The following is a 52,484-nucleotide window of genomic DNA, read 5'->3' as shown; positions in this document are numbered from 1 at the left end:
CCTGCAAATCCAATCCCCAAAATTCTTAAAAGCGAAATCCCTGGAGTTGAGGCATGGATATTTTGCGTCTATCAGTTATTTGGATGCACAGGTCGGAAAAGTCTTAAACGCGTTAGAAGAACTTGGGCTAGCGCGTAATACAATTGTCGTATTTACTTCAGATCACGGATACCACGCTGGGGAACACGGGCAATTCGGGAAGTGGACCAATTTTGAACAGGGTGCACATGTGCCATTAATTATTTCAACGCCGAACATGGAAGAGCGAGGGAAACACACAAATGCCCTGGTAGAACTGGTGGATCTTTATCCTACGCTACTAGAGCTATGCAATCTCCCATTTTCTCCAACAACAGAAATGTTGGCAGGGATCTCGCTTGCACCTGTTGTTGATAACCCTTCAATATCCGTAAAGTCGACTGCGGTAACACAAATCGCGAGGCCTTTGGGAGGGCAGGACAACTTGGCGATTGTAGGTTCATCAATAAGAGATTCAACGCATCGATATAATAGATGGGTTGACTTGAATAGTGGCGAGGTTGTATGCGAAGAGTTATATGATTTATCTGACGATATTTATGAGATTAATAATATCGTGGATGACTCATCGCATAATCTTCATTTGAAACGTCTTCGTAAGAAATTGGCAGCGATCATTCCGTTTAGCCAGATAGGAAATAACACTGAATATTGACAAAGAAGTTGTTTAAACTTTTCGATGGGGAAAAATGATTCCCAATAAATTTCCAGTTTTGTGGTTCTGAATCATAAAACACGGGGGTCAAATTGGGAATCATCGATAAAGATACGGTAATGGAATGTATTTTACCTTATCTCAGCGTAGGCAAACGGGGCTTCAAACCGCGGGTATGCCTTGTTGAGGTCATACAGGCGATATTCTACCGGTTGAAGACGGGTTGCCAGTGGCGGGAACTCCCGGTGGGCCATTTCATCAGCCGGCGTTCGTGCTGGCAGCATGTTTTCTACTATTTCAACAAATGGAGCAAGGACGGCTCCTGGCAATCGGTCTGGGCGAACCTGCTGGGGCGTTACCGGCAGTGCCTTGACCTTTCCTCGGCGCAGCTGGACGGGAGCCATACCCCTGCCAAGCGCGGCGGGGAAGCCGTCGGTTACCAGGGCCGCAAATCGGCCGGGACGAGCAACTCGCTGTTCCTGTGCGACAACACGGGTCAGATGCTGGCCATGGGATTGCCGCAGGAAGGCCAGCACCACGACCTCTATCGGATAAAGGAGCTTTTCGCGGCCATGTGCGAGCTGCTGGAAGAGGCCGGGGTTAGCATGAAGGGCGTGTTCATGAACGCCGACCCTGGTTTTGACGGGGAGGAACTGCGCCGGTATTGCTCGGAGTCGGAAATCGAGGCGAACATCAAGGCAAACCCAAGGAAAGGCGGGGCGGAAACCACCGGATATCGCTACTTCGATGAGGAACTCTACAAACGGCGGACGGTAATCGAACACGCAAACGCCTGGCTGGACAGCTTCAAGGCCCTGCTGGTTCGATATGAAACCACCGCACGGAACTGGATGTCATTGCATTGGATGGCGTTCAGTGCGCTGTTCCTGAGGAAGGTTAAAAGAATGGAAAAAGTTTAAACAAGTTCATTGTCAGAAAAAAAACTATGAGGGTATGTATCGATTAATCGTTATGATAGGTTTGGCGGGTTCGGTGGCTTGTTCGGAAAGCCCCGGGAATGGTGGGCGCAAGCCAAATGATATCACGGGAAGGTATTACTTGCCTGAATTGGCCGACTCGACGCATGATGCCTATCTGCGCGGCGAGCTACTCTATCCACTTGACAACAAACCTACGCCCCAATGCCATGCATCTACCATTGTAGAAACACCTGAAGGGATGGTGGTTGCTTTTTTTGGCGGTACCCACGAAGGCCACCCGGATGTCGGTATCTGGGTTTCGCATTTGGAACACGGCAAATGGACGTGGCCCGAAGTGGTGGCCAACGGCATACAGAACGATACGCTTCGCTATCCCTGCTGGAATCCGGTACTTTTCATGCCGGATGGCGGCGACTTGATGCTGTTTTACAAAGTTGGCCCCAGCCCGCAGACCTGTTGGGGGATGGTGATGACGTCAACGGATTATGGAAAAACTTGGTCGGAGCCACGCAAACTGGGTGAGGATTCAAAAATCGGCCACTTGCTCGGCCCCATCAAAAACAAACCTATCCAATTGGAAGATGGGGCAATTATCAGTCCGACCAGCATTGAATACCCGAAAGGTGATGGCCAAGATCAAGATTGGCGTGTCTATTTTGAGGTTAGCAAAGATTTAGGTCAAACTTGGGAAGTGGTCGGGCCAATTAACGATGGCCTGGCGTTTGACGCCATTCAGCCAAGTATACTTACTTATCCAGGTGGCAGGTTACAGGTGATTTGCCGTACCCGCCAAGATGTATTGGCGGAAAGCTGGTCAAAGGATGGCGGGAAAACCTGGAGCGAAATGACGGCCATGGATTTGCCTAATCCCAATTCGGGTACCGATGCGGTGACGCTGGCAGATGGCCGGCAATTGTTGGTCTATAACCATTCAACCAAAGCGGGGGAGGAACCGAAAAACCGTAATATCCTGAACCTCGCCGTGTCTGACGATGGAAAATCATGGGAACCGATAATGACATTGGAGAATGAACCTATTAAAGACGGTTATTCGTACCCTGCTATCATCCAATCGGCTGATGGATTGGTGCATATCACATATACATATAATAGGAGGTCCATCAAACACGTAGTGATTGATCCGGATAAGATTTAAACGGATTGGTGTAATACCTATTTTCGGTACATTTGTTGAAATGTACACGTTATGGGAAAGAGTACATCGATATTGTTGGAAAATCATTTCGAGAACTAATTTCCGATGTTTGAAGTATCTAAGCAAGACAAGAAAATATGTCGGATGTTGATTGAGCGGGGACTCCAGTTAGAGTACGTCAGGAGTCTGGTCAACGTGGAGGATATTGTGCGGCAGTGGCGTTCGGGCAAACTCAGCAATCGCGACGCATACATGAACATGTTTAATGCCGTGAAGCGGAACGACAAACACATCGCGCGGAGGTACGATGGCCTTGGCGGCTCGCGTTATCCCTATGTAGTGGCGGCACTGCTGGCCGACGGGCTGATTACCGAAGCTGATTTGGCCGAAATGCAACCACGAACGCGTGAAGCGATTATGATTATGGCCACGGGATATCAATAAGGGCGTACGACAAAAATCCGTTTTGCTCGCGAAGCGGGCCTTTGCGGCTCAAAGAACATCACGCTAAGGCGCTAAGGCGCAAAGAAAGCCGCTTCGCGACTTCGCGACTTTGCGAGAAAAAATCGAAAAACGGAAATTTGTCGTGCACCCTATCAATAATATGTATCGCAGGATGATTACCTTTGCCGCTAAACACAAATAGAGCATGGACCGATACGCTAAAATGAGCGACGAAGAAATTTACACTGCCCACGGATATAATATAACTGATGATCCGCATTTTTTGGATAAAGAGTTAGGGATAACACCCCAATTGCACCAGCGTATCGAACGCCTGTATTTCGAATCACAGGAAGGGGCGCGGGGAGCCATCAACGAGCTACAGCAGTTGATAAGGGTGTATCCGGATGTACCCCAACTGAAGAATTTGCTAATGGGTGCCTATATGGTAAACGGCAATGCACGTAAGTCATACGAAATAAACCAACAGCTACTGATCCGCCATCCCGATTACCTTTTCGGCAAAATCAATGAGGCTTTCCGGCGGATACAGCACGGCGAAATCGACACGGTACATGAAGTGGTGGGAGACCATTGGAATCTCCAGCAACTGTATCCTGAACGAGACGTGTTTCAGGTAGCTGAGGTGCTGGGATTTCATAAACTGGCTACGTTTTATTTTGTGCAACGGGAGGATTTGGAACGTGCAGAACATCACCTTAGTATCCTTAAAGATATAGCGATTGACCATCCCGACACCGGACAGGCGGAAACGTTTTTATTTCCGCTTCGGATGAAAATGGCAAGAGATCGGTGGCAGCGACAAAAGGAGAAAGCGATTGCCGTGGAAATCGTGAATTGGCCGTCCGATCCGCCGCTGGCATCGCCGCCGGTGTTTCAGCACCCGGAAATTGACGACCTGTATCGGTACGGAATGGACTTCCCCCCGGAGAAGCTGGATGCCCTCTTACGGTTACCGCGGGAAACATTGATCGTAGATTTATTAGCGGTACTGCGTGATGGCGTAGACCGTTATTATACGTTCGCTGACAATGGATGGGACGACACGACCTGCCATTTTCCGGTACATGCCCTTTGGTTGCTGAGTGAGCTGAAAGCCGAAGAGGCATTGGACCGGGTATTGGCCTTTTTCGAGTACGACGACGAATTTCTGGATTTCTGGTTTGGGGATGCGATTACTTCTACGGTATGGCAAAGCTTTTTTGCGCTGGGCCAAAAGCAGCCTGAGGTGCTGGGTAGCTTCTTGCGTCGAGAGGGCATCAGCGCAAATGCCAAATGTGCAGTTTCGGAGGCATTGGCTCAGATCGGACTGCATTTTCCAAAACGCCGCGAGGAGATTATCGGAATATACCAACAGGTGCTCACGTCGTTTCGTGATGCACAGCCGCTAGATAACCTTGTGGATACCCAAGCGATCACCTATCTGGTGGGAGATGCGGTCGATGCGGGATTTGCTGAACTGTTACCCATCATCGAAGACCTGCACAAATTGGAATATGTCGATGAGCAGATGAATGGCACATTTCAGGATTTGGCACGCTACATGGAACGTTATGCGGCCGATCCAAGGAAACGTGGGGTGGAATCTATGGCAGACCATTATGCCGGGTGGACGGAAGAAACCGACACGAACGCGGGGGATTTTGCGTATCCGGCAACGGATCGGTATCAAAGTCCGCAGCCCGTCGTTTCCCAGAAGGTCGGGCGTAATGACCCTTGTCCCTGCGGAAGCGGAAAGAAATATAAAAAATGCTGCGGAGCTGCAGGGTAGCTGTGAACAAATAGCCGCGGAATAGTTACCTTTGCGATACGATGAAGAATTTGCCAATCGGACAAGATAGTTTTGAGAATCTGATCCACGACAATTGTGTTTATGTGGATAAGACGGAGTACATCTATCGTATCCTGTCCAGCGGGGCGAGGACTCAGTTCCTGAGCCGCCCGCGGCGATTCGGAAAGAGTTTGCTGCTCAGTACCATCAAGGCGGTTTTCGAAGGGAAACGGGAGCTGTTTCAAGGACTTTTCATTGAAGAAAAGATTGATTGGCAGCCCCACCCGGTTATTAAGTTGGATATGACCAAGGATGCGGGAAGTGCCAGGTCACTGCGGATAGCGTTGGCAAGTTCAATCAAGTCATTTGCGGAAGAGTTCGATGTCGAGATTGATTACCACGAAGAATCTCCGGCGACCATGCTTGAAAGGCTTATCAAATTGGTTGCGGACCGAACGGGCAGGCAATTGGTTATACTCGTAGACGAGTACGATAAGCCGATACTGGATGTGATTGAAAACCCCTCATTGGCGGCGGAAATACGCCGGGTATTGCAGGATTTTTATGTCGTGTTCAAATCTTCTTCGAGTAAAATCCGCTTCCTGATGCTCACTGGCGTATCCAAGATCAACCAGCTGTCTATTTTCTCGGGGTTGAACCAGTTGAGCGACCTCACGCTGAATACGGAATATGCGGGTATATGCGGGTATACCCAAGCGGAACTGGAGCAGTATTTCGATGGTTATATCGCGCCGCTGGCCGAGGTATATGGATACACTCCGGAAAAGACCTATGAGCAGATTAAGCACTGGTACAACGGGTACAGCTGGGACGGGAGTACCTTCGTCTACAATCCCTTTTCGGTATTGAACCTGTTTAACCAGAAGCGCTTCAAGGGGTATTGGTTCGCCACGGGCACCCCGACGTTTTTGCTGAAGCTGCTGAGCAAGGTGGACGATTACTCTTCGGTACTTGCAGACACGATCCGGGTGGACTATGGCTTTGAGAACCAACAGACACTGGAAAACCTGAAACTGGTGCCTTTGATGTTCCAGACGGGTTACCTGACGGTGAAAAAGGATTTCGTACTGGACAGTGCTTTTGAGTTGCAACTGCCCAATGAGGAAGTGCGCAAGGCGCTGATGGAGTCGTTGGTAAACGATTTTGTGCGCCACACGGAAAACCACGACCTGTACCGGCTGGCGGGCAATCTGAAGGCGGCTTTCGAGAAAGGGGATACCGCCCTCGCGGTGGAATACCTCAGGATATTGTACAGCAACGCAAGTTACCACCAAGGCATTGACAACGAAGGCTACTACCATAACCTGTTCGAGGTGTTTTGCAAATTCGCCGGTATGGATATCCGGATTGAAAGCCGTACGGATACCGGCCGCATCGATGCGGTGATCGGCTTTGCCGACCGTACGTATATCGTTGAAATTAAATATTCGGCGTCGGTGGAAGAACTTCCGGATAAGGCCACTGCGGCACTTGGGCAAATCGAGGGGAACAATTATATACAGCCTTACCTCAGTCAGGACAAGCGTGTTCACCTGCTGGGACTTGCCTTTACGAAAGGCAACGTAGGTTTCAACGAAAAGATTGTTTGATGATTAAACGTCGGGTCATTGGGATTCATCTCAAAGATCTGAACGAATCGGTGGATAAAAAGACACACGACGTGTCTTGGAAACCGGGGTAAGCGGAAGCAGCTTACTTGTACCGGGCATAAAGAATAGTATACTGGGTATCCTCAGCCACCAAACAGTGGTTTGCATGGTTGATTGATAACATGGCTAAAAGTTGTTATTTAGCCATATGAATTGTAAACATTATCCATTTCATTACGAATTCCATGAACAGACTTACTTTCCTCCGCACCTTCATCTCGGCCTTTGCGCTATTGTTCTTTTTACAAGCTGTCTACTCCCAATCCCGCTCCAGCCAGCTCATCCAAGTAGTAGTGTCTCCGGACAAGCCGGACTGGACGTATGCCGTGGGCGAGGAAGTGCATTTTTTCGTGACGGTGCTCCGGCACCAAGCGCTCATGGAGAGCGCTGAGGTGAGCTACACCATCGGATTGGAAAAGATGCAGCCCATGCAATCGGGTAAAGCTACGCTGAAAATCGGCACGGGTACCGTTGGCGAGTCATTACAGCCGAAGGAACCGGGCTTCCTGCGCTGTGAGGCGCGTATCACGGTGGATGGTGTGGAATACCGGGGCATCGGCACCGCTGCCATAGCGCCCGAAAGCATCCAGCCGACGCAAACGCTGCCCGATGACTTCTGGAATTTCTGGAATGCGGCGAAAGCGGAAGCGGCCAAGGTGCCGATGGATGCCAAATTGACATTGCTGCCCGAGCGCTGCACGGAGAAAGCGGATGTGTACCAGGTTAATATCCAGAATTTCGAAACGGGAAGCCGCATTTACGGCATTTTGGCCAAGCCGAAAAAAGCGGGCAAATACCCTGCCGTACTGCAAGTCCCCGGAGCGGGAATACGTCCCTATGCCGGGATTGTTGACCTGGCCGAACAGGGTATCATCACCCTGCAAATCGGCATACACGGTATACCGGTGACTTACGAAACCGGATTGTACAATGACCTGCGCGCCTCGGCACTGAAAAACTACCAATTTTTCAACCTCGACGACCGCGATAAGTACTACTATAAACGTGTTTATTTGGGCTGCGTACGGGCCGTCGATTACCTGTTTAGCCTCCCGGAATTCGACGGTAGCAACCTGGCGGTATGGGGTGGGAGCCAAGGTGGAGCCTTGGCTATTGTTACCGCTGCTTTGGATAATCGGGTGAAAAGCTTGGTGTCGTTGTACCCCGCACTATGCGACGTGACGGGTTACCTCCACGGCCGCGCAGGGGGCTGGCCACATATGTTCAATGAATATAACGCACCGTTCATGGCCAAGGATGAAAAGATCAAGGTCTCCGCTTATTACGATGTGGTCAACTTTGCGAAGTCGGTAAAGGTGCCGGGATTTTACACCTGGGGCTATAACGACGAGACCTGTCCGCCGACCTCATACTACGCGGCCTATAATCAAATCAATGCGCCTAAGGAACTCTATCTGGTGCAGGAAACCGGGCATTGGACGTTTCCGGAGCAGCAGACCAAGATTACCGCGTGGTTGCTGGCGCAGTTGGTGAAGTGACGTAAAATCGCCATCTTTGGGTATGCGAACAGCGTTCATATACGGTGCCAGCCTGGTGGCAGGGGCAATTGTGGTAGCTGGCATTTGGTGGCCGCCTATCCTTTGGAGTTTCGTCGCGATTGGTCCGTTGATTTTGTTGGGTGTGCTGGACATCGTGCAGACCAGGCAGGCCATCCGGCGTAATTTTCCCCTGTTCGGGCGGTTGCGGTACCTGTTTGAAAGCATCCGCCCGGAAATCCAACAGTATTTCGTGGAGAGCGACACGACCGGACGACCGTTCAGCCGCATGTTCCGGAATGTCATTTATCAACGCTCCAAAAAAGTATTGGACACGACACCCTTCGGTACGCAATTGGACGTGTACGAAAACAACTACGAGTGGCTGAGCCATAGCATCACCGCCATCGACTATTTCAAGATCAACGAGCATCCACGTGTGACGGTCGGCGGGCCCCAATGCACGCAGCCGTACTCCAGCAGCGTCTTCAACATTTCGGCGATGAGCTACGGCTCATTGAGCAAGAACGCCGTGATGGCCCTAAATGAGGGGGCGAAAATCGGCGGATTTTACCACAACACCGGTGAGGGTGGGCTCACCGACTATCACTTGGGAGGTGGCGGCGATGTGGTATGGCAGATTGGCACCGGATATTTCGGATGTAGGCATCCGGATGGCAATTTCAACGCCGAAGCCTTTGCCGAAAAGGCCCGGCACCCGCAAGTCAAGATGATTGAAATCAAATTATCACAGGGTGCCAAGCCCGGCCATGGGGGCATTTTGCCAGCAGTGAAAGTAACGCCGGAAGTGGCCCGTATCCGATTGGTGGAAGCGGGCAAGGAAGTCGATTCACCGCCTTTCCATCGGGCATTTTCCACACCGGCGGGCTTGTTAGATTTCGTCGAGCAGCTTCGTGGGTTGTCTGGCGGCAAGCCTGTTGGCTTTAAGCTGTGCATCGGCCACCGGAGCGAATTTGTGGCCATCTGCAAGGCCATGGTGCAGCAGGGCATATATCCCGACTTCATCACGGTGGACGGCGGTGAGGGCGGCACCGGCGCGGCGCCATTGGAGTTTTCCAACTCGGTGGGCATGCCCTTGCGCGACGCACTGGCCTTCGTGTATGATTGCCTGACCGGATTCGACCTCAAGCGGCATATCAAGGTCATCGCCTCCGGCAAGATTGCGACCGGTTTTGACCTCGTGAAAAACTTTGCGCTCGGTGCGGATATCTGCAACAGCGCACGCGGTATGATGATGGCTCTCGGATGCATACAGGCGCTGGAGTGCAATGCCAATACGTGCCCCACCGGGGTGGCCACCCAAAATCCGGAGCTGGTGAAGGGATTGGTGGTTGCCGATAAGCGGGTGCGTGTGGCCAACTTCCACCAAGAGACCGTAAAGAGCGCCGGCGAGCTCATGGGCGCTGCTGGTATCGAACATCCTGACCAGATACACCGGGTATATATCCATCGCCGGGTAGCTCCGAATCGCGTGGAAACTTACCTGGACACATATCCGTATATTCCGAGCGGGAGCTTATTGCAGCAGCCTTATCCCCAATCGTTCGAACTGCTGATGAAAATCAGCCGTCCCGATTCGTTCAAGCCGGATTTTTTGGATATCGATTTCGTGGAATATGCCTGGGCGAAAAAGCCGATGACGGGATAGGTTCGTTTTCCAATAGGAGTTAATCGAACAATTGACGAAGCATTGCCGAAACTCTTTTTTTAACATCCTCATTTACTGTTCCAGCTTTTCTTGCAATGATTCTTTTATCAGCAGTGAATATGCGTGTAGGCCTTATTCTTGATGCTACCGGAAGAGAACCTTCTCGGAAATCAGAAGCGCCCAAATTGATGGAAAACTCGTCGTCTCGGATTTGGCTTGTTATTTGGCATAAGATGATATCGTCGCCCCCCAAATCTGTTAAAACATAAGCTGGTCGGCGTTTTGAGCCGCTCAAATCCGAAAAAGGAAACGGTATTACAACGATGTCGCCCTTTATAAATTTTGCCATGCTATATCTTCCTCCCGCGACAGCCAATCTTTAGCTAATACATTTTCTGTGGCTAGATGGGTTTGCACCGGTTCGGAAAACACGTTCCCGGTTTGATTGTCATTGATTTCGTCAATCGCAAAGGCGATTACCTCTATACGTTTGCCCACGAAGCCCTTGGGCAATTTTATTGATATATTCCGTTGTTCCGGTGTAATGATTGTTCGTATCATGATTTACGCTTTTCAGTCAACTGTTCCAAATACTTCACTTTTTCCTTTTCTGCTTCCAATAGCCGTTCGTAGAGTTTTTTATTTTCATCGTAAGCCTCGATTAATTTGTCGAGCGGGTTGAAGGTACAGTGATGATTTAAGGTTCCACCGTTTCCGAATGTACCCGCACTACTGTCATGAAAGTTATTAAAGAAATTAATCACCTTATCCTCGTCAAAATACTCAATAGCCTCCGGTGTCACACCCAAAATCTTCGCCACCTGTGCCAGTAAATCAGCTTCAATGGTCTCACTTTTCTCCATGTTGGAGACGGTCTGCTGGCTTACGCCAAGCTCCACGGCAAGGGCTTCCTGCTTCATGCCGCGCAGTTCGCGTATGCGGCTGATTTTGCGGCCGATGTGGTTGGGTGTTGTGGATGTACTCATACCTCAAAGGTAGCAAATATTCGGCTTTTCCGAAAGAAATCGTCGTTCGTGGTAGAATACAAGCGATGACCGGTAAAATACATGCGGCATTTGGTGGAATACAAACGGGATTGGTTCGGTACATGCCATAGTCTTTATTAATTCGCTTGAAATAAATAGTAAATGCCATGAGAGTTACCGTAAATTTAAATCTTCACGATGATTTTCTGTTGACGTGCGAAACCATGCATGTGGATGTTCGAGAAGCGATTAAATGCTATACCAGAAACGTAAAACTATTCGAAGCTACACACGACGAAAACACTACTACCGAGTTCAGGGCAACGAAAATTTTCTTTTGTGTATATCTCTTCTGGTGCCTTCCCCAAGACCGAAACTTAAACGAGAGAAACAATAGACTCATTCTTGCCGCCCTTGATGAGATCAAGCAACTGAAGGAAGAAAGCGGGATGACCCTGCATTCGACTGAATACCAAAACTATATCAACAAATTGTTTAATAAACTGCATCTCAATTATGGTCCGAAAAAGAATAATGTTAGATCTTCCCAATGATTTTTTAATCCTTTGTGAATTAGCCGGTTTTCATCCGGAGCACGCAATCCAGTATTTTATCGATCATGTGTCCTTTCCCCGTCTTCTAAGTTCATACCCGATAGATCCGAACAGGGCAGCAACCGGATTAATTTACTTGCATGCAAAAAGGAATGTTACCAATCGACTTTGGGCATCAATTTACTTTCGATTTGCGAAAGGATTCATCGAAGAATTTGATAAGATAATGATGAATGAGCAGAATATGGAGCAACCGGAATTAGAAGATTACGCTCGTCGAAAATTGATTGAATATCGAGATTTATACAGAAAACATATCCCCGGGTATAAGACATCGGGACATAAAATAAACCAAGAGCAATATGAACGTTGAACTATACTTGTCGCATGGCTTTCTTTTAGCCTGCGATTTATACTACGAGCAACCTGAAAGGGTTATCCAACAATTTGTAGAATCCGTATCGCTTCCTGAATACTATTCTGGCAAGGCGAGCAAAGAGAAACAACACGGAACTTCCTTTTTTCTGGAATTTCAGATGAGGCCAAACAGCAGGCCGTTTCCCGCAAAGAAAGTCAGGGAAAAGTACTTGGACTACCAAACAATCGTGTGGGATACTACTGATCAACTGGAGAATATCGATAGCAAATTTGAGCTGTTAGACCAGTTTTACACGGAATGGCATTTCGAGCTGATCAGGAATATTTCAAAAAACGATGCAATCATCAATCAAGCGGAACGGAAAAAATTCTTCAGATATAAGTTCAAATAAAACGAAAAGCAACCAAATATCGGAACGGATGGCAATTTGCCTGATGCCGTAAATAGGTTGACTTAATCACCAAAATTTCTAGGCAAATTTAAAGTAAAAGCAAAATGAAGGAAAAACAACACTCCGCATCCACTTCTTACGAGGCAAAGCTGTCATTGCTCATGATGAATACCATTTACCGGATTATATTGCACCGGATAACCAATCACTATTCTCCGGACGAACTGGCTTTCCTCATGGGGCGGAAACCAACCTTTATATCGGAAATCGAGCAGTTGAAACATAGGGATTTAGATATTCAAGATTTTTATAAAATTGCCCGTGTCCTCGGGGTCGAAAACGCTGGTAGTTTATACCACGATCATGATCCATCCGACGAACGCGAATTTACTTATCGAATCACCAAAATCATCAATCCGGAAGGCATTCTGTACCAAATGGATCGCCTGCTTGAAAACGGTGAACCAGAAATGCTGTTTCTCTTAAAAGATGAAAATCCCAATCTGGACTATTACGAGCATTCCACGGAAAGAGAGAAAGAATCCTTACGAATAGCCGTACAAGCATTGATTGATCTAAATTACTTCCACAAGGAACGAACACCGCGCGAAATCTTCGCAAAATGCAAGGGACTGCTTTGGGGCTATATCAAACCTAGAAATCTTCACGACGTATTAACTGCATTTACCAAACAGAAGGCTTATCCTAGACTCAGGCACAAAGTTTCGAAAGAGCTTGGCCATTATTATATCCTGATAAAAAAGCCGCGAGGCGCGGCGAACTAGGTATTGACTAGCCTGTTTATTTATGAATTCGTCGTATAACACAACTACCTTCCAACAACTCTCCACGCTCACCGAGCGGCTGGTGAACACTTTGCTGGTCGACCAGATTTACCTTTATACGTTTGAGCAGGCCGGGGTTAGACAGCAGGAAGTGGTCGTGTTACTGCCGCACACTACCAGGCAGTTCATCATGGAAGCCGCGCCGTTGGTCAATATGGCGATGAGTGGCTATGCGCCTTTCAGACCGCGGATTTACTATGTCCATGAGGTGCGGCTGGGCATCAAGCAGGGCGGCATCGCGCTGCTATGCCGGTGCCAGCCTGACAATCTGCTTTACCTTAATCCGCAAAGCGCGTGCGTAGGAGCCAGCAGGAAGTTTTCTTTCGAAAAGGTATTCCAGAAGGCAACCGAAAACCTCCGACTGGAGCAGCGGAAAGTAGCAGCATTCAGTGAAGGGGTGCAGTTTTACCTAAGCAGGAAAAACCTCCAGCTTTGTGCCTTCATGCTGCACCAATTGTTCGAATTGTGCTTCCGAATGGGCGAAATCGTCATTTTCGGCAGGGAAAAAACCTCACATTCGCTACGGAACCACTTACAGCTATTGCTTCCATATGTTCCGGAAATAAAAGTTATATTGGACAAAAACAACGAAAGGGACATGTGGCTCATCGAGGTGTTGGACCGGGCGTATCTATCCGTGAGGTATGACAACAACTACCACATTACCGAACGGGATTCGGATTGTCTATTGGAAAAGTCAGCGGATTTAATGAAGCTGATGATTGAAGTGTGTAGAAGAACGCTTGATAATCTGGTGAAGAATCAAAATTGGGGGGAATGAATGAACAACAAAAAATCCCGCGTTAGAAAATTCACGGGACTTTTGTTTTTAAGTGACGCGACCGGTGTCTCAATACCCTACGCCGGTACGCCTTGGCTGGCGGATGACAGGCCATTGCTGCGGCTGTCCGTCCCTGCCCAAGGGCATTACCCGCTTTTCGCGGTTGACCAATTCGGGCTCTTCACTGGCCTTGTAGGCCAACGTGGCAATAAGGATGACATTGTCCCGGATATCGTCAAAGATCAGCTTATCATACGTATCCAGGTTGGTATGCCAGGTTATGGTCCCGTAGCCCCAAGAGAGCGAACTCATCATGAACGCCGGTATGCCCGCAGCGACGAAAGAGGCATGGTCGGACCCACCGCCACCGGGCGAACCGGGATAATCGGTCTGGATGTCGCGGGTAATATCCCTTGGGGCGGCAGCCATCCACCTGCCCATGAAATCATACGCATGCAGGAAACCGGAGCCGTTGAGGTTGGCTACCCGTCCAGTGCCGTTATCTTGGTTAAATACGGCCTGTGTCTTCTCCACGATTTCCGGATGGTCCAACACAAACGCCCGGGAGCCGTTCAGTCCCTGCTCTTCGCTGCCCCAATGGCCAATGAGAATGGTCCGTTTGGGGTTGGGATACAGTTTCTTGAGGATACGTGCGACCTCCATCATCGTAATGGTACCGGTACCGTTGTCGGTCGCGCCGGAGCCCCCTTCCCACGAGTCGAAGTGCGCAGAAAGGATAACGTATTCATCGGGTTTCTCGGTACCCTTGATTTCGGCGATGGTGTTGAAGGTGGGTACGGTGCCCAGGTCCTTGGAATCGGTTTCCACCTTGATGCGTGGTTTGTGGCCGTTTTCGGCGAGGCGGTAGAGTATGCCGTAATCTTCCAGCGAAATATCTAACGATGGCACCTTGGTGGTGCGTGCACCGAAAATCTTGTTCGAGCCGAATTCGCGCGACCAGTAGCACTCCAGGATACCTGCTGCACCAGCTTCTTCCAAAATCCGCGGCAGCGAACGGGATGAAACACCCATCGCTGCGATATTCGCGTTCCAGGCCTTCGTCAACGAATCGCGTTCGGCTTTCATTTTCTCAATGGATTCCGGCCGTCCGAACTCCTCCCAATTGTGATCGGGCCGTCCCGTGGGCTGCGGCATCGAAATCATGACGTATTTCCCTTTTACATTGGGCAGCCAAGCTTGGAAAGCCAGGGAGTCCTGTACGGCGGGGAGTACGATCACTTCGCCTTCCACAGCCTTACCCCCAGTAGTAGGGCTCCAGGCCAATTGGGTGCCTGCTAATGTCTTGACTCGGGGGTACACCATGTCAATGTGGGAAATGCCCCGGTCCCAGCCCCGCCACTCGCCAAATTCCTCATAACGTGCTTCGATACCCCATTCCTTGTATTTGGCCACTGCCCAATCGTGGGCGTTTTTCATTTGCGGCGTGCCCACCAAACGTGGCCCCACTACATCCAATAGCTCATGGGCAAGTTGCTTCAACTGGGAGTTTTCGCTGGCTTCCTGCACGATTTGTTCGACGATGGGTTCAAGTTTCTGTTCCTGTTGCATCCAACTGGGTTGGGCAGCGGCCGGGGCCAACCCGAGGCTGAATGCCAGGCCAAGTGATGCCAACATCCACATGAGGCGTGGCAATTGCGGCTTGTTCATGTGCTTCATATCAGTGCGTATTGATTAATGAAAATATGAGCTGTACTGTTAGTGCAAGCGATTCTAAGGAATATCTTTGAGAAAAACGACTATGTGGCATAAATTTTACGTTTGGGGCAATATCATACAGCCCTGTAGCAAGATGGTATAATAATCTATTGGATCGCGATATGTATTTTTGCTTCGATGGCACGACAACTATACAGCAGGCTATTGGGTATTTTCTCGCTAGCTGTCGTATGCGCATGCCATCGTAACGAAAAGCCATTCATGAAATTCGAAGAAACCCAACTCACGACGGCGCCAAAGGGCCACACCGTCCACCATACCCAAGTGTTTTCCAAAGACGGCCGATGGGTCGTTTATGATACACGGAATGACGACACGCAGATTGGCCGTACAGGAAGTATCGAACTAGTGAATGTGCATACCGGCGAGGTACGTGTCGTGTACCGGACAGCGAATCAAACGCTTCACGGCCCCGGGGTAGGAGCAGCTACCTTTTCGCCGGTGCAGGACCGCGTGCTGTTCATTCATGGTATCCGCAACGCGGATGCATCTCGACCTTATAGCATGACGCGCCGCACTGGCGTAGCCATAAATATCGACCATCCCGGCGAACCGATTTTCATGGATGCGCGTGATGTGGTGCCGCCGTTTACCAAGGGGGCGTTGCGTGGTGGTACCCATTCCCACTCATGGAGCAGGGATGGCCAGTGGATCAGCTTCACCTACAACGACTATGTAATGGAGCAGTTGGCCAAAAGCGATACGACCGTCCAAGACCTGCGCACCGTGGGCATTATGGTGCCGGGCAAGGTGGAAGTGGCGCAGGATGGTCAGTTGGAGAATAATGATGGCGAGTATTTTTCCGTTATCATAACCGATGTCACTGAACATCCCAGGCCGGGAAGCGATGAGATCGATAAGGCATTCGACGAGTGTTGGATTGGTGAAAAGGGTTATCAGAAGCCGGATGGATCATGGCAAGACAAAGCCATCGCTTTTCAGGGGAACGTGCGGAATGAAAGGGAGGAGACCGTTACCGAGGTTTTTGTGGTCGATCTACCCGCAGACCCTACAGTGGCGGGAGATGGCCAGCCGTTGGAAGGGACGGCGGTGTCACGACCGGGCGTACCGCTTGGCGCAACACAACGGCGGATTACCTACACCGCCAACGGGGTGAAGGGGCCAAGGCATTGGCTGCGTACGACGCCCGATGGAAGCCTGGTTTGTTTTTTGGCCGAAGATGAACGGGGCATCATCCAGCTTTTTGGGGTGTCGCCCAATGGCGGAGCTATTCGGCAATTAACGGACCATGATTTCCCGATACAGGGGCCGTTCAATATCGACCCGACGGGGCAATGGATAGCCTACCCGGCGGATAATAGTGTGTTCATTGCTGTGCTAGCCACGGGAGATACGTACCGCATAACCGACCGGTTTGGTGATGACAATAGGCCAGTGGGTGCTCCGAATTGGTCGCCCGACGGCAAAGCCATTGCTTACAACAGGTACGTGGGTGAAGGGGAAAATCGGTTTCTCCAGGTGTTTTTGCTGGTAAGGGTCGAGTAAAACTTGACAATCAGGATAGGGCCTATCTTGATTTCCTGCTTATTTTTTTGCAGCTTTGGCTCATGCGGAAAAAGTTTATATATGGCAGTGTATTGCTGATTGCCTTGGTTGCTGTAATTGCTATTTGGTGGCCGCCGGTACTGTGGAGCCTCATTGTTTTTGTACCCCTAATTGCGATGGGGGTGGCTGATATTATCCAGACTAAACAGGCAATCCGACGTAACTTTCCACTTTTCGGGCGGCTACGATACTTGTTTGAGAGCATACGCCCCGAAATACAGCAGTATTTTGTTGAGAGTGACACCACGGGCCGTCCCTTCAGTCGGATATTTAGAAGTGTGATATACCAACGCTCCAAGAAAGTATTGGATACCACGCCGTTTGGTACCCAGCTGAATGTCTATGATAATAATTATGAATGGTTAAGTCACAGTATTACCGCTGTCGACTATTTCAAGATCAACGAGCTTCCCCGCGTTACCGTTGGTGGCCCCCATTGCAAACAGCCTTATTCCAGTAGCGTTTTTAACATTTCGGCCATGAGCTATGGTTCATTGAGTAAAAATGCGGTCATGGCGTTGAACGAGGGTGCAAAAATTGGAGGTTTCTCACATAATACGGGCGAGGGGGGACTTACCGAATACCACTTGGAAGGTGGTGGTGATGTGGTGTGGCAGATCGGTACCGGCTATTTCGGCTGCCGTCATCCCAACGGTAATTTCAATCCTGACGCTTTTGCCGAAAAGGCCCAGCATCCCAGTGTGAAGATGATTGAAATCAAATTGTCGCAGGGAGCCAAACCGGGCCATGGCGGTATTCTGCCTGCTGTTAAGGTAACCCCCGAGGTAGCTCGTATCCGCTTGGTTGAGGTAGGAAAGGAAGTCGACTCGCCACCTTTCCATCGTGCGTTTTCCACGCCGGTGGGGTTACTGGAATTTGTGAAGCAGTTGCGTAAACTGTCGGGAGGCAAGCCTATCGGCTTCAAATTGTGCATTGGCCACCGGAGCGAGTTCGTAGCCATCTGCAAGGCGATGGTGGAAACGGGATTGCATCCCGATTTTATTACGGTAGATGGGGGTGAAGGTGGAACCGGAGCGGCGCCCTTGGAATTTTCCAACTCGGTGGGAATGCCGCTGCGGGATGCATTGGCCTTTGTTTACGATTGCCTAACCGGGTTCGGGCTCAAACGGCATATCAAAATCATTGCTGCGGGTAAGATCACCACAGGATTTGACCTCGTAAAGAACTTTGCACTTGGTGCGGATATCTGCAATAGTGCCCGTGGGATGATGATGGCACTTGGGTGCATCCAAGCGTTGCAATGCCATGCGAACACATGCCCTACAGGGGTAGCTACCCAAAACCCTGCCTTGGTGAAAGGGCTGGACGTTACCGACAAGCGCGTGCGGGTGGCCAACTACCACCATGAGACGGTGAAAGCAGCCTGCGAACTGATGGGAGCGGCTGGCATCAAGCACCCCGACGACATCCATCGCGTATACATCCACCGGCGGGTATCTCCTAACAAAGTGGAAACTTATCTGGATTCATTTCCCTATATCCCCACAGGGAGCCTGATGGAGGCCCCTTATCCGAAATCGTTCGAATTGCTGATGAAAATCAGTCGTGCCGACTCCTTCCAGCCCGATTTTTCGGGTGTTGATTTCGTGGAATACGCATGGGCCAAAAAGCCGATGACGGGCTAGGCGTGGGTTAGTATCCCACGCCCGAGCGCCGTGGCTGGCGGATAACCGGCCACTGGCTGGGCTGGCCGTCCCTACCCGGCGGCATTACCCTTTTTTCCCGGTTCACCAACCCGGGCTCTTCACTGGCCTTATAAGCTAGTGTGGCAATCAGAATCACGTTTGATTTCAAATCATCGAAGATGAGTTTATCGTAGGTGTCGAGGTTGGTATGCCAGGTGATGGTGCCATAGCCCCAGGAAAGCGAACTCATCATGAACGCAGGGATTCCGGCGGCGATGAAAGACGCGTGGTCAGACCCACCGCCGCTTGGCGAACCGGGGTAATCGGTATTGATGTCGCGTGTGATTTCGTGCGGTGCAGCTGCCAACCACCTGCCCATGAAGTCATAAGCATGCAGGAAACCGGATCCATTGAGATTGGCGACCCGGCCCGTCCCGTTATCTTGGTTGAAGACCGCCTGCGTATTTTGCACGATTTCGGGGTGGTCTAGTACGAATGCCCGAGATCCGTTGAGCCCCTGTTCTTCACTGCCCCAGTGGCCGATAAGGATTGTGCGTTTGGGGTTGGGATAAACCTTTTTGAGGATGCGTGCTACCTCCATCATCGTGATAGTACCCGTGCCGTTGTCCGTGGCGCCGGAGCCGCCTTCCCACGAATCGAAATGGGCGGAGAGGATAACATATTCATCCGGTTTCTCCGTGCCTTTTATTTCGGCGATGGTGTTGAATGTCGGCACCGTGCCCAGGTGTTTGGAGTCGGTTTCTACTTTGATGCGGGGCTTGTGTCCGTTTTCTGCCAGCCGGTAGAGTACGCCGTAATCTTCCAGAGAGATATCGAGCGAAGGAATGGTGGTGGTGCGGGCACCGAAAATTTTATTGGAGCCGAACTCCCGCGACCAATAGCATTCGAGGATACCTGCCGCGCCTGCTTCTTCCAGTATGCGGGGGATGGAGCGCGCCGATACACCGGTAGCGGCGATTTTCTCCTGCCACTTGTCGTTCAGCGAATCGCGCTCCCTTTTCATTTTTTCAATAGACTCCGGTTTCCCGTATTCTTCCCAGTTGTGGTCGGGCCTGCCGGTTGGTTGCAGCATGGAGATCATCACATATTTGCCTTTCACATTGGGGAGCCACGCTTGGAATGCTAATGAATCTTTCACATCAGGGAGGGTGATGACTTCGCCTTCGACCGCTTTTCCACCTGTGGTGGGGCTCCAAGCCAACTGCGTGCCCGCTAGTGTCTTAACCCTTGGATATACCATATCGATGTGCGAGATGCCGCGATCCCAGCCGCGCCATTCGCCAAATTCCTCATAGCGGGCTTCAATACCCCAATCGGCATATTTGGCCACAGCCCAATCGTGCGCATTTTTCATTTGCGGCGTACCTACCAACCGTGGTCCAACTACATCAAGCAATTCGTGGGCAAGCTGCTTCAACTGTGAGTTTTGGTTGGCCTCTTTGACGATTTGCTCCACTACGGGTTCCAGCTTCTGCTCTGGCATCACCCAACGTGGTTGCGCGGAAGCGGCAAACGAGATCCCCAAACCGAAAACCAGTGCGAGGGATTTTGTGTGTATCATATACTCTATTTTTTTATTGGTTACTATTAATGAGCAGTTAAAAGTCACGAAAAAAAATGAGAATGCGGACTGTGTGGCATAAATTTTACCAAAAGTGTGGTGTTCTAGTTATACAATTCTTTGTAATCCTCCATGGAAGTGCCCCGTGAAAAATAGCGAATATTATAGGTTAGGCTGACCATGAAATAACGTTGCAGTACATTAGACTCGCTGTCTTGTATATAGGTTTCCGTAACGTTCCGGTAGATATTGTTGTTCTGCTCAAATAGGTCGTAGACATTGACACTAACTTCAGCCCGCTCATTTTTCAATAGCTTTTTCCCAATTGCCATGTTTACCAAGAATGTACTGTTATCATATCCTTCGGATAGGCCGCTATTGAGCCTGTGGTTGAGGTCGAGCCGATATACCAGTCCTTCCCATACAATCCAATTATAGTTAAAACGGGTGCTTTGTGTAAAGTAGTTATTGTTAAGTGTGGGCCGAAGCGAATTTTGGACATTATTGAATGACGAGCGTGTCCAGATATTGAAATCGATCCGATCACTGATGTTGCTGCTTAGTGAAATGCCACCGCTATAGCGGGTAGAATTAACCGCGTTGATTTCGTTATTGATCATGCCGGGACTATGGCTGTGCCGTATACTTCCGTGGATATTGAAATTGGATGGTAGGAAGCGTATGGGTAAGCCATAGTGGAAATAAGAGAAAATCTCCCAGTAACCATCGAGGTTTACCGGCCGGGTGAGCTGGGCACCCCTTTCTAGAACCATGCCGTTGGCTAATTCGATTGGTTGGTCGGTGATGGTGGTGTTGCTGACCACTTGGTTTGACGTGGTGGATGAGTGGACCATGGCGAAGAAACTCCGTTCGGTATCGGCGTTGTAGCTACGATAGCGTAAGCGGAACCTGTTGCTATAGGATTGGTCGAGGTCGGGGTTGCCGGTACGGAGGTGCAATGGGTTTGAATTATCGATCACATCTTGCAGGTCGCCAATGGAAGGTGCATTGGTACGCGCATCATAGTCGAATTCCAAATTTTTTGATGCTGAAAATTTATAGTCGACCCTCAAACTGGGCAAAACACTTCGGAACGTCCGGTGTAGGGAGAAAGGGCTTGGGAACTCTTGGTCGTTTTTCAGTTGTGCATGTTGAAATTCTGCTTCTGCCTGAACGCGGAGCTTATTTCGGGTGTACTGATAGCCGATTTCGGCTTCTTGCGAAAGGTAATCACTGTTGAAAGTGTTGCTGAGTGCCGTGTCGATGTGCATGTGGTTGCCGGTATCATCCATATCGTACGTCAATTGGTCCGAGTCGTCGCGGCGGTTACCCACTTCGTATTCGAGTTCTACCATTCCGTGTTGCCCAACCGGCTCGGTATACGATGCGCTGGCCTCCCAAGAAAAACCCGTACGTGCCCTTACGACATTTTGTCTGATTATTTCTGCGCGCTCAAGGGGGTCATAATATATATTCTCGGCATATCTGTCGGCATCGTCATCATTTTTGTGGTTGCCTGTTTCTAGGCCCAATCGTAGACTCCGTCCGGGCTTTGAGAAACGGCGGCTATAATAAAGCCGGCTGTTGAAATCGATATCCGAGTAGTCGGCATACCGGCGGTTTTGGGTTTGGTTGATCGGGTCGGAGTCGGCGAAGGTCTGTCCTGATAAGAAGCTGTTTTCGTTATCCAGTTGGGCTGAAAAGTTGGGCCGGAACAAGATGCGGTTGTTACTGTCTATATTATACTCCAACCGCATATTGAAAAAATGTGCTGTGTTTTTACGGGTGTTTTCACTCGATTCGGTATAATGCTGATCATCATTGTCAGGGAGTACATATTGGCGGAACAAGGACGACTCACCGAAATTTTTGCGGTGGTTGAAAAGGTAACTGGCGTTGAGCTCAATTTTTTCACCCCAGTCATCCGTATAGTTGAGTCCGATTCGATTGGTATTGATAATTCCGTTTTGGGGGCGTGTGGCACCCTGGTTGTTCGGATCCGCTGAGTAGTCGACGGCATTGATGTTGTTGGTCAATCCGGTAATCGTAAGTCGCTGCTGCTCGTTGAACGCATTGGCACTGGCACCAACAATATACCGGTCACGGTCACCATATCCGGCTGATGTTTTGCCGAAAAGCCCCTTGCGGCTATTGGGCTTCGTGATGATGTTGATGGTTTTCAACCGCTCTCCGTCGTCAAATCCACTTAATTCCGCTTTATCGCTCAGTTTGTCAAATACCTGTACATTTTGGATGATTTCGGCAGGCAAGTTTTGCAGTGCGGCTTTTACATCGGTGCCGAAGAACGGCTTACCATCTACCAGTATTTGTGCAACGCTTTCTCCCTGGGCTTGTAGGGTGCCATCTTCAGCGCTCATACCGGGCATTTTTTCAATGAGGTCTTGAGCGGACGCATCTTTCATGGTCTGGAAAGCACCGGCATTGAATTGGGTGGTGTCGCCAAGTTGCTTTCCTACCGGTGGACGGGCACTGATGGTGATTTCATCGAGAAGCCGGGTGTCTTCATGTAAATAAAGTATTCCAACGTCTGTGTTTTTGGTCATTTTAATCGGCTCATCGGTCGGTTCGTAACCGAGATATTGTATCCGGAGTACATATTCGCCGGGATTTACCTTTTCCAAATCAAACGAACCGTCCGAATGCGTTATCATTTCCCGTTCAATGATAGATTCCGTGTTAAGGAGCAAGACGGTTACATTGGGAAACGGGGTGTCGTCTGCGGCATTGTGAACGGTGCCTTTAAGGGTGTATTGTTGGGCGAAGACGGGTTGGAAGCATAGTAATAGCAGTACGATGTGTAGTAAGTGTTTCATTGAAGAGTGAGTGTTTTAGTATCTGGTTTATGCGCACAAATATCAGACCGTCTAGCGATTTCGGCGCCCATGTCACGGGTTCGTTATGTAAGCGCGATGTAAAACGGCAGTGCATCGGACCGGTGTCATCAACTTGTCAGCGTTTGTTACGCATGCAATACGTGGCGCGCCGGTCGCTACGGATAACAAAAAACACTTGTACATTTCCGCTATAGAGTTGCCTATCAATGGCGGCTGAGTAGATTGATAAACTCCTTTTATATGCAACGCAATTAAATTGCATATAAAAGGGAATTTATCTAAGTTTGTCATATGGAAGAGCCAGCAGTTTTGGAGCGTTTTGATGTCGATCGTATTAGGCAAGATTTTCCGATCCTTACGCGTACGGTAAACAATAGGCCGTTGGTATACTTGGACAATGGGGCTACTACGCAAAAGCCGAGGCAAGTCATCGATGCCATTGTTGAATATTACACACAATACAATAGTAACGTACACCGCGGGGTGCACCATCTTAGCCAATTGGCTACCGATGCGTTTGAAGTGACGCGGCGCAAACTTAAGCCGTTTATCAATTCGGCACATGAGCACGAGGTCATCCTTACCAAAGGTACAACGGAAAGTATCAATTTGGTGGCATCATGTTACGGCAAGGCCTTTGTGCATGCGGGCGACGAGATTATCATCTCGGCAATGGAACACCATTCCAATATCGTGCCGTGGCAGCTGTGCTGTGAAGAACGGGGTGCAACGTTGAAAGTAATCCCCATCAATGAGGCAGGCGAGTTGGATATGGAGGCTTACCGTTCGATGTTGAACGAACGGACAAAGATGGTAGCCATTACGTATGTATCGAATGCATTGGGGACGGTAAACCCGGTGAAAGATATCATCGGTTTGGCCCATGCGGTTGGTGCGCCGGTACTGCTGGATGCCGCGCAGGCAATCCAGCACCTGTCAATAGACGTACAGGCATTGGATGTGGATTTCTTGGTGTTTTCCGGACATAAAATGTATGGCCCCACGGGGATAGGGGTGCTGTATGGAAAGGAAAAATGGCTCGATGCCATGCCGCCTTACCAAGGAGGGGGTGAAATGATTAAGGAGGTGACATTTGAAAAGACAACTTACAATGAACTTCCTTTCAAATATGAAGCCGGCACGCCCAATATCGAAGCTGGTATTTGCCTAGCATACGCAATCGATTACATCAATTCGGTAGGGTTGGACCAGATAGCGAGACATGAGCACGATTTGTTGGAATATGCAACCGGACACCTACTGGAAGTGCCACACATCAGGCTAATCGGTACAGCGCGGGAAAAGTCGAGTGTGCTGTCGTTCCTATTAGATGGTGCACACCCTTACGATGTTGGAGTGATTTTGGATAAACTCGGGATCGCGGTGCGGACTGGCCACCACTGCACACAGCCATTGATGGATCACTATGGTATTCCCGGTACGGTGAGGGCGTCGATTGCTATGTATAATACGAAAGCGGATATCGATGCATTGGTAACCGGTGTTGAACGAGCAGCAGCGATGTTGTTATAAGTTTTTTAGTCGTAAGTCGATCGCCTTACGTCTCAAATCTGTTGTCTCAAATCTCATAAAAGTGTCTATAAACGAAATACAAAACGAATTAATCGAAGATTTCTCTTTTTTTGAAGACTGGATGGCCAAATACGAGTATATCATTCAGTTAGGTAAAGATTTGCCGCTCATCGATGAGCAATATAAGCGAGATGAGTACCTTATCAAAGGGTGCCAATCAAAAGTGTGGTTGCATGCCGAACATCGGGACGGGAAAGTTATATTCACAGCAGACAGCGACGCTATCATAACCAAGGGGTTGGTTGCGTTGATGGTTAGCGTACTGTCCAATCATGCTCCGCAAGAGATTGTAGAAAGTGAGCTTTATTTTATTGACCAAATCGGTCTGCAGGAGCATTTGTCGCCTACCCGTGCCAATGGACTACTATCTATGGTGAAGCAAATGAAATTGTATGCAGCGGCGTTAAACGCCCACGTGTGATAAAAGAGTCAGGAGGAACAAGAACTACTCAAACCACTTCAATACCTCGTCTTTAGTAGGCATCGGTATTTCGAGCTTCATTTTCTTACGTAAGCCACCCAAATCATTGAATACTTTGTTAGGGTTTGCCGATTTGAGAGCCTCAATGGTAGTTAAGCCCATTTTTTGGAGTACCGGTACCCATTCATCGGGTATCCCTTGGGCGTGATAGTCGGCATTGCTCGCCTGTTTCACGACTTTCTCGGGGCGCATTTGGGGGAAAAACAAGACATCCTGGATGCTGTTCTGGTTGGTTATCAACATCGCAAGTCGATCGATGCCGATACCAATGCCAGCGGTGGGAGGCATGCCATATTCCAAAGCCCGGAGAAAATCGTAATCGATAAACATGGCCTCATCATCGCCACGTTCCATTAGCTTGAGCTGTTCTTCAAACCGCGCCCGTTGATCGATAGGATCGTTCAGTTCGGTGTAGGCGTTAGCGAGTTCTTTGCCGTTAATCATTAGTTCGAAACGCTCTACCAACCCCGGTTTGTCGCGGTGCTTCTTGGTGAGGGGGCTCATTTCTATGGGATAGTCAATAATGAAGGTCGGCTGTATGTAGTGATGTTCGCATTTCTCGCCGAATATCTCGTCGATGAGCTTCCCTTTACCCATGCTTGCATCGGTTTGTATACCCAATTTGTGGCATACGTCGCGGAGACCCTCCTCATCCATCCCATCCACGTCGAATCCAGTATGTTCTTTGATTGCATCGTAAATGGTGACTCGTGGGTAAGGTGCGGCGAACGATATTTCTTTATCGCCCACTTGCAGGTTAGTGGTGCCATTGGTGGCCAGGGCTACCTGTTCAAAAAGCTGTTCGGTGATTTCCATCATCCATAGGTAATCCTTGTAAGCGACATAAAATTCCAATACGGTAAACTCGGGGTTATGGGTACGGTCCATCCCTTCGTTGCGGAAATTTCGACTGAATTCATATACCCATTCATAACCGCCCACAATGAGCCGCTTGAGGTAAAGCTCATTGGCGATGCGTAGGTACAGTGGGATGTCCAAAGCATTGTGGTGTGTAACAAAAGGTCTGGCTGCCGCACCGCCCGGTATGCTTTGCAGCACTGGTGTGTCTACTTCGAGTGCCCCGCGTTCATTGAGGAACTCACGGATAGCGGTCTTAATTTTTGAGATTTTGACGAATGTTTCGCGCACGTGCGGGTTTACGACCAGATCTACGTACCGCTGCCGGTAACGAAACTCCGGATCGGTAACTGCATCGAACGTCTTTCCATCGGCAGATTTCACCACGGGCAGGGGCTTCAATGATTTTGCCAATAGTGTTAATTCTTTAACGTGGATGGAAATCTCGCCCGTATTGGTAGTAAATACGAATCCGGAAATACCGATGTAATCACCGATATCCAATAGCTTTTTGAATACGGTGTTGTATAGTGTTTTATCCTCACCGGGACAAAGGTCATCGCGCTTAATGTAGGCTTGGATCCGTCCCGAAGCATCCTGCAGCTCGATGAATGACGCATTGCCCATTATGCGGCGTCCCATCATCCTCCCCGCTATGCTGACATTTTTGTAATTGAGTTTATCACGTTCGTAATTCGCTAAAATGTCTTTGGCAGAGGCATTGATTTCGAAAGCTTCGGCCGGATAAGGGTTTATTCCCAATGCTTCCAGCTTAGCGAGTTCGTCTCGGCGCTGTATTTCCTGTTCAGATAGTGCGTTGCTCATCGAATATAAATTATTGCGGCAAACTTAGATAATTTGTTTTTATGTGCAAAATAGCGAAGCTGCACATAAAAACAAATTATCGGTCTCTTCGCTGCAATTGAGAACAAACGATCAGCGAAAACTTAGATAATTTATTGATTTTTTTTACTGCTTTTTCGGCATCAATGAAATCGCTCCGCTAAGTTATGGATGTTTTAATAATTTTCAGAGGCATCAATGAGATCGCTGCGCGAGGCATCAATGAGATCGCTGCGCTAAGTATGTTTTTATGTGCAAAAGGGTAGTCGCAAGTCTTCATTGTAATATTTTGGAAGTACGGTGTAGCGTTTGCTGGTTGTACTGCGTTTTTTCGAATAGATAACGTCATAAAAAAAGTTATATGGTTAATTTTTCGTGAAACAGGGCTACATATCGATGTGATTGAGCGTATATTTCGAGCGGTTGTCGCTGAGCGACCGTGGGAAATAGCGTAATTATTGCGGACATGAAGTGAGATTTATCTAAGTTTGCAATGTGAATTCAAAGAGCTGATTAATAGGAGTGTAGCCGTATAGTGAGTTTCAACATCCGATACTTGAAAAGGAAAATGGCGTTGTCGCTGGAAGACGCGGTGCGGTGCTGTGCCCAAAAAGGAGATGAACGAAGCAAGGAATTTATATATAAAAGCTGTTATGGATATGTGCGTGCCATAACGATGCGCTACGTAAAGAACGAATTTGATGCCGAAGAGCTGACAAATGAGAGTTTCTTGCGGGCATTTGGCAAAATGACCACATTTAACAACAATGACACGGGCGAGCGTTTTGAAAAATCATTCCGGGCGTGGTTGGCCCGGATAGCGGTAAACCTATCCATTGATTTTTTGCGAGCTCAAAAACAATTCATGTCGTTAGACAACGTGAAAGAGGATGAGTTTGATAAACAACGTGTCGATGTGTCGTCGAACTTGGATGTAGCGGATATCATGAAGCTCCTTCTCCAATTACCGGAGATACAGCGGACGATATTTAATTTATATGAGGTTGAAGGTTATTCACACGAGGAGGTGTCGAAAATGCTCGGGATACCAGAGAGCACTTCCCGGACCTACCTTACCCGTGCGAAGAAAAAATTGAGGAAATTGTATTTGGCATCGACTGATATCGCAGCGCGGTATTAATAATATGCAGTATGAGTGAGCGAGAAGAGCATAGCGAATTGATCCAACACATGGTAGAACGACTCCGTGAGCACGCTCAGCCGTATAAGGAGGGTGCATGGGAACATTTTGCAGCCACTTACGGGAAGCGTAGGCGGCGATTATGGCCTTATTGGAGTGCAGCCGCGACGTTGCTCGCCGCCATCGGAGTATACTGGTTTATATACGATGCGATCGATATTACGCCACCATCGTCTCAAACGGTATACCATGAAGTGGAAATCGGGACCGGGAAACCCACAGTTAGTGAGGCTGAGGCAGACGAATTACCTGGTGCCGAATCAGTAATAGATTCGGAAACCAGGCTGAATACAGTAAGCAAATATCCGGTGTATGGGACGGAGGTCAGTGAAGAAGTATCGCATCATGCACAAGGCCTATTGGATGAGCCGCGGGCATTAGCCACTATCATGGTGGATACGTTGGTAACAGCGGTTGCCGAAACTGAGGAAGAGACGGTGGCGCAGCAGGAACCTACTGTTGTGCCGACCATAGTACCCGACAGGACCAGTACAATTACCGATCGATATGCCGTGAACCCTCCGAAAACGGAGGGCGGCATTGACAAATGGGACTTGGGGCTGGTTGTTTCGCCATCGCTGACCAGTGAGGCTGTAAATCTCGGTGGCGGACTGGCGGTTGCCTATCGGGTATCAGATAAATTTTCCATCCGCTCGGGTATATCGGTGGCGCAGCTGGGGGTGGGGGAGAATTCGAACCATCGACCTCAATATAATAAGGGAATCATGAACAGCCCTTTGCCAGACGGTTATTTCAACTGGACATCGGAAGCCGCTGTTAACTATAAAAGGGAAGTTTCGGTAACGAGTAGCGTCGTTACCTTGGATATACCGTTGGACCTGCGGTATGAGGTGATAAATGGTTTTTATACGTCTGTGGGGTTGTCTTATGTCGCTATCCTCGACGAACAGCGCACAAGCCATGTCATCGATCGGATTAATAAGAATACATTCGCCGGCGGAGAGTCGTCGGGCACCGACCGGCTCACTTCCACCGAGTTTGTCTATTCATCTGAAAAAGTTGCCGACAAACCATTGCAAGGGAATGGATATGCGGGGTTCATGAATTTCTCTGTCGGTAAAGAACTGCCGATATCCAAAAATTTCTCATTATCGATAGAACCGTATTTTAAACTTCCGATCGGCCGGCTTTCGAAAGAGGAAATGAACTTTACCAATGGCGGTATACGTATCGTGACCGGATTTTGATGTCTCTTAGCTGTTGGGAATGTAAGAGCTTCCGTTTTGTTTAATTCATTGATTCCCCTATCTTTGAACTATTCGTTCTTGGTTACCCGGGTTTTGAGCGATTACTCAACCAAGCCGGATACCTTATGGTCTGTCTTTGTATCGGTTTGACAGGAGAGGTGTTCTAACATGCGGGCTAATGTGTTTGTTAACTGTTGGACTCGTGCTTTTCGACCGATATAAAAGGCTGGTATTACAAACGTAAAAATGGCGAAACGCACTGGTTTGTTTTTTATCCTCGGAGTGCTGTTGTTAACTATTCAAGAGATTCCGGCTGCAGTATCGCAGGATACTGTGGCCACGAATCGCGTGGATACGGCCATTATCAATAGCCTATATAAAGGCGCATTTCTTTCTGTTGACGAAAACCTGAAAAAGTCGGATGACCTGATTAACAAGGCATGGAAAATGTCTATCGATATCGGTTACGACCGGGGTATTGCGGATGGGTACTATTATACCGGTATCATATATATGCAAAAGGGAGGGATGGATGTTGCCGGCCGGTATTTTGAAAAGGCGGCTTCCTTATATGCCCAGGGGCAGTTTTTGGAGAACTTGCCTGATTGCTATCTGCGGTTGGGGCAGATATATTTGCAGGATGGGAGGTACTACACGGGGCTTCAGAGTTTTCTTGACGGCCTGCGCGTAGCGACGGACGATGGGCAGGATGTAAGCCGTATTGAATTGAGCCTCCAGCTTGCCAGTTACCATAATACGGTATCTAAGGATTATGGAGAAGCTATAACCATTCTCAACGATACAGAAGAGCTTGCGGATAAGGTAGGTTATGCGGCGGCATTAGGGCCGATTTATTTGCAGTATAGCATTAGTTATCTGGAGCGGCATGAGTACGACGAGGCCCTGCATTATGTAGCGTTGGCAAGGGGAAAATTCGGCGAGGGTGATGCCAACGAACAATTGCTCTGTGTATTACTTGTTGAAGGGGAGATATACGCCGGTCAGCGCGATGAAGGGCGCTTAGCCAGCCTATTGGATGAGGCCGCCGCGCTGGTGGATACCTTAGGTAATGAGCGGTTGGAAACCAATTACCGCTTTCTCTATGCTACCGAACTGTATTTCCTGGAGGATTATGATTCGGCGTTGGAGGTATGCGAATCGTTGTATACGTCGCTGGGCCCGGTAGATCCCAAGATGGAGCGTAACAAAATACAGGCACTTCACGTTAAAATTCTATATGCATTGGGAGAAGGGGAGCGTGCAGATAGTCTGTTTGAAGCTTATGAATACGCAAAAGATAGCCTTTATGCTGCCCATTATATTGGGCAAGGCAGGGAGATGAGTGAAAACTATAAGTTGGATAAGTTTGAGCGTCAAATCAAAGAACAGGAATTATTGTTGTCCAATACGCGATACCAACGATATGGGTTGATTGCCGGCATTGCTGTATTACTTGCAATATTGGCCATCCTTTATTTTCACTTCCGGGAGAAAGATAAATTGGCCCACCGGGTGGCAATAAAAAACAGCGAGATATCCGTCCAGAACGAGATATTGAAGCAGGCCAATAAGCAGAATGAGCTGCTCCTGCGGGAGATACACCATCGCGTGAAGAACAACCTGCAGATTATCAATAGCCTGCTCAGCCTACAGTCTAGGAAGACTACCAATCCCGATGTCATTGCGATGATGCAGGAAAGTAGCAGTCGTATTCATTCCATTGCCCTTATTCACAACAAGTTGTATGAACAGCAAAGTATCAACCGATTGAATATACAAGATTATATAGAGCAATTGGGAGCACATTTGTTAAGCATATACAATGTCGGGAACAAAGATGTGCGATTTGAAGTGAATGCCCATGACGTATTGCTGGATATCGATACGGCGATACCGGTTGGTTTGATACTTACTGAACTGATAACCAATTCGTTGAAGTATGCGTTTGTGGGTCGGGAAAGGGGGCGGATATTCATTGACGTGCAATGCGATGGGGAACGTGAATATGAACTGATTTTCAAAGACGATGGTGTCGGTATCCCGGAAGCAAAGCGACAACGGACGAGCGAGACGTTGGGATTCCGCCTGATTCATTCGTTGACGAGTCAGCTGGCGGGTATTATCCAGTATACATTCGACGAGTTTTCCATGTACCGCATTCGCTTCAAAGGGCAGAGTTAAACCCTTGCGATAAAATTCATGTTGGTTTTATTTCAGATTAACTTAAGATTCTTATTTTTAGGGAATTTTATGTGTAACCATCAATTTATTTCATTTTCATGAAGCGTAGAGACTTTTTCAAGAATACTGCCTTTGCCACTGCCGGTGCTGCTGTATTGTCACCTTTTCATTCGATAGCGAAACAGTTCCATCCGGGTGTTGGTGTTGGCTCACCAAGTGCAGCAGATGCCAAAAATATTATTTTTATGGTTAGTGATGGCATGAGTGTGGGGACGTTGAGTATGGCAAATATGCTCAGCGAGCGCCGTGACGGGAAGTTGAGCACCTGGATGTCGCTCTATCAGGAGGGCCTGGTCAGCAGGGGGTTGATGGATACGGCATCGGCGAATAGTTTGGTGACCGACTCATCTGCGGCAAGTTCTTCTTGGGGAGGCGGTGTGCGGGTAAACAATGGTTCGTTGAACGTAGCTCCCGATGGGAGTAGGCCGGTTCCTATTCTCCAGAAATTCAAAAGTGCAGGGAAAGCGGTTGGCTGTGTCACGACGGTTCCGATAACGCATGCTACCCCAGCAGGGTTTTGTGTAAACAGCGAGAGCCGCTCTGATCAGCCCGGTATCGCCGAACAATACCTTAACCTACGTTTTGATGTAATGATGGGTGCTGGAGCGGAGTTTTTCAGTGCAGACAAACGGAAAGATAAAAAAGATCTTTTCAAAGAGTTTGCTGCTAGTGGTTACCAAGTGGCCCAAACCCGGGATGAAATGCTGGCTGCCGATACGTCGGGTGCAACGGCGCCGCTTTTGGGCGTGTTTCATCAGGACGGTCTGCCTTATGCGTTGGATAGGGAACACGATGCCGATTTGAAAAAGAGGACGCCATCACTGGCCGAAATGGTGGGGACAGCCATCCGCCGGCTAGCAAAAAGCCGGAAGGGATTCGTTTTGCAGGTTGAGGGAGGGAAAGTAGATTGGGCAGCACATGCTAATGATGTGGGCGGGTTGATCTATGACCAGCTGGCATTTGACGAGGCCCTGGCCGTGGCGATTGCTTTTGCGGAAGCAGATGGCAATACATTGGTTATCGTAACGACGGATCATGGGAATGCGAATCCTGGTTTATTTGGTGCGACAGAAAATTTTGAACGCGTCATCGATTTTAAACATACCAATGATTGGGTATTGCAGGGGATTGACAGGGACTTTACAGCCAACCAGGTACGTGAACGAATTGAGCACGCGCAGGGTTATGCCATCACTGCAAATGAAGCCATCCGGCTATTGGCCCATTATGTTACTGACAGGAATGAAGACGGCTTGTACAACCCGTATAAGTTACCGTTTGCCGAATTGGCGGATATCCAACGGAGGTATACATCGGTGGGGTGGGGTAGCACCGGCCATTCGGGCGACCACGTAGAGGTTGCTGCATACGGCCCGGGACGCGAGTTGCTTAAGCCGTTTGTAAGGAATACAGACCTGCATTACCTGATGCTCGAAGCGGCAGCGGTGCCTCGATAAGATTGTTATACAATCTTATCGATACGTACCCAATCCATACCTGCTGCAATGGCACCTTGGACGCCGGGGGTACCGTCTTCGAAAACCAGGCAGTCTTGTGGCGCTACATCCAACTGCTTGGCAGCGCTTAAGAACGGGTCTGCATAAGGTTTGCCGCGGGCGGTATCATCGGCACAAACGAGCACTTCGATGTCGTCGATCAGGCCAATTACTGTCAATGTACGCGTCACTGTTTTGCGGCTACCGCCCGAAACCACGCCGATGCGGACTTTGCCGATGTGGTTTTTCAAGTGGTGGACAACGAACTCCACAGGCAAAGTATGGGCAATGAAATCATCGAAAAAGATGGTTGATTTCAATGATGCGAAGTCGTTGGGAGGCACATTCGTTTGGTACCTTTTGTTTATTTCCTGGGCTATCAATGGCGTGGGCCAACCGGCTAGCTCATCGATGATAGCGGTATCGAGCTTGATGCCAAACTGTGCTGCTGCTTTTTGATAAGCAGCTTTATGTGCATGCATATTATCGGCCAATGTACCGTCGCAGTCGTATAAGAATGCTTTGTAATTTTTTTTACGGCTTATTTCAGTGAGCTTGTCAAGTTTTTCGTGTATCAGGGTGTCTGTTGTCATCTCGTGGTTTTCCGTCGTTTTTTCTCCTTGGCAATGAGTGAAAGCTCACGCCCTGTCTGTCCGGCTACGGAGGTGTTTTCCTGTGCCCGCCGGAAAAGGTAGGGCATTACGGCTTTTACTGGACCGTAGGGCATGTATTTAGCCACTTGGTATCCGGCGGCCGCCAGATTGAAGCTCAGGTTATCGCTCATGCCCAACAGCTGGGCGAAGTGAATGTGGGGATGGTCATGGGGCAGTTGTCGGTCGTTCATTTCGTCAGCCAACATTTTGCTGTTCGCCTCATTGTGCGTGCCTGCCATAAGTCCAATCCGGTCGATATGGTCTAGGCAAAACCGTATGGCAAGGTCATAGTCGCGATCCGTTGCTTCCTTGTTGGGTTGGATGGGGGAGGGGTAGCCCTTTTCCTGGGCGCGCTCCCGTTCCAGTTCCATATAAGCACCCCGCACCAACTTGGCCCCAAGGAAAAATCCGTCTGTTTCCGCTAGGTAGAAATCGGCCTTTAATGAGGCTAGCTTGTCGTGTCGGTAGAGTTGGTAGGTGTTGTACACAATAGGGGCTTCTCGGTTGAACTGCTGCATCATCTCGCGGGTAAGGTCATCAATGACATCCTGTATCCAAGAATGTTCGGCATCGATCAGCACCTTCACCCCACTGTCATGACAGGCTTGGCAGATACGTTCAAATCGTTGCCGGACCCGCCCGTATTCCAGCTTTTCGTTGGTGCTGAGTGGCACATTAGCATTGATTTTTTCAAATAGGTCGAAGCGGCCCAGTCCAGTAGGTTTGAATACGGAAAACGATATATTCGGGTTGGTCTTCGCGTAGGCGACGGTGCGCAAAATCTCGTTACAGGTCCCGTCGAACGCTTCTTCCGTATCTTCTCCTTCGACCGAATAATCGAGGATGGTTCCTACCCGCTGGTCCGCTAACCGTTCAATGGCGGGGAAGCACCCCTTAATGGTTTCACCCCCACAAAAATGGTTGAAAATAGTAGCGCGTATAAGCCCTTTAATCGGCAAACCCACGTTAAATGCGAAATCGGTAATTGGCCGGCCAACCCGGGTGAGGAAATTACTGGACAGGATTTTGAACAGCCAATAGGCTTTATTCAAATCGCCATTGCTCTTGCCGCGGAATGCAATTTCCGTATTTTCGAAAGAGAGTTCGCCCAATTGTTGCGTTTGTTGAGACATGCTGTGTGTGCAAATTACGGTGCGAAATTAACGATAGTTGTTGTGGTTTACAAACTTGTTTGGCAGCGAAATGAAGCGCGGTATCTTCATTTTATTTGCACATCAAATAATAATTTTTGTGTACCTTTGCCCATTCAACGCATACAATGAGTGACGCTATTAAACACGAGTGTGGTATCGCACTGATTCGCCTGTTAAACCCCCTTTCATATTATCAGGAAAAATACGGTACAGCCTTATACGGTATCAATAAGTTGTACTTATTGATGGAGAAGCAACACAACCGCGGGCAGGACGGCGCGGGGATTGCTACAATCAAGCTCGGTGTAAAGCCCGGTAGCCGTTACATTAGCCGTTATCGTTCCATGGCGTCTAATGCGGTAGCTGATATCTTCGAATATGTGCAGCGGAAGTTTGCCACTGTGCAGCGGGCTTATCCAGAAAGGTACGCCGACAGCCAGTGGCTGAAGGAGAACGTAAGCTTTACCGGCGAAGTGCTTATGGGGCACCTCCGCTACGGCACACATGGCAAGAACAGCATTGAAAGCTGCCACCCGTTTTTGCGGCAAAACAATTGGATGACGCGTAACCTTGTTCTGGCTGGTAATTTCAACATGACCAATGTCGATGAATTGCTCGAACAGCTTTATGAGTTGGGGCAGCATCCGAAGGAAAAGGCCGACACCGTTACGGTACTCGAAAAGATTGGCCATTTCCTCGATTCAGAGAACCAAGAGCAATTCGATAAATTTAAACGGCAGGGGTATAGCAACGTCGAAATCAGTAGCCTCATAGCGGAACATCTTGATATTGCACGTATTTTGCGCAAATCTGCGAAGACGTGGGACGGTGGCTATACCATTGGGGGTATCGTAGGGCATGGCGACGCTTTCGTTATGCGCGATCCGGCTGGGATCAGGCCGGCCTATTATTATGTCAACGACGAGGTGTTGGTGGCTGCGTCTGAACGCCCGGCCATACAGACCGCTTTCAACGTCAAGTTTGAAGAAATCAATGAAGTAAAGCCCGGTTATGCATTAATCGTTAAAAAAGACGGCTCCATCACGGAGGAAATGTTCAGGGAACCGGTGGAAAAGAAGTCGTGCTCATTTGAACGGATTTATTTCTCGCGGGGGAGCGATGCGGCAATCTACCAGGAACGCAAGCATTTGGGACGACTCCTGTGCCCCCAGATTTTGACAGCGATTAACTACGATATCAAGCATACGGTGTTTTCTTATATCCCGAATACGGCAGAGGTGGCATTTTACGGCATGGAGGAAGGTATACATGAATATGTACGTACGCTTCAGAAAGAGACATTGCTTAATCGTGCGGATAAAATTTCGGACAAAGAACTGGACGAGATGTTAAGCATTTCTCCGCGGTTCGAAAAGCTAAATATCAAGGATGCTAAGCTCCGTACGTTCATTACGCAAGATGCCGATCGGCAAGATATGGTCCAACACGTGTATGATACGACCTATGGTATTGTTAAGGACCATGAAGATACGATTGTCGCGGTGGATGATTCCATTGTTCGCGGTACGACTCTCAAGCAGAGCATTTTGACTATCCTTGATCGCCTGAATCCGAAGAAAATCATCATCGTTTCGTCCGCACCCCAAATACGCTACCCTGACTGCTATGGGATCGATATGTCAAGGATGGGAGAATTTGTGGCTTTCGAAGCAGCTGTTTCCCTATTGTATAAGAGTGGAATCGGACATATTGTGGAGGAAGTTTACCGGCAATGCCTGGCATCGTTGGAACTGCCCAAAGAAGATGTGGAGAATTATGTAAAAGCCATCTATGCGCCATTTACAGACGAAGAAATTTCTGCGGAGATAGCAAGTATCATCCGGGGCACACGTATCACGGCTGAGGTTGAAGTTATCTATCAAAAACTGGAGAATCTGCACGCGGCGTGCCCTGACCACAAAGGTGACTGGTATTTTTCTGGGGATTACCCTACGCCAGGTGGAAACCGTGTGGTCAATCGCGCTTACATGAACTGGGTGGAGGGGAAAAATGTAAGGGCTTACTTCAGCGCGTAAACACGTCATTGCCGTAGGCCATGATTCCCAGCGCTTAGCCTCGATTTACGTGCCTTTCGTTATTCGTATGTCGGGATGTGTATGGCCAGGAGCGTCCCGCGGTTAGGAGCTGAGTCGATGTCGATGGTGCCGTCGAGCATGGCCACCCGCGACCGGATATTACGTAGGCCTATCCCTTCAAAGTCTGCACTTTTTGCCGTATCGAATCCATTGCCGTTGTCTTCGACGGTAAGGGCGATACCATCATGGTCTTTGATAAGTTGGAGCGTCAATTTCGAGGCTGCTGCATGTTTCACGACGTTATTCACCGCTTCTTGTATAATCCGGTAAAGCACGGTTTCGGTCTGTTCGTCGAGCCGTTGGTCCAACCCGACGATATCAAGGGAAATCCTCATTTTCGGGGTGTCTATTTTTTCAACAAATTCCCGCACAGAGGAAGCGAGGCCTGCCTTGAGTAGTGCGTTGGGCATCATCTGGTGGGAAATGCTGCGCATTTCGTTATAACTTTCATGGAGGTGGGCGAGGGCTTTTTCAATAGCGTTCTTCGCTTTAGCATCGTTGGGTGTCGTGTCATGCGCTTCATTCACATGCAAAAGTGCGGCAGAGAGCATTTGTCCCACGCCATCATGCAGGTCGGTAGCGATCCGTCTGCGTTCGCGCTCTTCAGCTTCCAGTACCTCCTTGGCTGCTTGGCGTTGCAACCGGGCTTCGGCGCGGATTTTACGGCGGTTCTGCACAAAGTAAATCATGAGGGCCATAACGGAAAGGAATACCACTGCCCCAATCAACAGGAATCCCCGCTGACGGAGTTTCAACTGATGGATGGCGGTTTGCTGGTTGAGGATTTCTATTTGTTGTTCTTTTTTTTCCGTTTCGTATTGGGTTTGCAACTCCTGTGCGGCTTTTGTTTTTTCTATCGAAAAAAGCGAATCTCGGTATACGGCAGCATCCCGGTGATAGCGGTAGGCTTCCTCGTATTGCCCCAACCCTGCGTAGGAGCGGGCAAGCTGCTCGTTTGATCGATAGCATATCTCCATATCGCCGATTTCGTCGGCGATCTGTAGCGACTGCGACAGGTTGGTTATTGCCTCTTGCCAATGGCGTTGGGCATTCTGGATTTTTCCAAGATTGTTGTAGAGGCCGGCCTCGCGTTGTCTATTCCCCATGGATTTGGCCAACGCTAACCCTTTTGTCGTGTATTCTTCTGCTTCATTCAATTGATTGTTTTCTTCGTAAAGTACCCCAAGGTTTTGGTAGACATCGGGCATATTACGGTGGGTACCCATCTGCAGGTAGATTTTTTCTGCCAGCGTAAGGTAATGGATAGCGGAATCCAACTGCCCCATGGATTGGAAGGTGGATCCCATGTTGCTGTAACTGGTAGCAATTTCGGTGGAGTCTGGTATACTCGCTACCTTTTGACTGTATTGCCTAAAATAGGCAATGGACTGCTCGTAGTCTTTCCGGGCATTTGCCGCAATGCCCATCAGGTTATAAACCCGCCCTTCTCCATTGATATCGCCTATTTGCTCCGACATTTTGATGGCTTTTAATCCGTATTCGATGGTACGCTCGTAATCGGACCTGAGGTTGTAGATGAGGGCAATATTGTAGTAGGTCCTGGCGACTTGCAGGCTATCTCCGATTTCTTCGAACAAATCGAGTGCTTCTGTATAATGTGCAATGGATGAATCGTATTCATTGTTAAATTGCGCCACGACACCCTTAATACGGATGGCATTGGCCATCCCTTTTTTGTAGGACGATTGAAGGGCAAGATGATAAGCCTGGTCGGCGATTATGGCGAGCGAATCGGTGTTGTTGTTGATCACGGTTCGTGCCTTTTCAATTAGCGAGTCGACCTTGCTCTCCACCTGGAGCTGGCCGTAAGCTGCCAGCTGTAGGGTGAAGTAAAAAACTAAAAGTAGGGTCACATACTTCTTATCCATATTTTAGGCTTAAATCACGAGTTAATTGTTAGTATAAATTTCAGGCGCTGAATCGTCGGTATCAGACGCTTTGCGATAAACATCGGAAAAACTTTCAACTTCGACAAAAGTAGGGTACGGTTTGTTGCCATGCCATCCGTGGGTTTAGGGATTTATATCCGTATTTCTACGGATAGCGGACACGAGTTTGATAATATGGCTTTTTTACGCGTACTGTCTTTTTCTTTTTGTAATTTTACCCCCCGATGATTCACCTGTGATGGATGTAATATGCAGATTAAGACGCTGTTAGTTGATGACCACGCCATTATCGTTGACGGGCTGGCGGCGTTGTTGCAGGATCATCCCGCTATCGTTGTCGGTGCCACGACTTCCTCGGCTAATTTCGCGCTTTCCTACCTTGTAAAGGAGCCTTTTGATTTACTGATTACCGACTATTCGATGCCCGATATGGATGGCCTTGCCTTGGTAAGTAAAGCGAAGGCAATCGTTTCAGATCTTAAAATCATTATGTTGAGCATGCATGACGAGCCGCATATCATCCGTGAAGTGATGGCGGCGGGCGTGGATGGCTATATCCTTAAAAAATATGCGCGGCAAGAACTTTTCCATGCAATCGATGCCGTGAATAGCGGCCGCCAATACTGGAGTGTCGAAGTTACCCGCGCTTTGCTAGCGGCCGAGAACGCCAACATACGCATCCCGCAGGAGTTGACCGACCGTGAAATAGAAGTGCTCAAATTGCTGATCGAAGAGTTTACGAGTAAACAAATCGCTGAGAAGCTTTTTATTAGCGAACGTACGGTGGAAACTCACCGCAGTAACCTGCTGCGCAAAACCAATAGTACCAACACCATCGGCCTGCTGAAATATGCATTGGCCAAAAACTTGATTTCTTAGCCTCCAATCGCTGGCCGTATAATTTCCATCGGTAATAGCCTGTGCCTGCCGCGGTCCACCCGTGGTTTCAGGTCGTCTTATCCGTATTTCCACGGATAGGAAAACCCGTGGAATTGGGGAGTCCATGCGCGGGGTCTTCCCGCTACCTTAGCTCCCAATTAATCAGTTACAATAATTCAACACGATGAAGAAATTAATTCTATTGCCATTAACAACGTTTGTTCTAATCGCGTCGGCGCAAAAGACTACGCCGGATTTCACCTATGACGTGGGTGGGAAGATTGCATTTATGCAGCTCACGGATGCCGGGGTGCTGCTGGTTGCAGGAAGTGGTGGGCTTGCGGGTATCCGCCCCGGGGCGGATACCCCTCATTTTATCTTTGAGGAGTACGGAAAGGTAAAAGAAGAAGAGGTGGAGGTTGTGCCACTGTCTCCCTATGTTATCATCACCCAAGGGGGGAAATCGCAGATACCGGGTACGATTTTCGCCAATTCTAAGCGTACCGTTATCGATGTCGTATCGGGCAAGGTGATGTTTGCCACGGAAGAAAACGGGTGGAAGCAGATCGCTCAGCTCAACATATTCCAACCGGAAAACAAGCTGGTCGTGGTGGGCAATCGTACCAAGGCGGAAAAAGAAGTACTGGCCGTGGGTATCTATGACCTGGCTACGGGTAAACAGGAAGGTTTCGCTAACCTCGATCCCAATGCCGGGAAAGCCAGGAGCGTGGCCGCCATACCGATGAGTTCCGGCGTACCGGTTCTTTTGGGCAACCGGGTATTGGTGCCGACAACCAAGAAAGTGGTATGTGCCGATTTGAAAGGGGGTAACCTCATTTGGGAAAACGATACCAAAAATATTTCCCAGATGGTTGCCGACCCGGCGGGCAACGAAATATATGGCTTTGAAGAACGTTCCAATGGCGACACCCGTATACACAAGTTTGGCAAGGACGGTAGTGTGCTATGGCCCAAAGAGCGGAGCTTGAAAGGTCGTGTTACCCGTTTCCAGATACTGCCCGGTGGATTGGCCGTGGTAACCGATGTATTTAAGGGCGGTGGAAGTAGCCTGGTAGGGCGTCTTACAGCTGGTGGAGAATCAAAAATCGCGTTCCTGAGCTCGGCAAGTGGCGAGGACCTATGGGATAAGGCACCCAAAACCAAAGGGTACGTCTCGCATTTCTACGTGATGGATGACGGCATCTTATTTGGATTGCACGAGGGCGGTATTAATAAGATATCGTTCGATGGGACACCGGTATTCAAAAAGCCTTTGAAGACTGGCGAAAATATTCATACGATGGCCAACACCCCGTTGGGCCTCCTCTATATTACCGATACCGATGCCAATATTGTTAACCTTGGTACAGGTGATGCGGTTTGGGCAAAACCCATCCAATATAAAAAAGCAAAAGCCGTGTCTAGCGCTTACGACCAGGCCAATAATCGCTACCTGATTAGCACAGGCGAGGAGGTACTGGCCATCAACGAAAACAACGGCGACGTAGGCACATGGGCCGAGGTGGAACTTGAGGGGAAAGAAAGTGTCAGCGGCATCGATGTGCGCGGAGCGGGCATTTTGCTTACTTCCGACCAGAACATGCTGTTGCTGGCAAACGACGGCAACGAGATTTACCATACCTACCATAAAGCGCCCGGCCAAAGCGGTATCATGAAAGCAGCGATGGGGGTGATGACCGTCGCCTCGGCGGCTGTGGCGGCAGCAGCGGCTACGCAGTCGACCTACCATTATTCGCTGGGCAACTACAGCAGTGCCGGTGCCCAGCGAGCTAACCGGAACGCAGCCGCGGCAACAGGGTTTGAAAACATTGCATCTAGTTCCTACAGCGAAATGGTGAAACGTTTCAAAGCGACCATGGCCACAGAAGATGCACGCTTTATCCTGACCAGCCTCAGCGACGGTGTGGGCATTGTAAAAGTAAACAAGGATACGGGAAAGACCGAGCAAGAAATCGTGCTGAAAGACAAAAAGCCCGTGTATGAAGTGGACGACATGGCGGGCTATCTGTATTATATGTCTGGAAATAGCGAGATTTCAGCTTATAAGTTATAACGGTCCGGATACACTTTTCCCACACTCCGGCGCGGTATGGCGCCGGCATCTCGAAGGCGACTGCCCCCGGTGTTTACCGCAGGCAAACGAAGACCAACCAACATGCAAGAGTACGCTATTGAATATTTGGACCACGGTAGATTAGCCAGGGTCTTGGTAGTCGGTACGGTATTGCTTCTCGGTAGTTATCATTTGCTGCTACGGTTTCTGGGGGATGGGGTGATAGGCCTGGCCGTTGTGGGGGGAGGCCTTGCCATTGCCACAGGCTTGCTTTTTATCCGCAAGCATAAAGTCCGTCGGACAGGCGTTGTTTTGATTGGCTATGAGCGGATTGCGCTTGATGTGTTTAACCGCCTAATCATCGTTATCATTCACGATATCGCCTACTATCATATATCGCATTGCCATGGCGTAGCACTTACCTTGGTGTTGAAAGACGGGAAAAAAATCAGCGTGAGCGCCCACGATAGTTTTTGCGATTCGAGCAAGTTGCAACGGGCCTGTGAGGGTGTCCAACAGGCCTTGAAAGAATTTCGTGCCGGCAAGCAGATGCATTAAAAATACGAAAGACGGTAAGTCAATTGACGTCAGCGAAAGACCTTTTAATATGAACTTCTAAAACAAATGATCCAAATGAACAAGAACCTGTTATTATCACTTTTATTTGTAACCGGTAGCTACCATCTCGCCACAGCACAAAACTTTAACGACATGGTAAGCAACTCCGGTAAGAACCTTTTCACCGAGGGACGGTTCAAGATTTTCTTTAGGTATACGCACATGAGTGGTACTTATACCGAACCGCTTGCCATGCCCACGGTCAATTTTTCGATCAGATCTGACCGGTCGCATAAAAATGGTTTGCGGTATTCGTATGAGAATTCGACGATTGGTGATGGTATATTCACGCTTTTTAGAGGATTTAAACGCTTGAACAACGGGACAAACGGAAGTGCGGGAACAACCGTTGACCATACCGAAAAGACCCTTGCGTCCGGACTTGTGGGTTGGCATAAGATCGCCATGAACGTACTTTCAAGAGGCAGGCTCCTGGTCGCTCCAGGGATCAGTGTCGGTGACCACATGATTAGTACAACGTTGCGTACCGGTTCACAGGCAATCATTCCTATTGTCGGCCATGAAAACTATATCGGTGGGTCTACCCAAACCATCGATCCGGCAGGCTATTATTTTTATGCCGGACCTTACGTCATTGCCAGTTATGTCATTAATAGGCGGCTGTGGATAGATGCATACGCCAATTATGATTTTACGGTAGTTAAAGCATTTCACCCCAAAAAGAACTACGTGAAAAATGCGGACTACCCATTACCTACAGTGTGGATGTGCGGGGCAGACCTGTATACACCGCTTAAGGTATTTGCCGGGGTACGCTATGCAAAAATGAATGATACGGGGATTTACAAAAACAAGGCGCAACGCATCGATGTGTCGGTAGGGTATCATTTTTAGCTAACATTTCCAATACTATAATTCATAAATGAAGACAACGATCAAGTTGATGGGGCTCGTGCTATGCTCGGGGTTCATACTGCTGGCATCTTGCAAAAAAGATGATGAGAACAAGATGGATGACGAAGGTGGCGACGCTACGTGCTATACCTGCGAAAACTGCCAGGGACAATACGGCCATATCATCAGCCGCCAATATTGCGTGGATGGTTTTGACAACCGGCAGGATTGGCTGGACATGAAAGCCACTTACGAAGGTGGCGAGAACCAGTGCGACTGCGCGTTCGATTAGCTTTTTGTCACGTGCCTTGCGTACGGGAGGTATGGATGAACCTTCCGTACGCAGCAGGCATATACTTGGCGCCATATCGGCCTAACCTGATGATGCGTAGCGAAGGATTTCGCGCAATACTAACCCGAGGTTCGATCAAAAAAAGCAAGTACTTGCTGTTCATCCATTTTCATTTGTTGGATCAGTTCTTCCATGCTTTCAAACCATCGGTCGTGGCGTATGAAGTCAAGGAACTTCACCCGTATCGTTTTGCCATAGATGTCGCTATTGAAGTCGAATAAATGGACTTCGATGCTTCTGCCTACGCCGTCTACCGTGGGGCGTGTGCCGATATATCCCATACCGTATATGACGTGTTCCGGCGGATGGGCTATGTAGGGCCCGGTTTCGATATGTGCTGGTTCTATGATTGCTGTTTCCACGGCATAAATGCCGTACGCCGGAATGAGCTTATGGCTTTCCTGTACCAGTAAATTGGCGGTCGGATAGCCGATACGGCGGCCCAATTGGTCGCCCCGGATAACTTTGCCGGTCAGTTGGAACGGGTATCCCAAATAGGTGTTTGCGGTATCGATGTCGCCTTTGATAAGGGCTTCCCGAATCTTTGTCGACGAAACGGCGACATCATTGATGTCTTGTTCAGGGATTTGCTCTACGGAATACCCATAAATGTCTGCGTAATCAAGAAGGTCCTTGAGCGATCCCGTGCGGTCTTTACCGAAGCGATGGTCATAGCCGATGACAATCTTTTTTGTGCCTATTTTACCTATAAGTACTTCGCGGATATATTCCTCGGGTGAGAGGTTGGAAAAATCGCGGGTAAACGGAGTGATGATGAGGTGGTCTATACCGGCATCGGCGAGACGATGCACCTTTTCATCGAAGTCGCTTATAATACGCAGGCTATCGTCTTCGGGGTGGAGGATGAGGCGCGGATGCGGAAAGAAAGTGAGTAGCACCGTTTCACCTTTACATGCCTTAGCCGATTCCCGCAGGGTACTTAGTATTTTTTGATGGCCCACATGTACCCCGTCAAAGGTGCCGATGGTCACCACAGCATTGTCCAGCGGAATAAAATCTTCAAGGTTCCTATATATCTTCATTTGATGCTGCAAAATTAACACCCTTTATATGTTTCACCAAATCTGGTAGTTGCCAGGCGTCATCAACATGTAAATCACCGCTTTTTATACGTCGCAATTGGCTCAAGTGCGCACCATTATCCAACGCTGCTCCGAAATCGTGTGCGAGGGAGCGGATATAGGTACCTTTGCTGCACACTACCCGGAATTCGATGTGTGGCATGTTGATGCCTACGATTTCAAACTCACGTATTTTTACCTTCCGAGGTTTGACAACCACCGTTTCACCTCGCCGTGCTTTCTCGTACACCCGTTCACCACCGATTTTGACCGCTGAATGTGCCGGGGGAACCTGTTCGATTTCACCAACGAATGAGGCAGCTGTTGCGATAATTTGGTCGTCAGTGATCTCCGATATATCGAATCGCTGTGCTATTTCCTGTTCTAGGTCATACGACGGGGTGGTTGCACCCAACGTAATGATGCCCGTATATGTTTTCTCTTGCGCCTGGAACTCATCAATACGCTTGGTGAATTTTCCGGTGCAGACAATGAGGAGACCGGTAGCCAGCGGGTCTAATGTGCCGGCGTGGCCTACTTTGACCTTGAGCGGTCTGATCGTATTACGGATTTTACTTACCACGTCGAAACTTGTCCACCGTAGCGGCTTATCGATCAAAAGCACTTCGCCATCCGCAAAGTTGAAAGTTTGGTGCACCGTATCCACGATTATAAAATTTGTAGGCTATGCCCACTCAACAACAGCACGAGTATTATCCCACCCACGATAATCCGGTACCAGCCAAACGCTTTGAATCCGTATTTGGACACCACGCCTATAAACGATTTGATAGCAATGATTGCCACAATAAATCCGATGATGTTTCCGATAATTAATTGGTTGATTTCTAGGTTGCTTAGTCCGTGTCCGCCGTCGAAGTGGTCTTTCAGCTTGAGTACCGTGGCCCCAAACATCATCGGGACGGCCAAGAAGAACGAAAACTCGGCGGCGGCCTTTCGTGTGAGACCTTGCGTCATACCGCCCACGATGGTGCTGGCAGATCGTGAAGTGCCCGGTATGAGTGCTAAGCACTGGAAAAGACCGATTTTCAATGCTTGTGCATAGCTGATTTCGTCGGAATCGTCTGTATGTGGTTTGTTGAACCACTTGTCTACAAACAATAAAACAACGCCACCGACGACGAGCGTGATCCCCACCACCATCGGGCTCTCCAACAGGCCGTCTATTGCATCACTGAAGAAAAAGCCAAAGATGGAGGCGGGGATTGCCGCAACCACGAGCTTGTAGTAAAAACTCAGCGATCTGAAAAAACGGCGGTAATACAGCACCAATACGGAGAGGATGGTTCCCAGTTGGATTGCGATTGTGAATAATTTTACGAACGGTGTTGGAGAGATACCCATTAGCGCCGTAGCAATAATCATGTGCCCGGTGGATGATACCGGTAGAAATTCCGTGAGGCCCTCGATGATGGCCAACACAATCACTTCAAATAACGTCATTGATTATTCCGGGAGTTTTTAGGTTTTATCAATATGGCTACCACACCCAGGGCAAAACCAACGACAACCACCAGCGGTGCCAACGTGATTTTGGTAAAACTATAAATGTTTTCCGTTCCCGTCATCAGGATAAATCCGAGGATGACTACCGCGATACTGGCAAAAAACAGCTGATAATTTCGTTTGCCGAAGACAAACGGTGTTTTTTGTTGCTGTGGGGACTTTTTATAAGATGACATACGCTGTGATTATCTGTATAATTCGTTAGATTTCAACCGCAGGTACTTGCTGACAGCAAAGTAGGTGCTTAGTCCGGAAATCAGGATGCCGAGTGCGGCTACGACTACAAATATGACAATAAATTCAAACCAATTACGTAGAATTACCAACTCTGGGATTTCGCGCTGCCCCAAGTGCAGGGCGAGGAGTAGCAAGAGGATGGCTATAAGCGCACCTAACAGGCCATGTAATACGCCATATCCGAGAAATGGCCGCCTGATAAAACCTTTCGTGGCACCCACCATTTGCATGCTTTTGATGAGGAAACGCTGCGAGTAAATAGCCAAACGTATGGTGTTGTTAATCAGTGCCACAGCTATGACCAAAAGTAATGCGGTAAATGCCAGGATGACGATACCGATAGTCCGTATATTCTTATTGACCATGTCTATCAACGACTCTTGGTAGACTACCTCCTTGACCATCTCTTTGGCGGATACTTTTTTGATGAACGTCTGGATGCTGTCTGTATTTGCATACTCAGCTTTCAAATACACATCAATGGATGAAAGCAGCGGGTTGTGGCCAAGGAATTCAACAAAATCTTCGCCCAGTTCTTTCGATAGATTCTCGGCAGCTAATTCTTTACTGATATATTCAGAACGAAGCACATAATTGTCAGACTCGAGCTCCTTTTGGTAAGCAAGAACATTGCCCTCACTCACCCCCTCATTCATGATGATATTGAGCACGATGTTTTCTTTTACATAGTTGGATAGGTTTTTTGCATGTACGAGCAGTAGCCCCAACATACCGGTCATTAAGAGCACCAAAGCGATGCTGATTACCGTAGATATGTAAACAGATTTTGTTTTTTTCGAGGATGTACTTACTTCATACGCTTCCATCTTCACTTCGATTTGGAGGCGAAAATACTGATAAGATATGAGATATTGGCCATGGGATTGAGATTTTTTGTATTTTCGCGGTTCTTAATTAATTCCGAAATCAATGGATTATCATCATCGCGCGATTGAAAAGAAATGGCAGAAATTTTGGGCTGATCACCAAACATTCCGTGTAAGTAATACGTCTGACAAGCCGAAATATTATGTGTTGGACATGTTTCCTTACCCATCGGGTGCGGGCCTGCATGTTGGGCACCCGTTAGGATACATCGCGTCAGACATCTTTGCTCGTTATAAGCGGCTGAAAGGGTACAATGTATTGCACCCGATGGGCTACGACTCGTTTGGGCTTCCCGCCGAACAATATGCTATCCAAACGGGCCAGCACCCCGCTGTTACTACGGCTGCCAATATCAACCGTTATCGGGAACAGTTGGACAATATTGGCTTTTCATTCGATTGGAGCCGCGAAGTTCGCACAAGCGATCCAGCTTATTATAAGTGGACCCAATGGATATTCACTAAGCTCTTCAATTCATGGTATAACAAATCGGCTGACCGTGCTGAGCCGATTGACCGGCTTATAGCACTGTTCGATGAGCGCGGATCGGCTGGTGTGGATGCGGTTTGCGACGATGATATACGTTCGTTTACGGCCAGTGAGTGGGAGGCCTTTTCCATGGAAGAACAGCAACGGGAGCTGTTGAAATACCGGTTGGCTTATCTGCGCGAGAGCACGGTCAACTGGTGTGCTGCATTGGGTACCGTGCTGGCCAATGATGAGGTGGTAAACGGGGTTTCTGAGCGGGGTGGGTATCCTGTTGAGCAAAAGAAGATGATGCAGTGGAGCATGCGCATCACTGCCTATGCCGAGCGTTTGCTAAGTGGTTTGGAAACGATCGATTGGCCTGAGCCATTGGTAGAGATGCAACGCAATTGGATTGGCAAAAGCGTAGGTGCCAATGTTCGGTTTCCAGTCCCGAAGTTGGGGGCTGATCAAGCCATAGAGGTATTCACCACGCGTGTAGACACCATTTACGGGGTGAATGCGTTGGTGCTTGCGCCCGAGCACGAGTGGGTCGACCAGTTGACTACGGATAAGCACCGGGCGGAAATTGCCAGCTATATTGCTCAGACAAAGAAAAAATCGGAGCTTGACCGCATGGCAGACGCTCGGTCTGTATCCGGAGCATTCACAGGTAGCCATGCCTTGCATCCACTCACCGGAAAGGAGGTGCCGATATGGATTGCCGACTATGTGCTGGCCGGATATGGTACCGGAGCGGTTATGGCGGTACCATCCGGCGATCAGCGCGACTATTTATTTTCCACACATTTTGGACTGCCCATCATACCTATTTCAGACGCCCAGCAGCTGGATGGGCAGGCCGATCCGACTAAGGCAGGCCGGTATATCAATTCGGGTATCATCGATGGGATGACCTATCATGAAGCAGTGGATAAGCTGATTGCAGAACTCGAGTCAATAGGGGCGGGAGAGGCCACCGTGACCTATCGGATGCGTGATGCCGTGTTTGGCCGGCAACGTTATTGGGGTGAGCCCGTCCCAGTGTATTTCAAGGATGGACTGCCATACCTGATAGGTGAGGACGAGTTACCTTTGTTATTGCCTGCGGTGGATAAATACCTGCCCACAGAGACCGGCGAACCACCCCTTGGAAGAGCGAAGGATTGGAAATACCGCGGGAACTATGAATATGAATTAAGTACGATGCCGGGCTGGGCGGGGTCGAGCTGGTATTGGTATCGGTATATGGATGCTGCGAATGAGAAGGAATTTGTTGCTGAAGCCGCAGTGGATTATTGGCGTGATGTGGATTTGTACATCGGCGGGTCGGAACATGCCACCGGGCACTTGTTATACAGCCGTTTTTGGAATAAATTCCTCAAAGATATGGGGTATGTGCCCGAGGAAGAACCTTTCAAGAAACTGATTAACCAAGGGATGATTCAGGGGCGGAGCAATTTTGTGTACAGGGTTTTGGACGAGGAGGGTAGAGGTACGAATACCTTCGTTTCGCATGGCCTGAAAGACAACTATCAAACCGTGGCTTTGCATGTCGATGTAAATATTGTGGCCAATGATGTGCTCGACTTGGCGAAATTCCGACAGTTCCGTCCTGATTTTGCAGATGCTGAATTTATCCTTGAAAACGGAAAATATATCTGCGGGCACGAAGTGGAGAAGATGTCGAAGTCTAAGTATAATGTAGTAAACCCCGACGACATCATTGAGCAATATGGTGCAGATACGTTGCGTATGTATGAAATGTTCCTTGGGCCACTGGAGCAGAGTAAGCCATGGAATACCAACGGTATAGAAGGAGTTTTTAAATTCCTCCGTAAGTTCTGGAAGTTGTTCCACGATGAAGGGGGTGATTTTTCGGTAAGTGATGGGGAACCGACCAAAGCGGAATGGAAAGCGTTGCATAAAATTATCAAGAAAGTAGAAGACGATATTGAGCGTTTTTCTTTCAATACGTCGGTATCGTCGTTCATGATCTGTGTAAATGACCTCACCGATTTGAAATGCAACAAGCGTGCAATCTTGCAGGAACTATGCATTGTATTGCATCCCTATGCGCCACATATCACTGAAGAATTGTGGTCTTTGTTGGGTAATGCGCCCGGGACGCTGTCGTATGCTTCCTATCCGATATTTAATCCTGACTATCTGGTCGAGAACGAGTTTTCTTATCCTATTTCGGTGAATGGCAAGACCCGCCTGAACATGACCCTGCCGCTCGATCTGGAGCAAGCGGATGTAGAGAAAGCGGTGTTAGCCAACGAAGATATTCAACGTTATCTGGATGGGAAGCCCGTTAGGAAAGTGATTTATGTAAAGGGGCGGATCGTGAATGTGGTGGTGTAGTTTGCGTGCCTTTTTACGGGGAGACTGTAAAACAAACTGTGTCAGTTAAGAATAACTCTTAACTTTATACAGTAATTATGAACAGTACCGATTTAGATTTTGATGAAATGCGAGAGAAAGCCTTGCGTCAGTTGCGCAGCGGTGAATCTCTTTATGGTAAGGACGGGGCCTTTGCCCCGTTATTGAAACGTTTTTTGGAAGCCGCGCTTGAAGCTGAGATGGATAGTCATCTGGACGAAGTAGAGCGTTCCGGGGGTAACCGCCGCAACGGTAAATCCAGCAAACATGTCCGCACCTCGGATGGCACCATTGAGCTTGACACCCCGCGTGACCGTCGTTCCAATTTTGAACCCCAACTGGTTAAGAAGCGGGAGACGATTCTTGCTGACAGCTTGGAAAAGAAGATTATAGGCATGTATGGCCTGGGTATGAGTCTGCGTGATATTTCCTCCCATATTAAGGAGATGTACGATACTGACATCAGCCACGCCACTCTATCTGCGATTACCGACCGGGTCATTCCGGAGGTTAAGGAGTGGCAGTCGCGTCCCCTTGACCGGCTTTATACGATTGTTTGGATGGACGCGATGCATTACAAGGTGAAAGAAGACCACCGCATGGTGTCGCGGGCGGTCTACAACATTCTGGGCATCGACCGCAATGGCCACAAGGAGCTTTTGGGGATGTATGTATCAGAGAGCGAGGGTGCCAATTTCTGGCTGGGTGTATTGACTGATTTGCAGAATCGTGGCGTAAAAGACATCCTGATTGCCTGCATCGACAATCTGAAGGGTTTCCCCGAAGCGATTGCTGGTGTGTTCCCGGATACTGAGGTACAGACGTGCGTAATCCACCAGATACGCAATAGCCTGAAATATGTTGCCAGTAAGGACCAGAAAGAATTCATGAAGGATCTGAAGCCTGTTTACCAGGCTGACACGCTGGATCAGGCGGAACTCTGCATGGACAAACTGGAGGAGAAATGGGGAGGCAAATACCAAGTGGTGATCGAGTCGTGGCGTCGGAACTGGGAACGCCTGACGACCTATTTCCGTTACGACAAGTCAATTCGTAAACTGATTTACACCACCAATACGATCGAGGGTTTCCACCGCCAGGTACGGAAAGTGACCAAGACGAAGGGGGCCTTCACTTCCGATATGGCCCTGTTGAAGCTCATCTATCTGGCCCAGCGGAATATCAAGAAAAAATGGACGATGCCGCTGGCCAACTGGGGCGTGACGGCCCAGCGATTATCAATCTGGTTTCCGGGAAGGATGGTGTTGGATTTGGCGTGAAAATTTTNGCTCATCTATCTGGCCCAGCGGAATATCAAGAAAAAATGGACGATGCCGCTGGCCAACTGGGGCGTGACGGCCCAGCGATTATCAATCTGGTTTCCGGGAAGGATGGTGTTGGATTTGGCGTGAAAATTTTTCTACCTTTATGGCCTCCCGCCCGCGGGCGGGAGGCCATAAAGGTAGAGCTGACACAGTTAGTTTAACACTCCCTTTACGGGATTAGTTTGTCGTTCACGCATTGTGCCTAACGTTTTACGCCAAACCCTTGTTAGCGGTTCGTTGGTTTATGTCGTTAAGTTTGTCAATTTATTGTCCGTGATTGCTTACTTCTTTTGGGAATTTGTCAGCAACTAAATTCAGTTTGATATTGTGTTCTAAATATGCTTTCATTCCGTCTAAAACTGTTGTGAAACCGCCTGTATTGTCTTTGACAGCCTGAATAAGGTCATCACCTGTTTGATGGAAGCCATAATTTTTGATAATAACATAAGTGGTATCGCCCGTCCAAAGCCCCAACTCTTACAGCAACAACAATGTCAAACTTCTTTTCATTGGCTTCAAGTGCAAACTTTTCAATAGCAACTTGTCTGAATGACAGTTTACCTGTTTCTATTTCTTGCTTTGAACCTGCAACAGCTTGCTGAATAGCTTTAATAGAACGGTCAATAGCTAAAATATGTCCGTTATTTATTCGCCTTGAAATTTCTCTTGCCATTGCCCCCGAGCCACAACCAATTTCCAAAACCCTGATGTTATCCTTTAAAGGTAAGGTATCAACAATATCGGCAAGCCGTTTTGATAATTTACTGCTCATTTGTTATTTAGTTGTTCTGCAAGTCCGATCAGTAGCCCTTCTGCTCCACGAATGTAGCATAGCCGTATCCGCCCGACCAACTACAGGTTTGATTCCTGAAGATTATT

The 52,484-nt window shown here is 48.7% G+C and carries 44 protein-coding genes; 28 read left to right on the top strand and 16 right to left on the bottom strand.

The window, feature by feature from the left end:
* From NGM62_RS15040 to NGM62_RS15005, 8 genes are all read left to right on the top strand, one after another.
* Nucleotides 1–694 (top strand): sulfatase-like hydrolase/transferase (locus NGM62_RS15040; protein WP_262249078.1); only part of this gene is annotated, 694 nt, incomplete at its 5' end.
* A 119-nt stretch (nucleotides 695–813) separates the two neighbouring features.
* A complete protein-coding gene (locus NGM62_RS15035; RefSeq protein ID WP_262249077.1) occupies nucleotides 814–1,614 on the top strand; it encodes an IS5 family transposase in 801 nt (266 codons plus the stop codon).
* Between the two features lie 34 nt (nucleotides 1,615–1,648).
* Nucleotides 1,649–2,791, top strand: a complete 1,143-nt coding sequence (locus tag NGM62_RS15030; protein WP_262249076.1) for a sialidase family protein — start codon at nucleotides 1,649–1,651, stop codon at nucleotides 2,789–2,791.
* 105 nt (nucleotides 2,792–2,896) lie between these two features.
* Nucleotides 2,897–3,235 carry a hypothetical protein gene (locus NGM62_RS15025; protein ID WP_262249075.1) on the top strand — a complete coding sequence of 113 codons (339 nt, stop codon included), beginning with the start codon at nucleotides 2,897–2,899 and terminating at the stop codon, nucleotides 3,233–3,235.
* Nucleotides 3,236–3,440: 205 nt separating this feature from the next.
* The gene (locus tag NGM62_RS15020) at nucleotides 3,441–5,027 is read left to right on the top strand and encodes an SEC-C metal-binding domain-containing protein (RefSeq protein WP_262249074.1); all 1,587 of its coding nucleotides are present in this window, start codon (nucleotides 3,441–3,443) and stop codon (nucleotides 5,025–5,027) included.
* 41 nt (nucleotides 5,028–5,068) lie between these two features.
* Nucleotides 5,069–6,637, top strand: coding sequence for an ATP-binding protein (locus NGM62_RS15015; RefSeq protein WP_262249073.1), 1,569 nt, complete (start codon nucleotides 5,069–5,071; stop codon nucleotides 6,635–6,637).
* Between the two features lie 245 nt (nucleotides 6,638–6,882).
* On the top strand, nucleotides 6,883–8,196 hold the full coding sequence (locus tag NGM62_RS15010; RefSeq protein ID WP_262249072.1) for an acetylxylan esterase: 1,314 nt from the start codon (nucleotides 6,883–6,885) through the stop codon (nucleotides 8,194–8,196).
* Between the two features lie 22 nt (nucleotides 8,197–8,218).
* The gene (locus tag NGM62_RS15005; protein ID WP_262249071.1) at nucleotides 8,219–9,862 is read left to right on the top strand and encodes an FMN-binding glutamate synthase family protein; all 1,644 of its coding nucleotides are present in this window, start codon (nucleotides 8,219–8,221) and stop codon (nucleotides 9,860–9,862) included.
* 19 nt (nucleotides 9,863–9,881) lie between these two features.
* On the opposite strand, the gene NGM62_RS15000 is transcribed toward NGM62_RS15005, so the two are convergent.
* The 3 genes from NGM62_RS15000 to NGM62_RS14990 are packed head-to-tail and all read right to left on the bottom strand — an operon-like array spanning nucleotide 9,882 to nucleotide 10,848.
* Nucleotides 9,882–10,211, bottom strand: coding sequence for a type II toxin-antitoxin system PemK/MazF family toxin (locus NGM62_RS15000; RefSeq protein ID WP_262249070.1), 330 nt, complete (start codon nucleotides 10,209–10,211; stop codon nucleotides 9,882–9,884).
* Nucleotides 10,196–10,423: a hypothetical protein gene (locus NGM62_RS14995; RefSeq protein WP_262249069.1), complete on the bottom strand. Its 228-nt coding sequence runs from the start codon at nucleotides 10,421–10,423 to the stop codon at nucleotides 10,196–10,198. The genes NGM62_RS15000 and NGM62_RS14995 overlap by 16 nt, the downstream gene beginning before the upstream one ends.
* Nucleotides 10,420–10,848 (bottom strand): helix-turn-helix transcriptional regulator, encoded by a 429-nt coding sequence (locus tag NGM62_RS14990; RefSeq protein ID WP_262249068.1) that lies wholly within the window; start codon nucleotides 10,846–10,848, stop codon nucleotides 10,420–10,422. Before NGM62_RS14990 ends, NGM62_RS14995 begins: the two co-directional genes overlap by 4 nt.
* Before the next feature lie 516 nt (nucleotides 10,849–11,364).
* On the opposite strand from NGM62_RS14990, the gene NGM62_RS14985 reads away from it, so the two are divergent.
* From NGM62_RS14985 to NGM62_RS14970, 4 genes are all read left to right on the top strand, one after another.
* Entirely contained in the window at nucleotides 11,365–11,775 is a 411-nt protein-coding gene (locus NGM62_RS14985) for a hypothetical protein (protein WP_262249067.1), read from the top strand.
* Nucleotides 11,765–12,172, top strand: coding sequence for a hypothetical protein (locus NGM62_RS14980; protein WP_262249066.1), 408 nt, complete (start codon nucleotides 11,765–11,767; stop codon nucleotides 12,170–12,172). Before NGM62_RS14985 ends, NGM62_RS14980 begins: the two co-directional genes overlap by 11 nt.
* A 104-nt stretch (nucleotides 12,173–12,276) precedes the next feature.
* Complete coding sequence (locus tag NGM62_RS14975) at nucleotides 12,277–12,957, top strand: helix-turn-helix domain-containing protein (protein ID WP_262249065.1); 681 nt, start codon at nucleotides 12,277–12,279, stop codon at nucleotides 12,955–12,957.
* Between the two features lie 22 nt (nucleotides 12,958–12,979).
* On the top strand, nucleotides 12,980–13,798 hold the full coding sequence (locus tag NGM62_RS14970; RefSeq protein ID WP_262249064.1) for a HEPN domain-containing protein: 819 nt from the start codon (nucleotides 12,980–12,982) through the stop codon (nucleotides 13,796–13,798).
* Between the two features lie 69 nt (nucleotides 13,799–13,867).
* Here NGM62_RS14970 and NGM62_RS14965 read toward each other — a convergent pair whose 3' ends face one another.
* Nucleotides 13,868–15,475, bottom strand: a complete 1,608-nt coding sequence (locus NGM62_RS14965; protein ID WP_262249063.1) for a M20/M25/M40 family metallo-hydrolase — start codon at nucleotides 15,473–15,475, stop codon at nucleotides 13,868–13,870.
* 177 nt (nucleotides 15,476–15,652) lie between these two features.
* Here NGM62_RS14965 and NGM62_RS14960 point away from each other — a divergent pair, with 177 nt between their 5' ends.
* Both NGM62_RS14960 and NGM62_RS14955 read left to right on the top strand, forming a co-directional pair.
* Nucleotides 15,653–17,041: a DUF3748 domain-containing protein gene (locus tag NGM62_RS14960; RefSeq protein WP_262249062.1), complete on the top strand. Its 1,389-nt coding sequence runs from the start codon at nucleotides 15,653–15,655 to the stop codon at nucleotides 17,039–17,041.
* A gap of 62 nt (nucleotides 17,042–17,103) precedes the next feature.
* Entirely contained in the window at nucleotides 17,104–18,747 is a 1,644-nt protein-coding gene (locus tag NGM62_RS14955; protein WP_262249061.1) for an FMN-binding glutamate synthase family protein, read from the top strand.
* Between the two features lie 7 nt (nucleotides 18,748–18,754).
* Here the strand turns inward: NGM62_RS14955 and NGM62_RS14950 are convergent, their stop codons facing one another.
* Together NGM62_RS14950 and NGM62_RS14945 are read right to left on the bottom strand one after the other, a co-directional pair.
* Nucleotides 18,755–20,329, bottom strand: coding sequence for a M20/M25/M40 family metallo-hydrolase (locus tag NGM62_RS14950; protein ID WP_262249060.1), 1,575 nt, complete (start codon nucleotides 20,327–20,329; stop codon nucleotides 18,755–18,757).
* 104 nt (nucleotides 20,330–20,433) lie between these two features.
* Complete coding sequence (locus NGM62_RS14945; RefSeq protein WP_262249059.1) at nucleotides 20,434–23,163, bottom strand: outer membrane beta-barrel protein; 2,730 nt, start codon at nucleotides 23,161–23,163, stop codon at nucleotides 20,434–20,436.
* 312 nt (nucleotides 23,164–23,475) lie between these two features.
* Between NGM62_RS14945 and NGM62_RS14940 the strand changes: the two genes are divergently transcribed.
* On the top strand, nucleotides 23,476–24,717 hold the full coding sequence (locus tag NGM62_RS14940) for a cysteine desulfurase (RefSeq protein ID WP_262249058.1): 1,242 nt from the start codon (nucleotides 23,476–23,478) through the stop codon (nucleotides 24,715–24,717).
* 61 nt (nucleotides 24,718–24,778) lie between these two features.
* Entirely contained in the window at nucleotides 24,779–25,198 is a 420-nt protein-coding gene (locus tag NGM62_RS14935; RefSeq protein ID WP_262249057.1) for a SufE family protein, read from the top strand.
* A 24-nt stretch (nucleotides 25,199–25,222) separates the two neighbouring features.
* Here NGM62_RS14935 and lysS read toward each other — a convergent pair whose 3' ends face one another.
* Complete coding sequence (gene lysS, locus NGM62_RS14930; protein ID WP_262249056.1) at nucleotides 25,223–26,941, bottom strand: lysine--tRNA ligase; 1,719 nt, start codon at nucleotides 26,939–26,941, stop codon at nucleotides 25,223–25,225.
* Nucleotides 26,942–27,515: 574 nt separating this feature from the next.
* Here lysS and NGM62_RS14925 point away from each other — a divergent pair.
* The 4 genes from NGM62_RS14925 (at nucleotide 27,516) to NGM62_RS14910 (ending at nucleotide 33,066) form a co-directional block, all read left to right on the top strand.
* Entirely contained in the window at nucleotides 27,516–28,100 is a 585-nt protein-coding gene (locus tag NGM62_RS14925) for an RNA polymerase sigma factor (RefSeq protein WP_262249055.1), read from the top strand.
* Between the two features lie 11 nt (nucleotides 28,101–28,111).
* Nucleotides 28,112–29,368, top strand: coding sequence for a hypothetical protein (locus tag NGM62_RS14920; RefSeq protein WP_262249054.1), 1,257 nt, complete (start codon nucleotides 28,112–28,114; stop codon nucleotides 29,366–29,368).
* A 246-nt stretch (nucleotides 29,369–29,614) separates the two neighbouring features.
* The gene (locus NGM62_RS14915) at nucleotides 29,615–31,549 is read left to right on the top strand and encodes a sensor histidine kinase (protein ID WP_262249053.1); all 1,935 of its coding nucleotides are present in this window, start codon (nucleotides 29,615–29,617) and stop codon (nucleotides 31,547–31,549) included.
* Between the two features lie 98 nt (nucleotides 31,550–31,647).
* Nucleotides 31,648–33,066: an alkaline phosphatase gene (locus NGM62_RS14910; RefSeq protein ID WP_262249052.1), complete on the top strand. Its 1,419-nt coding sequence runs from the start codon at nucleotides 31,648–31,650 to the stop codon at nucleotides 33,064–33,066.
* Nucleotides 33,067–33,071: 5 nt separating this feature from the next.
* Here the strand turns inward: NGM62_RS14910 and NGM62_RS14905 are convergent, their stop codons facing one another.
* Both NGM62_RS14905 and NGM62_RS14900 read right to left on the bottom strand, forming a co-directional pair.
* The gene (locus tag NGM62_RS14905) at nucleotides 33,072–33,698 is read right to left on the bottom strand and encodes an HAD family hydrolase (protein ID WP_262249051.1); all 627 of its coding nucleotides are present in this window, start codon (nucleotides 33,696–33,698) and stop codon (nucleotides 33,072–33,074) included.
* Nucleotides 33,695–34,891 carry a proline dehydrogenase family protein gene (locus NGM62_RS14900; RefSeq protein ID WP_262249050.1) on the bottom strand — a complete coding sequence of 399 codons (1,197 nt, stop codon included), beginning with the start codon at nucleotides 34,889–34,891 and terminating at the stop codon, nucleotides 33,695–33,697. Before NGM62_RS14900 ends, NGM62_RS14905 begins: the two co-directional genes overlap by 4 nt.
* Before the next feature lie 146 nt (nucleotides 34,892–35,037).
* Between NGM62_RS14900 and NGM62_RS14895 the strand changes: the two genes are divergently transcribed.
* Nucleotides 35,038–36,948 (top strand): amidophosphoribosyltransferase, encoded by a 1,911-nt coding sequence (locus tag NGM62_RS14895; RefSeq protein ID WP_262249049.1) that lies wholly within the window; start codon nucleotides 35,038–35,040, stop codon nucleotides 36,946–36,948.
* Between the two features lie 59 nt (nucleotides 36,949–37,007).
* On the opposite strand, the gene NGM62_RS14890 is transcribed toward NGM62_RS14895, so the two are convergent.
* Nucleotides 37,008–38,897 carry a tetratricopeptide repeat protein gene (locus NGM62_RS14890; protein ID WP_262249048.1) on the bottom strand — a complete coding sequence of 630 codons (1,890 nt, stop codon included), beginning with the start codon at nucleotides 38,895–38,897 and terminating at the stop codon, nucleotides 37,008–37,010.
* Between the two features lie 270 nt (nucleotides 38,898–39,167).
* Between NGM62_RS14890 and NGM62_RS14885 the strand changes: the two genes are divergently transcribed.
* From NGM62_RS14885 to NGM62_RS14865, 5 genes are all read left to right on the top strand, one after another.
* Nucleotides 39,168–39,797, top strand: coding sequence for a response regulator (locus NGM62_RS14885; RefSeq protein WP_262249047.1), 630 nt, complete (start codon nucleotides 39,168–39,170; stop codon nucleotides 39,795–39,797).
* Nucleotides 39,798–39,981: 184 nt separating this feature from the next.
* Nucleotides 39,982–41,871 carry a PQQ-like beta-propeller repeat protein gene (locus NGM62_RS14880; protein ID WP_262249046.1) on the top strand — a complete coding sequence of 630 codons (1,890 nt, stop codon included), beginning with the start codon at nucleotides 39,982–39,984 and terminating at the stop codon, nucleotides 41,869–41,871.
* Between the two features lie 102 nt (nucleotides 41,872–41,973).
* Nucleotides 41,974–42,429, top strand: coding sequence for a hypothetical protein (locus NGM62_RS14875; RefSeq protein ID WP_262249045.1), 456 nt, complete (start codon nucleotides 41,974–41,976; stop codon nucleotides 42,427–42,429).
* A gap of 75 nt (nucleotides 42,430–42,504) precedes the next feature.
* On the top strand, nucleotides 42,505–43,344 hold the full coding sequence (locus tag NGM62_RS14870; protein ID WP_262249044.1) for a hypothetical protein: 840 nt from the start codon (nucleotides 42,505–42,507) through the stop codon (nucleotides 43,342–43,344).
* Nucleotides 43,345–43,372: 28 nt separating this feature from the next.
* Nucleotides 43,373–43,636, top strand: coding sequence for a hypothetical protein (locus NGM62_RS14865; RefSeq protein WP_262249043.1), 264 nt, complete (start codon nucleotides 43,373–43,375; stop codon nucleotides 43,634–43,636).
* 119 nt (nucleotides 43,637–43,755) lie between these two features.
* Here NGM62_RS14865 and NGM62_RS14860 read toward each other — a convergent pair whose 3' ends face one another.
* Genes NGM62_RS14860 through NGM62_RS14840 form a run of 5 tightly spaced genes read right to left on the bottom strand, consistent with a single transcriptional unit; the run spans nucleotide 43,756 to nucleotide 47,369 of the window.
* Complete coding sequence (locus NGM62_RS14860; RefSeq protein ID WP_262249042.1) at nucleotides 43,756–44,739, bottom strand: bifunctional riboflavin kinase/FAD synthetase; 984 nt, start codon at nucleotides 44,737–44,739, stop codon at nucleotides 43,756–43,758.
* On the bottom strand, nucleotides 44,726–45,436 hold the full coding sequence (gene truB, locus NGM62_RS14855; protein ID WP_390937541.1) for a tRNA pseudouridine(55) synthase TruB: 711 nt from the start codon (nucleotides 45,434–45,436) through the stop codon (nucleotides 44,726–44,728). The genes NGM62_RS14860 and truB overlap by 14 nt, the downstream gene beginning before the upstream one ends.
* An 11-nt stretch (nucleotides 45,437–45,447) precedes the next feature.
* Nucleotides 45,448–46,242, bottom strand: a complete 795-nt coding sequence (locus NGM62_RS14850) for an undecaprenyl-diphosphate phosphatase (protein WP_262249040.1) — start codon at nucleotides 46,240–46,242, stop codon at nucleotides 45,448–45,450.
* Complete coding sequence (locus NGM62_RS14845) at nucleotides 46,239–46,481, bottom strand: DUF3098 domain-containing protein (RefSeq protein ID WP_262249039.1); 243 nt, start codon at nucleotides 46,479–46,481, stop codon at nucleotides 46,239–46,241. Before NGM62_RS14845 ends, NGM62_RS14850 begins: the two co-directional genes overlap by 4 nt.
* Before the next feature lie 9 nt (nucleotides 46,482–46,490).
* Entirely contained in the window at nucleotides 46,491–47,369 is an 879-nt protein-coding gene (locus NGM62_RS14840; RefSeq protein ID WP_262249038.1) for a cell division protein FtsX, read from the bottom strand.
* 103 nt (nucleotides 47,370–47,472) lie between these two features.
* Between NGM62_RS14840 and leuS the strand changes: the two genes are divergently transcribed.
* Nucleotides 47,473–50,262: a leucine--tRNA ligase gene (gene leuS / locus NGM62_RS14835; protein WP_262249037.1), complete on the top strand. Its 2,790-nt coding sequence runs from the start codon at nucleotides 47,473–47,475 to the stop codon at nucleotides 50,260–50,262.
* A 77-nt stretch (nucleotides 50,263–50,339) separates the two neighbouring features.
* On the top strand, nucleotides 50,340–51,560 hold the full coding sequence (locus NGM62_RS14830) for an IS256 family transposase (protein ID WP_449301316.1): 1,221 nt from the start codon (nucleotides 50,340–50,342) through the stop codon (nucleotides 51,558–51,560).
* Nucleotides 51,561–52,011: 451 nt separating this feature from the next.
* Here NGM62_RS14830 and NGM62_RS14825 read toward each other — a convergent pair whose 3' ends face one another.
* On the bottom strand, nucleotides 52,012–52,377 hold the full coding sequence (locus NGM62_RS14825; protein ID WP_262249036.1) for a class I SAM-dependent methyltransferase: 366 nt from the start codon (nucleotides 52,375–52,377) through the stop codon (nucleotides 52,012–52,014).
* Nucleotides 52,378–52,484: the final 107 nt, after the last annotated feature.

The organism is Parapedobacter soli (genome assembly GCF_025460835.1).
Lineage (GTDB): Bacteria > Bacteroidota > Bacteroidia > Sphingobacteriales > Sphingobacteriaceae > Parapedobacter > Parapedobacter soli.
This window is presented reverse-complemented; position numbering and strand designations above follow the sequence as displayed.

What these genes read in the sequence shown, in the direction of transcription:
- NGM62_RS15035 (WP_262249077.1), top strand. Translation starts at nt 814, where the DNA reads ATGGAATGTATTTTACCTTATCTCAGCGTAGGCAAACGGGGCTTCAAA.
- NGM62_RS15030 (WP_262249076.1), top strand. Translation starts at nt 1,649, where the DNA reads ATGTATCGATTAATCGTTATGATAGGTTTGGCGGGTTCGGTGGCTTGT.
- NGM62_RS15025 (WP_262249075.1), top strand. Translation starts at nt 2,897, where the DNA reads ATGTTTGAAGTATCTAAGCAAGACAAGAAAATATGTCGGATGTTGATT.
- NGM62_RS15020 (WP_262249074.1), top strand. Translation starts at nt 3,441, where the DNA reads ATGGACCGATACGCTAAAATGAGCGACGAAGAAATTTACACTGCCCAC.
- NGM62_RS15015 (WP_262249073.1), top strand. Translation starts at nt 5,069, where the DNA reads ATGAAGAATTTGCCAATCGGACAAGATAGTTTTGAGAATCTGATCCAC.
- NGM62_RS15010 (WP_262249072.1), top strand. Translation starts at nt 6,883, where the DNA reads ATGAACAGACTTACTTTCCTCCGCACCTTCATCTCGGCCTTTGCGCTA.
- NGM62_RS15005 (WP_262249071.1), top strand. Translation starts at nt 8,219, where the DNA reads ATGCGAACAGCGTTCATATACGGTGCCAGCCTGGTGGCAGGGGCAATT.
- NGM62_RS15000 (WP_262249070.1), bottom strand. Translation starts at nt 10,211, where the DNA reads ATGGCAAAATTTATAAAGGGCGACATCGTTGTAATACCGTTTCCTTTT.
- NGM62_RS14995 (WP_262249069.1), bottom strand. Translation starts at nt 10,423, where the DNA reads ATGATACGAACAATCATTACACCGGAACAACGGAATATATCAATAAAA.
- NGM62_RS14990 (WP_262249068.1), bottom strand. Translation starts at nt 10,848, where the DNA reads ATGAGTACATCCACAACACCCAACCACATCGGCCGCAAAATCAGCCGC.
- NGM62_RS14985 (WP_262249067.1), top strand. Translation starts at nt 11,365, where the DNA reads ATGGTCCGAAAAAGAATAATGTTAGATCTTCCCAATGATTTTTTAATC.
- NGM62_RS14980 (WP_262249066.1), top strand. Translation starts at nt 11,765, where the DNA reads ATGAACGTTGAACTATACTTGTCGCATGGCTTTCTTTTAGCCTGCGAT.
- NGM62_RS14975 (WP_262249065.1), top strand. Translation starts at nt 12,277, where the DNA reads ATGAAGGAAAAACAACACTCCGCATCCACTTCTTACGAGGCAAAGCTG.
- NGM62_RS14970 (WP_262249064.1), top strand. Translation starts at nt 12,980, where the DNA reads ATGAATTCGTCGTATAACACAACTACCTTCCAACAACTCTCCACGCTC.
- NGM62_RS14965 (WP_262249063.1), bottom strand. Translation starts at nt 15,475, where the DNA reads ATGAAGCACATGAACAAGCCGCAATTGCCACGCCTCATGTGGATGTTG.
- NGM62_RS14960 (WP_262249062.1), top strand. Translation starts at nt 15,653, where the DNA reads ATGGCACGACAACTATACAGCAGGCTATTGGGTATTTTCTCGCTAGCT.
- NGM62_RS14955 (WP_262249061.1), top strand. Translation starts at nt 17,104, where the DNA reads ATGCGGAAAAAGTTTATATATGGCAGTGTATTGCTGATTGCCTTGGTT.
- NGM62_RS14950 (WP_262249060.1), bottom strand. Translation starts at nt 20,329, where the DNA reads ATGATACACACAAAATCCCTCGCACTGGTTTTCGGTTTGGGGATCTCG.
- NGM62_RS14945 (WP_262249059.1), bottom strand. Translation starts at nt 23,163, where the DNA reads ATGAAACACTTACTACACATCGTACTGCTATTACTATGCTTCCAACCC.
- NGM62_RS14940 (WP_262249058.1), top strand. Translation starts at nt 23,476, where the DNA reads ATGGAAGAGCCAGCAGTTTTGGAGCGTTTTGATGTCGATCGTATTAGG.
- lysS (WP_262249056.1), bottom strand. Translation starts at nt 26,941, where the DNA reads ATGAGCAACGCACTATCTGAACAGGAAATACAGCGCCGAGACGAACTC.
- NGM62_RS14920 (WP_262249054.1), top strand. Translation starts at nt 28,112, where the DNA reads ATGAGTGAGCGAGAAGAGCATAGCGAATTGATCCAACACATGGTAGAA.
- NGM62_RS14915 (WP_262249053.1), top strand. Translation starts at nt 29,615, where the DNA reads ATGGCGAAACGCACTGGTTTGTTTTTTATCCTCGGAGTGCTGTTGTTA.
- NGM62_RS14910 (WP_262249052.1), top strand. Translation starts at nt 31,648, where the DNA reads ATGAAGCGTAGAGACTTTTTCAAGAATACTGCCTTTGCCACTGCCGGT.
- NGM62_RS14905 (WP_262249051.1), bottom strand. Translation starts at nt 33,698, where the DNA reads ATGACAACAGACACCCTGATACACGAAAAACTTGACAAGCTCACTGAA.
- NGM62_RS14900 (WP_262249050.1), bottom strand. Translation starts at nt 34,891, where the DNA reads ATGTCTCAACAAACGCAACAATTGGGCGAACTCTCTTTCGAAAATACG.
- NGM62_RS14895 (WP_262249049.1), top strand. Translation starts at nt 35,038, where the DNA reads ATGAGTGACGCTATTAAACACGAGTGTGGTATCGCACTGATTCGCCTG.
- NGM62_RS14890 (WP_262249048.1), bottom strand. Translation starts at nt 38,897, where the DNA reads ATGGATAAGAAGTATGTGACCCTACTTTTAGTTTTTTACTTCACCCTA.
- NGM62_RS14885 (WP_262249047.1), top strand. Translation starts at nt 39,168, where the DNA reads ATGCAGATTAAGACGCTGTTAGTTGATGACCACGCCATTATCGTTGAC.
- NGM62_RS14880 (WP_262249046.1), top strand. Translation starts at nt 39,982, where the DNA reads ATGAAGAAATTAATTCTATTGCCATTAACAACGTTTGTTCTAATCGCG.
- NGM62_RS14875 (WP_262249045.1), top strand. Translation starts at nt 41,974, where the DNA reads ATGCAAGAGTACGCTATTGAATATTTGGACCACGGTAGATTAGCCAGG.
- NGM62_RS14870 (WP_262249044.1), top strand. Translation starts at nt 42,505, where the DNA reads ATGAACAAGAACCTGTTATTATCACTTTTATTTGTAACCGGTAGCTAC.
- NGM62_RS14865 (WP_262249043.1), top strand. Translation starts at nt 43,373, where the DNA reads ATGAAGACAACGATCAAGTTGATGGGGCTCGTGCTATGCTCGGGGTTC.
- NGM62_RS14860 (WP_262249042.1), bottom strand. Translation starts at nt 44,739, where the DNA reads ATGAAGATATATAGGAACCTTGAAGATTTTATTCCGCTGGACAATGCT.
- NGM62_RS14850 (WP_262249040.1), bottom strand. Translation starts at nt 46,242, where the DNA reads ATGACGTTATTTGAAGTGATTGTGTTGGCCATCATCGAGGGCCTCACG.
- NGM62_RS14845 (WP_262249039.1), bottom strand. Translation starts at nt 46,481, where the DNA reads ATGTCATCTTATAAAAAGTCCCCACAGCAACAAAAAACACCGTTTGTC.
- NGM62_RS14840 (WP_262249038.1), bottom strand. Translation starts at nt 47,369, where the DNA reads ATGGAAGCGTATGAAGTAAGTACATCCTCGAAAAAAACAAAATCTGTT.
- leuS (WP_262249037.1), top strand. Translation starts at nt 47,473, where the DNA reads ATGGATTATCATCATCGCGCGATTGAAAAGAAATGGCAGAAATTTTGG.
- NGM62_RS14830 (WP_449301316.1), top strand. Translation starts at nt 50,340, where the DNA reads ATGAACAGTACCGATTTAGATTTTGATGAAATGCGAGAGAAAGCCTTG.
- NGM62_RS14825 (WP_262249036.1), bottom strand. Translation starts at nt 52,377, where the DNA reads ATGAGCAGTAAATTATCAAAACGGCTTGCCGATATTGTTGATACCTTA.